The organism is Candidatus Palauibacter scopulicola (assembly GCF_947581915.1).
Taxonomy (GTDB): domain Bacteria; phylum Gemmatimonadota; class Gemmatimonadetes; order Palauibacterales; family Palauibacteraceae; genus Palauibacter; species Palauibacter scopulicola.
The window spans coordinates 1-57,671 of the sequence record NZ_CANPWG010000074.1; the positions used below are offsets into that span (position 1 = coordinate 1).

Consider the following 57,671-nt stretch of genomic DNA (forward strand, 5'->3'; position numbering starts at 1 on the left):
GTCCGCCCCCGCCCTCCGGCTCAAGCAGCCCGTGGCCACGGCTCAGACCCGGGCGGGACGGCGCGGCCAGTCCGCCGATTCGCGGTGCGTGACCTCCACGCGCACGTCCGGGAAGCGGACGCTCAGGTGCTGGCGCAGCCGCTCCGCCATGTACACCGAGCGGTGCTGTCCCCCCGTACACCCGAAATGCACGCTCAGGCTGTGGAACCCGCGGTCGAGGTAGTTCGCGATGTGGGCGTCCACGATCCCCCGCACCCGTTCCCAGAACTCCTGCGCCTCCGGCCGGGCCGCGATGAAGGCGATCGTCTCCTCGTCGAGCCCCGTGAGGTTGCGGTACGCCTCCTCCCGGCCCGGATTCGGGAGCCCGCGGCAGTCGAACACGTATCCTCCGCCGTGACCCGACGTGTCCGCCGGGTATCCGCCGGGATACCGGAAGCTCGAGACCGTCACCTCCAGCCCTCTCTCGACCGCCGACGGCTCCGCCTTGCGGCCCCAGCGCTCGACGATCGCGCGCAGCGCCCCCTCGAGTTCGGGGACGTCCACGGGCAAGCCCGCCCTGAGCAGCCCCCGCAGGTTCTCCGCCGCGTAGGGTACGCTCTGCAGGAAGCGCGGCTTGCGTTCGAAGAACCCCCGGTAACCGTAGGCTCCGAGCGCCTGCAGCAGCCGCACGAGGACATACCCGGGCCAGAGTTCGAGAAACTCGTCGCGCCGCGCGACCCCGTGCGATTCGAGGACGCCGATGTAGTGATCGAGCAGCGCCTCCCGGTGCCGGCGCGCGAGATTCGCCTTCGAATCGTAGAGGAGCGACGCCACGTCGTACTGCAGCGCCCCGCGCCGTCCGCCCTGGTAGTCGATGAACCAGGGCTCCGGACCCTCCGCCCCCCGTCGCACCATCACGTTGCGGGACTGGAGGTCGCGGTACAGGAACCGGGACCGGTCGCACGCGAGCAGGTGGCGGGCAAGCCGCGAGAAGTCGCGCTCCAGATCCGCCTCGTTGAACGGGATGTGCGCGAGCTTCAGGAAGTGGTACTTGAAGTAGTTCAGGTCCCAGAGGATCGACTGCCGGTCGAACGCCGCCCGCGGATAGGCCCGGCGGAAGTCGATCCGCTTCCCTCCCTCGACCTGGAAGCGGGGCAGGATCTCGAGCACCTGCCGGTAGAGGGGGAGGACGGCGTCCGGGAAGGCGTCCGATCCCGGATCGCGCGCCTCCTTGATCGCGTCGAAGAGGGTCGTGTCGCCGAGGTCCTCGAGGAGCCACACGCCGGACCTCTCGTCCGCGCCGTACACCTCCGGCACGGGCAGCCCGAGTTCGCGCAGGGTACGGGAGTAGGAGAGGAAGGCCCGGTTCTCCATCGCGTCCGGCCCGTGGGCGCCGATGGCGGACGCCCCGTCCCCCGCCGTGAGACGCCAGTAACTGCGCGTGGAACCGTCCGCGGCGACCGGCCGGATGTCCCGCGGCGGCTCGCCGTGCCACTCGACGAAGAGCGCCGACGCGAGGTCGACCAGCGCCTTGCCGGGAATCATCCGGTCGGAATCGCGGGTCCGGAGCCCGGCCGGGCCCGGAGTGCGCCCACGAGATCCTCGAGGCGCGCGACGCCGTTCGCCTTCAGGTATGCCGAGAGCCCTTCGTGTACGTCCACCGCCGCGCCGGGATCGACGAACGAAGCCGTCCCGACCTGGACGAGACAGGCGCCGGCGAGGATGTACTGCAGGGCGTCCTCGGCGTTGCGGATGCCCCCGATTCCCATGATCGGAAGCCCGCACGTCTGCCGCGCCCGCCACGTCGCGTAGACGCCCATGGGAAGGATCGCGGGGCCGCTCACGCCGCCGGACCGGTTGCCGATCAGCGGTTGGCGCCGCCCGATGTCGACGACCATCCCGGGGAAGGTGTTGATCGCGCTCAGGCCGTCGGCCCCCGCCTCCTCGCAGATGCGGGCGAAGTCGCCCACGTCGGGGACGTTGGGCGTGAGCTTGATCACGAGCGGCCGCTCGGTGCAGCCGCGGAGCCGCGCCACGAGGTCGGCCAGCGCCCGTTCGTCGGTGCCGAACATCGTGCCGCCCTTCACGTTCGGACAGGAAACGTTGATCTCGTACCCGAGGAAGCCGTCCTCCCCGTCGAGTCCGCTCACGACGGCCGCGAAGTCCTCCGCCGAGTGCCCGACGACGTTCACGAACACCTGGGCGCGACGGAGGTGCTCGCGCAGCCACGGGAGCTTCTCCGCGATGAAGCCGTCCAGGCCGGGGTTCTCGAGCCCGATCGCGTTGATCATCCCGCCGGGCGTCTCCGCGACGCGGTGCGGCGGGTTCCCGGGGCGGGGCTCGAGGCTCACCGCCTTGGTGACGAGTCCTCCGATCTCGTCGAGGGGGATGAGATCCGCGTATTCCTGCCCGTAGCCGCACGTGCCGGAGGCCAGGAGCACGGGACTCGGAAACTCCGCCCCGAACACGCGCTGGACGAGGCCCGGGGACACCGATGCCGAGCTCAGATCGCCCCCCAGTCGAGTTCCTCGGCGGGGAAGACGGAGCCCTCGATGCACGACTTCACCCAGCGGCCGTCCGCTCCGCGCACGACGCACCCCTGGCAGGTGCCGATCCCGCAGCCCATGTGCTCCTCGACCGAGACCTGGAGCCGGCGGCCGTGTTCCCGCGCGAAGGCCTCGAGCGCCCGCAGGAGCGGCGTCGGGCCGCAGCCGAGGAGGAGCGCGCTGGACGCCGGATCGAGGCCCGCGGTCACGAGGCCCTTGCGGCCGGCGCTCCCGTCTTCGGTGAACAACTCCGGGTCGTGATCCGTGAGGCGGGCGATGAGCGCGGGATCGAAGACGGCCGCGGCATCGCGCTCTCCGTAGATGAGCCGCACGCGCCGCCCCGCCGTCGCCTCGCGCGCCGCGAGGAAGATGAAGGGGGCGAGCCCGACGCCGCCCGCGACGCACTCGACCTCCTGGCCCTCCGTATCGAAGGGGCGGCCCAGCGGACCGAGGAGGAGGGCGGTCTGCCCGACCTCCAGCTTCGCGAGCGCCCTGGTGCCCTCTCCGTAGGCGCGCAGGAGGATGCCGACCTCGCCGCCGGGGCCCGTCCAGCCGACGCTGAACGGACGCGGAAGGAGCCAGGCCCCCGGCGCGTCGAGCCCGACGCCGAGCATGACGAACTGCCCGGGGAGCGCGGCGGCCGCGATGTCCGGGCAGTCGAACTCCTGCCACCAGGTATCGCGGGCCACGAGGCGCGTGGAGAGCAGCGCCGCCCGCCGGCTCACGGGGGTCGCGCGCCCCACGGCCACATCGCCGCCGGCGCTCAGCACCCCGACTCCGGCGCGGGGGCGTACCGGCGCAGCAGGTCGGCGCGATAGGCCACGACCGCATCCGCGATCGCCCGCGCGATCGCTTCCTGTCCCTCCACCCCGTTCAGGTAGCGCTCCTCTTCATCGTTCGAGAGAAAACCCACTTCGACGATCACCGACGGCATGCGCACGAGCGCCCCGAGGAGGACCCACCAGGGGCCCTGTATGACGCCGCGGTCGGGGGACCCGCCGCGCCGGACCCTTCGGATCGAGTTCTGCACGAACCCGGCGAAGAGCCGCGACTCCGCAAGATTCTCCGTACGGTCGATTCCCGCGAGGATGAACTGGACATCGGAGGGCGAACCCGCTGCGTCATCCACTTCCGGGCCCCGGTTCTCGCGCAGCGCGACCTCGCGCGCCTCCTCCGAGCGGGCCTGTCCGAGGAAGATGGTCTCGAACCCGCGCGCCCGTTCGTCTCCCGCGGCGTTGGCGTGGATCGAGACGAAGAGGTCGCCGGCTCGGTCCACCGCGAACTGGGACCGCTCGTCGAGATCCACGTAGACATCCGTGGTCCGGGTCATGTGAGGCTCGAACATCTCGCGCCCATCGAGTTCGTCGTACAGCCGTCTCGCGATCGCGAGCACGACATCCTTCTCGTAACTCCCGCTGCCCAGCGTTCCCGGGTCCCGGCCTCCGTGCCCCGGGTCGATGATCACGCGCCACGGCGCCGTCGGGTCGACGCGGGCCGGCAACGGGTCCGGCGGCGGCGGTGAGGACGGGGACGCCGGGGTCGAGGCGGGCACCGGCGACCCTTCGGCCGCGGCGGCGACCGGCGGCGGTCCCTCCGACACCCACCGCGTGACGAACTCGGCCGGAAGCCAGAAGGCGCCGCCTTCCTCGTAGGGTGGGTTCGCAAGCTGCACCGCGCGTCCCCCGTGCCGGAAGAAGGGAGACTCCGCCTCGAACGCGACCTCTTCGCCGTGGAAGCGGGCGCGCAGGAACACACCGTTTCTCGTGACGCCGTCGAGGGCGGTCTCCAGCGCGAGCGCGAGATCGGCCGCCGCCACCACGGGGTAGGCCCGGTGCCGCGCGACGGGGAAGCTCACGGTACGGCCCGAGACCTCCGCCTGTACCGTGTCGGGTGGCGCCTGTGCGTCGATTCGCACCGGGATTCCGCAGAGCACGGTCTGGGCAACGACGACGGTGGCAACCGCGATCCGCCCCTGCGCCCCCACCCGGTCGCGTCCGCCGCCGGCTCCCTCGTCAACCGCCACGTGCCGCCTCTCTCTTCGCCCGCTCGGCCTCCCGCTGCATCGTCTTCCTCTTCAGGTCCTCCCGCCGGTCCCGGTGCTTCTTCCCCCGCGCCAACCCCAGCGTGACCTTGGCAAAGCCGCGCCGAAAGTGGAGGTCCAGCGGCACGAGCGTCAGCCCGCTCTCGCGCGTCTTCGAGCGCAGGCGATCGATCTCGCGTCTCTTGAGCAGGAGCTTTCGCCGGCGCACCGGGTCGGGAGCATCGATGGTCGCCTTGTCGTACGGAGGAATGTGGAGATTATGGAGCCACGCCTCCCCGTCATCGATGCGCCCGAACGAGTCCGCGAAGCTCGCCTTGCCGTCCCGCAGCGACTTCACCTCCGCGCCCCGCAGCACGATCCCCGCCTCGAACTGTTCGAGCACCTCGTAGTCGTGCCGAGCCTTCCTGTTGCGGGCGATGACCCGAACCCCATCGCGTTCGCCCACGGCTCACTCGCGGGACGCCCCCCCGTCGGCGTCCCCCGCGCTCCCATCGGCCTTCGGCGCATCGCCCGCGCCCTCCCCCGTCCCGTCTCCCGATCCATCCTCGGACGCTTCCTCCGAGTGTTCCTCCGGCGCCTCGCCTTCCGTCAGCGCCGCGCGGTAGGCTTCCTTGGACTCGGCGACGCGCGCCTCGAGGTCGGAGCGGGCCTGCCGGGCCGCGTCCTTTCCCGCCTTGATCGCCTCCCCCGCCTGCTTCTGGCGGTCGGCGACGTTCCTGCGAAAGGCGTCCACGCGCGTTCCCACCTCGTCGCGCGTGCGGTCGTAGCGGTCTCCCAGCGTTTCCCGGAGGTCCGTGAGCCGCTCCTCCGTTCCCTCCTTCAGGCGGCGGGCCCCCTCGCGCAGGTCGGCCTGCGTTTCGCGTCCGGACTTCGGCGCCAGGAGCAGCGCGACGCCCGCGCCCACCAGGGCGCCGCAGAAGAATGCGACCACCCCGGACGCCCGGCGCTCCACGATCACGTACGGCTGTTGATCCTGCTCCGACATGTCACTCACTCTCCTGCTGGCGCCCGACTCCCTCTACAACCCGCCGGTACGCGGCCGGATCCCACTCGGGCCGTTCGTCGGCGTCGGCGATGCGCCGCCCGAGATGAAAGATGAGGCGCGTGATGCGCGCCGTCTTGTCGTAGAGAATCCGGTCCGGTTCGTCGTTGGGGCCGTGATAGTCTTCGTGCGTACCCGTGAAGAAGAAGAGAATGGGTACGCCCTTCCTCGCAAAACTGTAGTGGTCGGAGCGGAAATAGAAATTCTCCTCCGGCCACGGGTCGTCGATCGTCTCGAGCCCGAGTTCCGGGTGCGCACGCAGCGTCTGCCGAAGCGTCGCGCCGAGGGTCGATTCGTCGGCCCCGATCGCCACGACGGTGTCGCGCCAGTTCCGTCCGATCATGTCGATGTTCAGATTGGCGACCGTCGCGCCGAGGGGGAACAGCGGGTTCTCCGCGTACCACCCGGAGCCGAGAAGCCCGCGCTCCTCCCCGCTCACGGTCATGAATACGAGGGAGCGGCGCGGCGGCGTTTCCAGCGACGCGAAGGCCTGCGCGAGTTCGATGATCGCCGCGGTTCCGGAGGCGTCGTCATCGGCGCCGTTGTAGATGGAGTCCCCGTCGACGGGCCGCCCCACGCCCACGTGGTCCATGTGGGCCGTGAACACGATGAACTCGCCCCGGAGGTCGGGGTCCGAACCCTCGATCCAGCCGATCGTGTTGTAGGCCCTCTCCTCGCGGAATTCGGAGTGCGTGCGCACCCTCGCCTCCCAGGGGGTCGTGCCCGCGCCGGAAGCGAGGGCCGCGCGCAGCGCTTCGGGGAGCGCGCGCGTCCGGACGAGCGCGACCGGGGCGCCGAGTTCCTCCGGCATGCCGACGGCCAGCCGCTCCCGCTCGTAGAAGCGCCGGATGCCATCGAAGTAGTCGTCCGGCGCATCGACCGCGAGCAGGACGGCGACCGCGCCACCGTCGAGGACGCCGCGCACGGCTTCGAGGCCTCTCCGGGTGTCCTCGGGCGCGAGCGGCATGACCGCGACGGCGCCGGCGGGCGGGTCCGCGCCGCCGGGCGTCACGATCGCGAGCGGACCCACGGCCTCGCCTCGGCCACCCGGCACGGCGAGGACGTCGGGCCCGTTGATCGTCCCGCCGCCCGGACCCTCGATCTCGATCAACTGCCGGTCGGGGGCGCCGGCCCGGGAAGCGGTCAGCGGATACTCCTGCAGGTAGCTGTCGCCGTCCGCCGGCTGGAGGCCGAACTCCTCGAAGCGACGGGCGATATGCCGCGCCGCCTTGTCCAGTTCCGGGCTCGGTGTCGCTCGGCCGCGCATCGAGTCGTGCGCCAGGGCGCCGATGCGGAGACGAAGGTCGCCCGCGGTGATGGTCGCCGCCCCGGCCCCGGCTTCGGCCTGCGCGGAGATCCCCGCGGGGGCGGCTGCGAGCGCCAGGACCGGGACCCACAGTTTCATTTTCATTCGTTTCCTGCCCGGAGGGACGTTCGACCGAAGGCGAGTCCGACGTGTAGCCGGCCTCCGCCACGGGCTGCTAGTTTTTTCCGATGACCGAAGGCACCGCAACTCTCACCTCCGCTCTCGAAGCTTCCCGGCAGCGCCTCGACCTCGCGAGTCCGCGCGAGATCGTGGGTCTATCGCACCTGGAACTCGTGGCGCGCCACATCGTCGAAGGGTTTCTCATCGGGCTCCACGACTCGCCGAAGCGCGGCTTCTCCGCCGAGTTCGCCGAGGATCGCCCCTACAACCGCGGCGACGACATCCGGCACCTGGACTGGAAGGCCTACGCGAAGACGGATCGCCTCTTCATCAAACAATACGAGGAGGAGACGAACCTGCGGGCGTACCTGCTCGTCGACGTGAGCCGGTCGATGGGCTGGGTGTCGGACGGGGAACGCTTCCCGACCAAGCTCGCGTACGCGCGGCTGCTCGCGGCCTCGCTTTCGCTGCTCCTCGTACAGCAGGGGGACGCGACGGGACTCATCGCCTTCGACGAGGCGCTGCGGGCGCACATCGCACCGCGCACGACGCGCCGCCACTGGCGCCGGCTGCTGGGCGAGCTCACGCGGCTGTCTGCCGATGGCCGGACCGATGCGGGTTCCGCGCTAAAGGAGATCGCCGGCCGGCTGCAGCGGCGGGGTCTCGTCGTGCTCATCTCGGACCTGCTCGTGGACCCGGAGACGACGCGGATGTCGCTGCGCTATCTCCGGCACCGCGGCCACGAGGTGATCCTGTTCCACATCATGGACCCCGGCGAGCGGGAACTTCCGGCCGAGGGGGAGGCGATCTTCTTCGACCCCGAGACGGGCGAGGAACTGGGCGCCAACTCCGCGGCGCTCCGCCGGCAGTACCGGGAGGCGGTCGAGGCGGCGGTCGACGGCTGGCGCAAGGAGGCGCTGCGCTGGGGGGCCGACTACGCGCTCCTCACGACGGACACTCCCATCGGGCTCGCGCTGAGGCAGTTCATGCGCAGGCGGGCCGGCGGGTGACGGGAGCCCGGGTGGCTTGAGCTTCCTCTACCTGTCGGCGCTGGCGCTCGGGCTGAGCGTGGTCGTGCCCCTCATCCTCCACCTGCGGCGCCGCCAGACCGACCGGCGCGTGTCCTTCCCGGCGCTCCGCTACCTAAGCCGCGCGGAGGACGCGCGCTCGCGGTCGCTCGCCGCCTCGGACCTGCTGCTGCTCGCCGTGCGGATCGGCCTCCTGATTGCACTCGCGCTCGCCGCGGCGGGCCCGCTCATCGGACGCGGCGGGGCCCGCGACCACGAGCCGACGGACCTCGCGCTCATCGTGGACAACTCGGCGAGCGTCGGGCGCCTGGACGAGAACCGCATCCTGTTCGAGTCGCTCGTGGAGCTTGCCCGGGCGGCGCTCGCCGCGGCCCGCCCGGAGGACCGCGTGTGGCTCTTCCCCACCGTCGGGGAGCCGCTCGCGGCCGGCGTCTCCGCGGGGCAGGCCGCGCCGGCACTCGGGCAGCTCCGGCCGACCGACGGCGCGGCCGATCTGGCCGCCGTCGTGGCCCGGGCGGCCGCGGCGCTCCCCGCCGACGGCGGGCGGCGGCGCGAAATCCAGTTGCTGTCGGACCTCCAGGCGTCCGCTCTGCGGACCGTCCCGGCGGCCGCGAGCGACGCCGCGCCCCTCGTGGCCTACGCGCCGCGGCCGCCGGCCGAGCCCAACGGCGCGCTCGTCGATGTCGAACTCACCGGCGGCACGACGGCGCCGTCGGGCACCGGGCACGGCGTCATCGTGCGGAGCGCCCGCGCCGGGGCGGCCGTCCCGCCGGATCCAGCGGACGACGCCGCGGCGGAAGCCGACATCCGGCTCGAGCTCGACGGGCGGCTCGCCGGCGCGGCACGGGCCCCGTGGGGAGCGAGCGCCATCCTCGGCCTCCCCGAACTCGGGCCGGGGCTGCACGAGGGGCGGCTGGAGGTCGACCCCGCCGGCGCGCGGGCGGATGACCTCCGCTACTTCGCGATCCGGGTCGTGCCTCCGCCCACGGTTCGCTTCCATGGCGACGCGAACGGCTTCGTCGGACTCGGGATCGAAACCCTCCGCGACGGAGGACGGCTGGGAACGGGAGGAAACGGGGCCGTCGCGGTCGTGGATGGAGATGTGAGCGACGGCGCGCCGTGGGAGGGCGCGGAGACCGTCATCTTCGTTCCGCCCGCCGACCCGGTGGATCTGGCGGCTTTCAATCAGGGGCTGGCCTCCGTCGGGATCGCCTGGCAGGCACGCGTCGATGCGGGATCGGGCGATCTCGGACTCGCGGAGCCGGAGGCCGCGTTCTCGCTCTCGGGGGTACGGGTCCGGCAACGCTACCTCCTTCGCACGACGGGGGGCGGGTCGGCCGCCGACACGGCGCTGCTGCGGACGGAAGACGGAGAACCGTGGCTCGTCCGCACGGATTCGGACGACCGGATGGCGTTGATCCTCGCCTCGCCGCTCACGGCCACGGCCAGCGATCTCCCGGCGCACCCCGCCATGGTCCCCTTCCTCGAAGCGCTCCTCGTGCACTGGTCGCACCTGGCCACCTGGCCCTTCGCCGACTTCGGCGCGGGGCGGCCGCTGACCCTCCCCGAGTGGGCGAGCGAGGTCGAATCGCCCGACGGGACGGTGCGCGGCGTGGAGGGCGGCGCGCGGTTTACGCCGCTCGGGGCGGGCGTGTATGCGGTCCGGGGCACCGGGAGCGACGGGGCGGGCGCGGAAACGCACTTCGCGGCAAACGTGCCGGAGGAGGAGGCCGATCCGACCCCGATGGGGCGGCGCGAACTGGAGGAACTGTTCGCCGGCCGGCCCGTATTCACGGCGGGCCCGGACGCGAGCGCCTGGGAAGACGGTATCTTTCGCGCGCGGCGGGGCCGCGACGTGGCCCCGTGGTTGATCGCGCTCGCGCTCGCGCTGATCGGGATCGAGCTGTACCTGGCGACGCCGGGCCGGTCGCGCCGCCCGAGCGCGGACGGTGAAGGGAGCGAGGTCACATCGGGCGCGTCGAACTGATTCGAACGTCGTTCCTCCAGACCGTGCGAGCCGCCGGAATCCCCGAGGCGCTCTCGCGGCGTGGCGCCCGTGCGTCCGTCCACCCGCTCCCGGGTGCCGGATCCGCCGCACTCGCGCTCGCGCTCGACGACCTGGCCATCGGCGCGCCCATCGTCCTGGTCGCCGACACGCCCGAGCGGGCCGAGGCGCTGCACGAGGATCTCCGCACGCTCGGGGCCGCGGGCGCCCGCTGCTATCCGCAGCGAGAGGCCCTCCCGTACGAGGACTCGGACCCTCACATCGAGATCGAGGCCCAGCGCGTGGACGCCATGGGCACGCTGCTCGGCGGGCGCTGCCGCATCCTCACGACGACGGCCCGGGCGCTCGCCGAACGGGCCCCGATCCCGGTCGGTCCCGGCGCGAGCCTCGCCCTCACGATCCGGCGCGGGACCGAGCACCCCCTGGCCGAACTCGGCCGCCGCCTGGAGGAGATGGGATTCGGCCGCACCCACACGGTGCGTGAAGTCGGGGATTATGCGATCCGCGGCGGGATCGTGGACCTGTTCCCGTTCGGGCATCCGGCGCCGCTCCGGATCGAACTCTGGGGGGACGAGGTGGAGTCGGTACGCCGCTTCGACGCGCTCACCCAGCGTTCGACCGAACCCCTGGAGAGCGTGAACGTCCTTCCGGTCGCGCTGCTGGGCTCCGAAACGGCGGGCGACGTGGAGCGGCGCGCCCTCCTCGAGACACTGCCTCCGACGGCACTCGTGCTGATCCTCGACCCGGAAGGGGGCGTCCGGGCCCGCGAACGCCTGTGGGCCGAGGTCCGGGACGCGAGGAAGCGCGTCGGCGCCGGCGCCGAGCCGGCCGAGTCCCTCGTCCTTCCCCCTTCCGAGGCGGAACCGCGGCTCGCCACCTTCAGCCGCCTCGAGTTCCTGGCGCCGGAGCAGGCCCCCGCGGCCGCGATTCGGCTTCCGGTCGAGCCTCCGCCCTCCATAGACCGCGACATGAAGCGGCTGGTGGCCGAGATCGGCACGGCGCGGGCCCGCGGCGAACGGCTCCTCGTCTTCTGCGACAACGACGGCCAGGTCGAGCGGCTGGAGGAGATCCTCACCGAACGCGGAGGCGCGGCGCTCGCCCGCGAGGTCGCCCTCGCCATTGGATCGCTCAGCGGCGGGTTCAGGGTCGGGGTCCCCGGCACCCTGCTCGTCCTCACGGATCACGAGGTGTTCCGGCGCCGGTATCGCCGCCACCGCGTCCGCCTGCGCGGCGCCGCGACGATCGAGTCCATCGCGGCCATCGAACCCGGAGACTACGTGGTTCACATGGAGCACGGGATCGGCCGCTACATGGGCCTGGAGCGCGTCGAGGTGCGCGGCGAGACGATCGAGACGATGGAGATCCGCTACGCCGACGGCGAACTCCTGAGACTCCCGCACTATCGGCTGGACCTCATCGAGAGGTGGAGCGCCGCCGGCTCCGACGCGCGGCCGCCCGCGGTCCACAAGCTCGGCCGGCGGAAGTGGAAACAGCTCCGGAACCGGACCGTCGCGGCGATCGAGGCCACGGCGGTCGAACTCCTCCAACTCTACGCGCGCCGCAAGATGTCGCCCGGACGCGCCTTCCCGGCCGAGACCGCCTGGCAGCGCGAGATGGAGTCCGCCTTCCTCTACGATGAGACGCCGGATCAGCTCAGCGCCTGGGAGGCCGTCCGGCGCGATCTCGAGGCGCCGGTCCCGATGGATCGCCTCGTGTGCGGGGACGTCGGCTTCGGGAAGACGGAGGTCGCGATCCGCGCGGCGTTCAAGGCGGTGCAGGACGGCGCGCAGGTCGCCGTGCTCGCCCCGACCACGATCCTTGCGGACCAGCACCTCGCCACCTTCCGCGAGCGGCTCGCGGGCTTCCCCGTGCACGTGGACGGGTTGTCGCGCTTCCGCACTCCGCGTGAGCAGCGAGAGGTCATCGCGGGGCTCGAAGCCGGGACCATCGACGTCGTCATCGGCACGCACCGGCTCCTCTCGCGCGATGTCGGATTCCGCGACCTGGGCCTCCTCATCGTGGACGAGGAACAGCGATTCGGCGTGCGCCAGAAGGAGCGGCTGAAGGAGGTCCGCGAGACGGTGGATGTCCTCACCCTCACGGCAACCCCCATCCCCCGGACCCTCCACCTCGCGCTCGGCGGGCTGCGCGACCTCTCCACGATCCGCACACCGCCCCGAAACCGCATGCCGATCATCACGCACGTGCTGTCCTGGGACGACGGGATCCTGGAGGAGGCCCTGCGCCGCGAGTTCGACCGCGGCGGCCAGGTGTTCTTCGTCCACGACCGCGTCGAGACGATCGACGCCGCCGCCAGCCGGGTGAAGAGACTGATGCCCGAGGCGCGGGCCGCCATCGCGCACGGCCAGATGCCGGAGCGGGAGCTCGAGAACGTCATGCACCGCTTCGTCGACGGCGAGATCGACCTCCTCATCTGCACGTCCATCATCGAGAACGGGCTCGATGTCCCGTCGGCGAACACGATGATCGTCCACAGGGCCCACAACTTCGGCCTCGCCCAGCTCTACCAGTTGCGGGGGCGGGTCGGCCGCTCTCACCGCCGCGCCTACTGCTATCTCGTCGTCCCCTCCGATGTCGCCCCGGACGCGGCGGAGCGGCTGCGCGTGCTCGAACACCACACGGAGCTGGGCTCGGGATACGAGGTCGCACTCAAGGACCTCGAGTTGCGGGGGGCGGGGAACCTCCTGGGCGGCGAGCAGAGCGGCTTCGCCACCGCGGTGGGGATCGAGACGTGGCAGCGGCTCGTGGAAAGCACGCTCAGACGATTGAAGGGGGAATCCTCGGACCCCGCTCCACGCGCCCGCGTCTCCGTGGACGGAGAATCGTTCCTCCCCGACGACTACGTCGCCGGGTCTCCGATAAAGATGCATCTCTATCGCCGCCTCTCGCGTCTCACCAAGTGGGAAGAGGTGAAAGCGTTCCGCGCGGAACTCGAGGATCGCTTCGGCCGCCTTCCGCCACCCGCGGCGCGTCTCATCGCGGCGGCGGAGCTCCGGATTCTCGGGGCGGCGATCGGCGCGGACTGGATCCGGGCATCCGACGACGACGCCCGCATCTCGTTCGAGGCGACGGCCTCGCCGCAGCTCAGACTGCTTACGAACGCGCTCGCGGACCGCCAGTTGCACGTTGAAGTGCGGCGGCTGGAACCGTTATCGTTGGTCCTGCGACGGGCGGGAACCGAACCCCTCCTGCCGATGCTGGTGGAGGCCCTGGGGATCCTGGCGGCGCCGGGGCGCACGGAGGCGAAGGAGACCAGAGTTCCGGCGGTCGCCGGAGGAGTCTAGCGTGATCGAAATCAATGGTGGAATGAAGGCCTTCCGGGCCGGGGCCTGCCTGCTCGCCGCGGTGTTCGCCCTCGGCGCGCCGCTCTCCGGGCTGCAGGAGAACGAACCCGCGGCGTCCGACACCGTGGCGGTGACGGAGTTTCCCTCCGGCGTGGCCTCGCTCGACAGGATCGTGGCCGTGGTCGGCGACACGGCGATACTCATGTCCGATATCCAGGTCACGCTCTACCAGCTGCAGGCCCGCGGCGCGCGCGTTCCGCTCGAAGGGACCGAAGGCTGGGAGACGTTCGCCCGCGAAGTGCTCGATGCGATGATCGACGATCTCATCTATCTCCAGGAGGCGAGGAACGCGGGCATTACGGTGCCCGAGGGCCGCGTCACGGAGATGGCGGACGCCTACTTCGCCGAGACGCGGGCCAACTTCTCCTCCGACGAGGAGATGATGCTGGCGGTGGAAGAGACGGGCATGAACATGCTCCAGTTCCGCCAGATGCAGCGCTCGCAGGCGCAAGCGGAGGGCATGCGCCAGGCCTACCGGATCGAACTCGAGCAGCGCGACGACCTGCCGCCGGTCATCGTGAGCGAGGAAGAGGTCGAAGCCGCCTTCGAGGAGTTCGCGCAGAACCAGCCGCCCCGCCCGGCGCTCGTCTCGTTCAACCGGCTCGTGGTCACGCCGAATCCGAGCGGAGACGCGCGGGACAGCGTTCTGGCGCGCACCATTCGCGTGCAGAACGATTTCGCGAACGACGAGGAGTTCTCGGTCCTCGCCCGCCGCCATTCCGACGACGACGGTACCCGGGAGCAGGGCGGCGAGTTGGGCTGGATGAACCGGGAACTGCTCGTGAAGCCCTTCGGCGACGCCGCCTGGGGGGCGCGCCCCGGCCAGACGGTGGGGCCGGTGCAGACGCAGTTCGGGCTCCACTTCATCAAGATCGAGCGCCAGCGCGGGGCGGAGCGCTTTCTGCGTCACATCCTCCTGCGCCCCGAGATCACGGAGGAAGACATCGAGGAGGCCCGGACGCTCGCGATCCAGGTCGCGGACAGCCTGCGGGCGGGCACCGACCCGGAACGGCTCGTGGCCCTGTTCCGCGGACGGGTGGCCGACGAGGCGATCCGCTTCGACGACGTCTCGCTCGCGAGCCTGGTCAGCCAGTTCACGGGTGCGGGCGCCGAATCCGGACTCACCGCCCCGACGCCCGGCACGGTGTACGGGCCGCTGCCGATGGAGCGCGGCGGTCCCACCGAGTTCGGGCTCGTCCACGTCCTGCAGTTCCGTCCCGAGGGTCCGATCGAGCTCAACGACGTGCGGGACCAGATCCGGCAGAGCCTCCGAACCCGCAAGCAGATCGACATCATCCTCCAGGAAGTGCGTTCCAACACCTATATCGATGTGAGATTCTGAGGAGGATGACCCACATGCCGCGCCTCGGGATCACGCTGGGGGATCCGCGCGGGGTCGGGCCGGAGGTGACCGCGGCGGCGCTCTCCTCGTTCTCGGCCCGGGACGGGATCGAAGCGGTCCTCGTGGGGCCGCGGTCGCTCGGCGAGGTGGAGGACCGACTCGAGGGAGTGCCCCGGGAGACGGTGGGAGACTGGGACCCCGCGGGCGGCGAGGGGCTCGCGGGCCTGCTCTCGGCGCGGGCCATCGAACGGGCCGTCGCGATGGCGCGGACGGGGGAGATCGACGGGATCGTCACGGCTCCGATCAGCAAGACCGCCCTGCGGGCCGCGGGGTACGCGCACCCGGGGCATACGGAGTTCCTCCAGGAGTTGGCCGGAGCGCACGAGGTCACGATGATGATGTCCGCCGAGCGCACGCCCCTCGGAGGATCCCTGCGCCTGGCGCTCCTCACCGCGCACCTTCCCCTGCGCGACGTCCCCTCGGTGCTCGACGCGGACCTCTTCGCGCGCCGATCCGGGATCGCGATCGAAGCCCTGCGCGTCTGGTGGGGGATCGAACGGCCCCGTGTCGCCTTCGCGGGTCTCAATCCGCACGCGGGCGAAGGCGGACTGTTCGGCGACGAGGAGATCGAGGTGTTCGCGCCGGCGCTCGCCCGGCTCGCGGGCGACCCCGCGCTCGACATCCTCGGCGTCTTCCCCGGAGACACCGTCTTCCTGAAGGCGCTCTCGGGAGAGGCGGATCTCGTCGTGACGCCCTACCACGATGTGGGCCTCGCCGTGCTGAAGACGATCGCGATGAACGAAGGCGTGAACGTGACGGCCGGGCTTCCCTTCCCGCGCACTTCTCCGGATCACGGCACGGCCATGGATATCGCGGGCCGCGGGGTCGCGGACCCGGGGGCGATGCGGGCCGCGATCGACCTCTGCGCCCGGTTCTGCGCGGCGCGGGCCGTCGCGACATGATCTGGCTGAGGGATGTCTCGAAGGCCTATCCGCGCTCCGGAGACGCACTGCGGGGGGTTTCGTTCCGTCTCCGGAAGGGGGAGTTCGCCTTCCTCACGGGACCGTCGGGGGCCGGCAAGTCGACGGTGCTCGAACTGATCCACTTCCAGACCCGGCCGACCGAGGGCGAGGTGCAGGTCTCGCGCTACAACTCGAGGCGGGTCCGCCGCCGGGACATCCCCGCGCTGCGGCGGCGCGTGGGGTTCGTGTTCCAGGACTTCAAGCTGCTGGAACGGCTGACGGCGGCGGAAAACGTGGCCTTCGCGCTCGAGGTCATCGGGACGCCGCGGCGCGAGATCGCCGGGCGCGTCCAGCGGCTGCTGAGCCAGGTCGGGCTCGCGGCCCGCGCCCGCTCGAGACCCTCGGAACTCTCCGGCGGGGAGCAGCAGCGCGTCGCGGTGGCGCGCGCGCTCGCCACCGAACCGCGGATCCTCCTCGCGGACGAGCCCACGGGCAACCTCGATCCCGACGCCGCCGGGGGGGTGTTCGAGTTGTTCCGGATGCTGAACCGCCTCGGCACGGCCGTGCTCATGGCGACACACGACGCGGATTTCGTGCGCCGGCACGCCGGGATCCGCCAACTTGAACTGGAGGACGGGCGACTCGTCCGCGATTCCGCCGCGTGAGAGCCGTGCGCGAGGCGATCGCCGGCTTTCGGCGCACCCCCCTGCTGTGCGCCCTTTCCACCGGAGCGGTGGGGCTCAGCCTCGTGATCCTCGGTCTCTTCGGGCTCGTCGCGCACAATGTCGGAGGGGCGATCGGCGACGTGGAACGCCGCGTGGAGGTCGTCGGGTACCTGCTTGACGACGCCGGTCCGGAACAGGTGCGGGCCGCCCGGCGGGAGTTGGAGGCGCTCCCTGCGGTGGAGTCGGTGCGCTACGTCTCGAAGGACGAGGCGCTGGAACGGGCCCGGCGCGATCTCGTGGAGTTCTCCGACGTCTACGGGGAACTGCGGGTGAACCCGCTTCCCGCCTCGTTTCACCTCAGGTTGCGGGAGGGCTTCCGCACGCCGGAGACGGTGTCGGAGACGGCGGGCGCGCTCGCGGCGTATCCGTTCATCGAAGAGGCGCGCTTCGGAGACGAGTGGGTGGAGCGGCTCTTCACGCTGCGGAGCGCGGCGGCGGGGATCGCCCTCGCCCTGGGCGGCGGGTTCGCGCTGGTCGCCGTGCTCCTGATCGTCACGACGGTGCGCATGGCCGTCCTCGCGCGCGGCGAAGAGATCGAGATCATGCAGATCGTGGGCGCGCGGGAAGGCTACATCCAGCGGCCCTTCCTCCTCGAAGGGGCGGTGACGGGGCTCGCGGGCGGGCTGCTCGCGCTCGGCGTCACGCGGCTCGCGTACGCCGTCTTCCCCGCGCGTTTCGCGGCCGTCGAATCTCTCGCGTGGCTCCCGCATTCCTGGACCGCGGCGGGCGTCGCCGCCGCCGCCGCGCTCGGCCTGCTCGCCGCCGCCTTCTCCGTGCACCGTGAAGTGGGACGGGTGTATGGCCCATCCTAGTCCGGGCGGGGGCGTGCAATGCCGCGCGTGGAAGGCGCGGATCGTTGCGGCCGTGAGCGTCGCCGTCGCGACGATCCCGGCGTGGACCGCGCCGGCTTCCGCGATCGCGCAGGAGTCGCCGGATGTGCGGCGCCGCCTCGACGAGAGCCAGGCGCGGCTGGAGGTCATCCGCGAGGAGCGGCAGCGGCTGCGCCGGGAACTCGCGGGGATCGCCGGGCAGGTCAGCGGCGACTCGGCCGAACTCGTGAACATCGAACGCCAGATCGACGCGTCGGCGAGCCTCATGGCCGAGTTCGACGTTCAAGTGCTCGCGCTCTCCGACCGGCTCACGGCCATGACGCGCGAGATGCTGCTCACGCGCGACGAACTCACGGCGCGCCGGGTCGTGCTGAGGGCGCGGCTCCGCGACATCTACAAGCGCGGCCCCCTCCGCACCGTCGAGGTGCTCCTCTCCTCGAGGTCCTTCTCGGACCTGCTCAATCGCTACCGGTACCTTCGCGATGTCGCCGTCTTCGACCGCATGCTCCTGGAGGACGTGAGGGAACTCGAAGGCAGGCTCGTGGAGCAGCGCGGCGGGTTGAGCCGGGAAGGCGACCGAATCGCCGGCGTACGGGCGGAGCACCTCCGGGAATACGACGAGCTCGAGAGGCTGGAGTGGGAGCGGCAGGAGCGGTTGCGCCGCTTCGCCGACCGACGCGACGAGGCGCAGTCGACGCTGGCCCGGCTGGCGACGGAAGAGGCCGAGCTTCGCGCGCTCATCGGAGGCCTGGAAGAACGACGCCGCGCGGCGGAACGCGCGGCGGGGTCGGCGTCCGTCTCATCGCTGACGACCGGGGATCTCGGTCGCCTCGCCTGGCCGGTCGAGGGCGAGCTCCTGTGGCGCTTCGGGCCCGAGCGGGAAGGACGCACGACGATCCCGCGCGAAGGGATCGGCATCGCGGCCCCGCGCGGCACGCCCGTGAACGCGGTGGACCGCGGCACCGTCGCTTCCGTGGCGGCACGCGCCTCGGGACATACGGTGATCCTCGATCACGGAGGAGGCTTCTACTCGTCCTATCAGAAGCTCCGCGACGTCAGCGTGCGCGAGGGACAGCCGGTCGGCGAGGGACAGCCGATCGGACACGTGGGCGGGGACGCCACCCGGCCGCACATCGAGTTCCAGATCTACGAGCCGGGGGCGGTGGGGCCCCGCGCGGTGGATCCGGTCCGGTGGCTGCGGGGCCGCCCATGAACGGCGAGCGTCCGTGGGGACAGGAAGACCTCCTGCGGCGCCTGGCCGGGGCCGTCGCGGGCCGGAGACTGCCGCAGTCGCTCCTCGTCCACGGCCCGGAGGGCGTCGGCAAGCGGACGCTGGCCCTGTGGCTCGCGCGCGCGCTCCAGTGCGAGGCGGTCGAGACCGGGGATGGACCCTGCGAAGCGTGCCGGAGCTGTCGCATGGCGGCGCGGCTCGAGCACCCGGACATCCACTTCCACTTCCCGATGCCGCGCCCGAAGCGAGCCGCCTCGCGGGCGAAGTTGAGAGAGGCCATCGAGACGCAGCGACACGAGCGTCTCGCGCTCCTGCGGGAGGATCTCCACGCGCGGCTGGACCCGGACGCGGTCACGGGGCTCTATGTGGCCGCCGTGGAGAATATCCGGGACCAGGCATCGCGGCGACCCGCGATGACGCGCAGGTCCGTATTCGTGATCGAGGACGCGGAACGGATGGTGCCGCAGAGTGCCAGCCCCGAGGCGGCGAACGCCTTCCTCAAGCTCCTGGAGGAACCGCCACCCTTCGCCTACATCGTGCTCACGAGCAGCCGCCCGGACGCGCTTCTGCCGACGATCCGGTCCCGCACGGTGCCGCTCCGCGTGGCGCCGCTGCCGACCGAACGCGTGGCGGCCTACGTGGCGGAACACCTCGGCGTTGACGATGACGACCGGGCGCGCGGGGTGGCGCGGCGGGCCGGCGGCGCCGTCTACCGGGCCCGCACGCTCGTCGACGCCGAAGCCGGCGAATCGGAGGCCGCCGCGGACGGTCTGCTGGCCGCCGCCCTCGACGGCACCCCGCAGGCACGCTACCGCGCCGCGTCCCGCTACTCCGCCCGTGGCGCGCGCGGGGAGTTGGAGCCTGCGCTCGAGGCGCTGCGCATCCGCCTGCGGGACATGCTCTGCGTCGCCGCGGGAGCCGCCGACGCGGCACTCGATCCGGGGCGCACGAAGAAGTCCGTCGGAGCGGGAAGCCGCGACGCCCGGGGAACCGTCGGAGGCCCCGCGGAGGGAGCGGTCCTCGAAGCCCTCGGGGCCGTCGATGCGGCGGTGGAAGGGGTGGGCCGCAACCTGAATCCGCAGGCGACGACGGCCCTCCTGCTCGAGGGGATGAGCGCGGCCTTCGCCGGCCGCTCCACTGGCCGAACGGCGGGAACACCGCAGTTTGCGGGGGTACTCAGAAGTCTGTGACGGGAGGCAGCTTCGTGGACGGACTCACACATCTGGACCCGGACGGCCGGGTGCGAATGGTCGACGTGGGGGAGAAGCCGCTCACCCGACGCGTGGCCGTGGCCGAGGGCCGGATCCGAATGCGCCGGGCAACGCTCGATGCCATCCAGGCGGGCGAGATCGAGAAGGGAGAGGCGCTCGCCGTGGCCCGTCTCGCGGCGATCCAGGGAGCCAAGGCGGCGTCCACGCTCGTGCCGCTCTGCCATCCGATCCCGCTCGACGCGGTCGACGTCGACCTCGAAGCGGAGGAGACGCCGCCCGGCTACCGGCTCAGCGTGCGGGCCTCGGCGGAGTGGCGCACGGGCGTCGAGATGGAGGCGATGGCCGGCGTCGCCGCGGGCCTGCTTGCCCTGTACGACATGTGCAAGGCGATCGACCGGGGCATGGCGCTGGGGCCGATTCGACTCCTCGAGAAGCGCGGCGGACGATCCGGCGCCTGGACGGTGGACGCGGAGTGACGCGGATACGGGGGACGCGGTGAACCACAGAGAGGCGCTACGGAAGAAGATCGAGTCGGGCGAAGCCCGGGTGGGCGTGCTCGGGCTGGGCTATGTCGGTCTTCCCGTCGTCACGGCGTTTTCCGGAGCCGGCTTCCGGACGCTGGGGTTCGACATCGACGAGCGTGTCGTGCGGCGGGTGCGGCGGGGCGATTCCCACATCGGCGATGTTCCGGCGCGGGCCGTCGCCGCCGTCGTCGAGAGCGGCCTTCTCGATGCGACGACGGACTTCGGACGTCTCGCGGAGATGGACGCCGTCATCATCTGCGTTCCCACGCCGCTCGGGAAGACCGGAGACCCGGACGTTTCCCACATTCTCGACGCGCTCGGGCACATCCGGGCCGGCCTCCAGCCCGGCCAGCTCATCGTCCTCGAGTCAACCACCTGGCCGGGCACGACCCGGGAACTCCTGCAGCCGGAACTCGAACAGGGCGGACTTAACGTGGGGGAGGAGTTCTTCCTCGCCTTCAGCCCCGAGCGCGTCGACCCGGGTAATCCCACCTACACGTTCACGAACACGGCGAAGGTCGTGGGCGGACTGACCGCCGCATGTCGCGAACTCGCCGCCGGTCTGTACGAACGGGTCATCGACGAGGTCGTGAGCGTTTCGTCACCGGAGGTCGCGGAACTCACGAAGCTGCTGGAGAACACCTTCCGTGCGGTGAACATCGGTCTCGTGAACGAGATGGCGGTCATCGCGGATCGTCTGGGGATCGACATCGGCGAGGTCGTAGAGGCCGCGGCGACGAAACCATACGGCTTCATGCGTTTCACGCCCGGCCCCGGCCTGGGCGGCCACTGCCTCCCGATCGACCCGCAGTACCTCGCCTGGAAGATGCGGACGCTCCAGTACCGGACCCGCTTCATTGAACTCGCCGCCGAGGTCAACGCGGAGATGCCGCGCTACGTCGTGGACCGCGTCGCGCAGGCGCTCAACCGGCATCGACTGCCGCTGAACGGCAGCTCGGTCCTGCTGCTGGGCGTCGCCTACAAGCCGGGCGTCGGCGATGTCCGCGAGAGTCCGGCGCTCGACGTCATCGAGCTTCTGCGCCGGCAGGGCTCCGAGGTCTCATACCACGATCCGTTCGTACCGCGACTGGCGCTCGAGGGCGGAGATCTCGAATCGCAGCCCCTGACGCCGGAGTTGCTCGCATCGAGTCACGCGACGGTCGTCATCACGGATCACCCGCAGGTGGACTACGGTCTCGTGCTCGAGCAGGCGCGGATCGTCGTCGACACGCGTAACGGACTGCCGAAGGGGGCCGGCGAGCCCGTGGAGCCGAGCGGGGCGGTCCTCTATCCGCTCTCCGGCCCGCCGCGCGAACGTTCAGCGCCGGATCTCAAGCCGATCGCCGGGGTGGATCCGGGTCGAGGAGAGGCGATTCCACTCGATGAGCTCGCGCGTCGATACCGAATGTCGGCGGGCGATCAGCCATAGCGAGTCGCCGGGCCGGACCACGATCGTCACAGGCCCGGCGCCGTCGCTCGCGGCCCCGGCGGACGCCGTTCCGGCGCGCCCGGCCCGCGGCACCAGCAGCTCCTGGCCGACCTGCAGGCGACGCGGATTCACGTTGCCGTTCGCGGCCCGCAACGCCGCCACCGACACGCCGTAACGCTGTGCGATCACGCCCAGCGTCTGCCCGCGCTGCACCGTGACGACGGTCGTCCCCTCGGCATTCGTCCGCGCGGAGATCGGACGGGCGCTCGAACTCCGCGCAATCGATGCGCCGGAGGCCCGCGCCGAGCGGGGAACCACGAGTTGCTGGCCGATCTGCAGGCGACGCGGATTCACGTTGCCGTTCGCCGCGCGCAGCGCCGCCACCGACACCCCGTACTGCTGTCCGATCCACCCCAGCGTGTGACCGCGCTGGACCGTGTGGAACGTCCAGGTCACCCGCTCATCCTCCGGCACGGCCGCATACCGCGCCGCGAACCGGGCCGCGCCCTCGACCGGGACCCGTACCTCGACCTCGCGGTGCGGAGGGGTCACGTCGCGCGGAAACTCGGGGTTGAGGAGGTTGATCGTCGCCTCGTCGGTCCCGGCGACCTCGGCCAGGACGTCGAAGCTCGTCGCGTCGGGCACGCGCACCTTCACGTACTCCGGCATCGTCTCCCGCTCCGGATCCGGGAACCCGTAACGGGCGGGATCGTGTCCGATCATGGCCGCCGCGATGATCTTCGGCACGTAGTCCCGCGTCTCGCGCCGCAGCAGACGGCGGTCGGCGAGATCCCAGAACGTCGCGCCCGGCACGGTGCGAAGCCCGCGGCGGACCCGGTTCGGCCCCCCGTTGTAGCCCGCCGCCGCGAGGTACCAGGAGCCGAACTCGTCGTACAGGTCCTTGAGGTGCCGAACCGCGGCGTCCGTGGCCTTCTCCGGATCCCTTCGTTCGTCGATCCAGTAGGAGATCTCGAGGCCGTACTGGCGTCCCGTACCCGCGATGAACTGCCAGAGGCCCACCGCGCTCGCGCGGCTGTACGCGTTCGGGTTCATCCCGCTCTCGATGAGCGCGAGGTAGATGAGGTCCTGCGGCAGCCCCGCCTCGCGGAGCTTCCGGCGGATCATGGGCTCGTAGCGCGTCTTGCGGCCGAGGTAGTTCGCGAAGCGCTCGCCGATGACGGTCTGGAAGTAGTGGACCCACGATTGGACGCGCTCGTTCATCTCGAGCTTGAAGACGCGCGGATCCTCTCCGTCGTGGACCAATCCCAGGGGGTCGCCGCCGAGCATCTCGCGGACGGCCCGGTCGATCTCCGCCGCGGTCGGCCCGGCACCCGTTTCGTCTACGGGATCCGGCACGAGCGGGTCCTCCGGCATCCACTCGTCGTCCGGCGCCGGCGCGGCGGCGTCTGCCGGTTCCGGGGTCGCTTCGGACGGGTCCGCCCGGCCGGCCTCGACCGCCCCCGGCTCGACGTTCGCGGTCGCCGGGACCGGGCCCCGGTCGACCGTACGCTGCGTGAACGCGCAACCGTGCAGCACGAGCGCCCCGAGCACCGGACCGGCCCAGTGAAGGCGCGCGCGGAAGCGGCTTCCTGACGATCGATTGGTCATCGGGCGGTAAAATCCCCTCTCGGCACCACAACTAACCCCCCCCAGGCCCCTCCGCCCCACCAGGGCGTCGCTCCGGAAGCAGGACCGGACAACACGCGGATACATGGTACCGAACGCGATATGCGGTGTCGAGAATTGATCCGGTTTTAGACGTGGTAATTCGGAGCTTCGCGCGTGATTACGACGTCGTGCGGGTGGGATTCGCGAAGTCCGCCGGACGTGATGCGGAGGAAGCGGGCATCGCGCCGGAGTTCGTCGATGGTGGCGGCGCCACAGTAGCCCATGCCGCTGCGAAGGCCGCCGACGAGCTGGAACACGGTGTCCGATACCGGCCCCTTGTAGGGCACCCGGCCTTCGATCCCCTCGGGGACCAGTTTCTGGGCGGCCGATCCCTCCTGGAAGTACCGGTCCGCCGAGCCGGCCTGCATGGCCGCGAGCGAGCCCATGCCGCGAATGACCTTGAACCGCCGGCCCTCGAGGAGGAAGGTCTCCCCGGGGCTCTCGTCGGTGCCCGCGAACATCGACCCGAGCATGCACGTCTCCGCCCCCGCCGCGATCGCCTTCACGAGGTCGCCGGAATACTTGATGCCGCCGTCCCCGATCACCGGCACGCGGCCCTCCGCCCCCGCCACGCTGTCCTCGATCGCCGTGACCTGAGGCACGCCGACGCCCGTGACGACGCGCGTCGTGCAGATGGATCCCGGCCCCACGCCGACCTTGACCGCATCCACGCCCCGCTCGACGAGCGCCGCCGCCCCCTCGCGGGTCGCGACATTTCCGGCAATGAGATCGATGTCGGGCAACGCTTCCCGCACGCGGGCGACGGCCTGGAGAACGCCCTCGGAGTGTCCGTGCGCGGTGTCGACGACGATGACGTCCACTCCGGCCTTCGAGAGTTCCCGCGCCCGCCCGAGTTCACTCCGGCTCGCCCCCACGGCCGCCCCCACCCGGAGCCGTCCGTGCCCATCCTTCGTCGCGTGGGGAAACTGCCGCCGCTTGAAGATGTCCTTGACCGTGATGAGCCCGGCGAGCCGCCCATCCTCCCCCACGACGGGGAGTTTTTCGATCTTGTGGCGGCGGAGAATCTCCTCGGCCTCCTCGAGCGACGTCCCGGCGGGCGCGGTCACGAGGTTCTCGCTCGTCATCACGTCCCGCACCGGCCGCGAGAGGTCCGTCTCGAACACGAGGTCGCGGTTGGTGAGAATCCCGACGAGCGCGCCGTCATCGCCCACGATCGGGACCCCGCTGATCGAGAAATCCCTCATTCGCCTGCGGGCCTCGCTCAGCGTGGCGTCGGGTCCGAGCGTGATCGGGTTCAGAATCATCCCGCTCTCGGACCGTTTCACCCGGTCGACCTGCTGCGCCTGGGCTTCGATCGACATGTTCTTGTGGATGATGCCGATCCCGCCCTCGCGCGCGAGAGCGATCGCCATGCGGTACTCCGTCACCGTGTCCATGGCGGCGGAGAGCAGCGGAATCTGGAGTCGGATGCGCCGGGTCAGGCGGGTGGAGACGTCGACGTCCGCCGGATGGACGAGCGCGTGCCCGGGCGCGAGCAGAACGTCGTCAAAGGTGAGCGCTTCGCGGCTGGAGCGCGGCACGGGAGCTTCCATGCGCCATCGTAGGCGCCGGCCCGCGCGGCGTCAAACGAGCCGGCGGCCGGGGGAGACCGCCGCGACGGCGGCTTGGGTCTAGGGGTCGACGACGATCTCGCGCGTCTCGGGCGGCGGACGATCCTCCCGGGGTTCCGGTTCGGGGCTGCCGGCCTCGAGTTCGGCGAGGAATCCGCGCCCGGCTTCGCGGAACGAGTCGATCACGCGGTCGGCCGCACCGAGCACCTTCATCGTTCCCTTGACCGCGGTCGTCGAGGCCCGCGTCCTCCGCAACCCCCGGTGGACGGATTCGGCGAAGTGCTGGAACGGGTCCGCGCCGGCCGCCGGCCGGGACGCGTACTTCGATGCGAGATAGTCGATGAAATCGACGACCTCGTACTGCTTGTCCTCGGGGAGAGCCTGGAGCTTCCTCCAGATCTTCTTCCTCAGGATCTCGTTCATGCCTTCTTCGGCCATCGCGCCTTTCCGACTTCGTGGTCGCCCGCACTCGCCCTGCGTTTCTGCGCCGGCTCCCCTCATACTCCGCCCGACAGGGGGCAGGTTTCAAGGAGGGGTTCCGCCTTCCGCCGCCCGAAGCATAACATGTTGCGCGTGAAAACCGCCTATCATCTCGCCTGCGAAGCACTCGCGGCGGCCCCTCGACGGTGGCTGGTCACGGGGGGCGCCGGCTTCATCGGATCCCACCTCGTCGAGCGGCTCCTGACGCTGAGACAGGAGGTCGTGGCGCTCGACGACCTCTCGACCGGACACCGCCGCAACATCGACGACGCCGTAGCGGCCGCGGGCGCCCCCGCGGACCGCTGCCGGTTCGTGCAAGGGGACATCGTCGAGGCCGACGCCGCCGTCGAGGCCTGCCGCGGTGTCGACATCGTGTTGCACCAGGCCGCGCTGGGTTCGGTGCCCCGATCGGTCAAGGAGCCGCAGGAGGCGTATGCCCGCAATGTCGAGGGGTTCATCAACGTGCTGGACGCGGCCCGCGACGCCGGCGTCTCCCGCCTCGTTTACGCCTCCTCGAGCTCGGTGTACGGGGACTCGCCCTACCTTCCGAAGGTGGAAGCCCGCATCGGGAACCCGGCGTCCCCGTATGCGGCCACGAAGCGCGTCAACGAGCTGTACGCGGAAATGTACCGCCGCAGCTACCACCTCGAGATCGTCGGACTCCGCTATTTCAACGTTTTCGGCAAGAGGCAGGATCCCGAAGGGCCGTACGCCGCCGTCATACCGCGCTGGGCCCTGCGGATGCTGGCGGGAGAGCCGTGCCGGATCTATGGGGACGGGAAGACGACCCGGGACTACTGCTACATCGACAACGTGGTACAGGCGAACCTGCTCGCCGCCACGACGGGAGCGGAGACGGCGCTCGGCGTCTACAACGTCGCCGCGGGCGATCCGACGACGCTGAACGAGCTGTTCGCCCTCATCCGGTCGGGGCTCGCGGAGAAGCGGCCGGATGTGGGAGGCGCGGAACCCGTGTACGAGGGCTTCCGGACCGGTGATGTACGGCATTCCTATGCGGATGTCTCGAAAGCCCGGGAACAGCTGGGATACGAACCGCGCTGGACGCTCCTCGAAGGCCTTCGGTCCACGCTCGACTGGTACGCCGCCCTCTGAACAGCGGGGACTGGCCTGCGCGCGCCCGTCCTCCGGGACTACCGGGGTCCGGCCTTCACGTGTGGAGAATCGACCTCTCCGCCCGTGGCGAGGCCGGCGGCCGCGCCATCCTGAGTCCGGACGAGCGGGCCCGCGCCGAACGGCTCGTCAACGCGAAGGCGCGCGCCCGGTTCCGCCGCGCCCGCATCGCGCTGCGGCGTCTCCTCTCCGAGTACTTGCGCGTCCCGCCCGGAGAGTTGGCGCTGGAGTACGGAGAGCACGGAAAGCCCCGCCTGGTGTCGGCCCGAGCGGACGACGGGGCCGGCGTCGAGATCCCGTTCTTCTTCAATCTCAGCCACTCGGGCGGCCTCGCGCTCTGCGCGGTGGGCCAGTTCGGCGAGATCGGCGTCGACATCGAACGCATCCGGCCGCTCAGCTACCCGGGGCCGCTCGCCCGCGACCATCTATCCCCCGAAGAATGGCGCCTCCGGTCCGACTGGGAGACGGCGGCGGCCAGGCCGGAGTTCTTCCGCATCTGGGCCCGAAAGGAGGCGATCCTCAAGGCGGCCGGACTCGGCCTGTCGCGTCCGCTGGGCCGCGTCGACACGATTCGCGGCGAACTCGACGGGCGCTCCTGGTGGCTGATGGACCTCTTCCCCGGCGAGGGCTTCACGGGCGCCGTGGCATGCTCCCGGGCACCCGAATCCGTCCGGCAGTGGAGCTGGCCCTCGTAGTTCGTGGGAAAAGCCCTGCCGCGGTTCGAGCGGCAAGGTTGACGATGGTCGATTCGCCCCCCATAGTGCCCCGCGACATCGCGGGTCGTGCCCGACCGCCCGGCGCGGAACCGAACGTACGAACCCCCCTCTCCAGTACGCCCCAAGTGACCCGGAGGTCGCACCATGTCCGACGCCGTTTTTGCGGCACCCAGTGAACATTCCTCGCACGTTCAATACGATGACTACGGGAGCACCGTCGCCTCGGGCGACCGGGACGCGATCCTGAAGCTCTGCGAGGAACTGAACGTCCGTTTCCTTCGTCTCATCTTCATCGACATCAACGGTTTCGCGAAGAACGTCGAGGTCCCGGCGAGCAAGCTCGAAGACGGGTTCGACGCCAAGGTCATGTTCGACGGCTCGTCGATCGCCGGCTACGTCCGCATCGAGGAGAGCGACATGCTCCTCCGGCCGGATCTCGACACGTTCCGGGTCTTGCCGTGGGGGAACCCGGACGCCCGGGTGGCCCAGATGTACTGCGACGTCCGGCGCCCGTACAACAAGCCGTTCGGCGGCTGCCCGCGAGCGGCGCTCAAGCGCGTCGTCGCCAGAGCGGAGTCGATGGGCTACACGATGTACTCCGCCGTCGAGGCCGAATTCTTCCTCTTCAAGACGAACGAGGACGGTAGCTGCAACTTCGTCACGCACGACGATGGGGGGTACTTCGACCTCACGCCGTCGGATCTCGCCGAGCGGGCGCGGCGGGAGATGGTGACCGGCATGGAGGCGATGGGCCTCGATATCGAGGCCGCGCACCACGAGGTCGCCGAAGGCCAGCACGAGATCGACTACAAGTACGCCGAGGCGCTGCGGACGGCCGACGATCTCATGACCTTCAAGTTCATCGTCCGCAACGTCGCGCTCGCGCACGGGCTCCACGCGACGTTCATGCCGAAGCCGATCTTCGGCGCGAACGGCTCGGGCATGCACACGCACCAGTCGCTGTTCAAGGACGGGAAGAACATCTTCCACGACGCGAACGCCGACTACGAGCTGACCGACGTCATGCTCCACTACATCGGCGGCCTCAAGAAGCACGCGCGAGCCATCGCGGCGGTCACCAACCCGATCGTGAACAGCTACAAGCGGCTCGTGCCCGGCTACGAAGCCCCGATCTCCATCGCGTGGTCGCAGCGGAACCGTTCGCCGATGATCCGCATTCCGGAGCAGCGGGGCGTTGGCACGCGGCTCGAGTTCCGCATGCCCGACCCGTCCTGCAACGGCTACCTGGCGACGGCCGTCCAGCTCGCCGCCGGCCTCGACGGCATCGCAAACAAGATCGATCCCGGCCCGCCGCTCGACACGAACGTGTGGCAGCTGTCGGACGAGGAGCGGGCGAGGATCGGGCTCGAGGTGCTGCCGGCCAACCTCGGCGAGGCCGTGGAGGAACTCGAGGCGAACGAAGTCATGAAGGACGCCCTCGGCGACCACATCTTCGAGCAGTTCGTGAGCCGCAAGAAGGCCGAGTGGAGCGACTACGTCGCGTCGGTCTCCGAGTGGGAACTCGAGCAGTACATCAACTACTAGCAGTCCCGGGCAGCCAATCGCCGCTGCCTGAGCCGATCAGCGATCCGGGGGTTCCAGGATCCCCGGGTCGTTGACGGCGTCCACGGCCACGACGAGTCCGGGAAGCCCCACACCGCCGCTCCGGACGTCGACGATCACATTCCGAATCCGGCTCAACCCCACCGCGTTCCGGCGGCGGAAGGATCGCATCGCCTCTTCCGTCGTTGACGCGTCGGCGTGGGCGATGATTTGCGCCGCCATGCGCGAACGCGCCAGTTCGAGTCGCGTGACGAGGATGCGCGCAGCCCTCTGGTCCCACGGATCGTCCGCGGCCAGCGAGTAGATGCGGCCCCGCAGCCACGGAAAGTCGATCTCCTCGGCGAGGCCGAAGTACACGGCGCCGACCTCGCGCGTGCCGGCGCCCGTCTCCCGGATGAGGCTGGCAATCGGCAGCAGTTCGTCCACGTAGCGGAAGGTTGTGAGTCGCGCCGCGCCCTCCGGATCGAGTCCGTCCATCTCGTGCAGCGAGCAAGTGGACTCGAAACGTTCCAGCCGCTCCGCGGTGAGCAGTTCCGGCAGGGCCTCGCGGACGGCCCGCACGGGGTCGTGCAGCCACTCGATCGCCTCGCTGATCGGCTCCGCGGGGTCGGTCCGCTCCAGGAGCCACCGCGTCGCGCGCGTCAAAGCGTCCGCCATCGCGAGGTAGCACTCGTTCTGCGCCCCGCTCCGCATCCGGACATCCGCGACGCGCAGCCGCTCGTACAGATCCTCGGCGTCCGCGATCCGGGACGCGACGTACCAGGTGCGGGCAACGGTCGCGGCGGCGCGGCCGGTCTCCTCCATGAGCCGGATGTGGCTCGTGGCGCCCATGCGGTCCACGTAGCGGTTCGTCAGCAGCATGCTCGATATGTTCGGGCGCAGCCGGTGCTCTTCGAGGTCCGACGTTTCGACCTCCTTCAGCGCCCCGAACGGGAAGTAGTCCTCCACGAGTTCCATCATGGCCGGGTCGCGGGACACGCTCGATTCGGTGAGCGCATGCTTGAGGTGAAGCTTCGAGTAGGCCATCACGGTGGCGAGTTCCGGCCTCGTCAGGTGCGCCCCGAGGTTCTCCCGCTCGATGAGATCCTCCCCCGCCGGCAGGTATTCGAGAGCCGGATCCAGAATCCCCTCCCGCTCGAAGCGCTGGATCACCTCGCGAAACGTCGCGGGGGCGCGCCGTGCCCGGATGTAGTCGAGGCTGATGGCGAGGCTCTGGCTGTACGTGTTGCGGAGGACCTTCCACGCGACCTCGTCCGTACATTCGCGGAGCAGGTCGTTTCGGGCCCCGTAGTCGATCCCGCCGCGCGACAGCGGGGCGCCCAGCAGGATCTTCAGGTTGACCTCGTGGTCGGACATGTCGACCCCGGCGGAGTTGTCCACGGCATCGGTGTTTATGCTGCCCCCGCGGAGCGCGTATTCCACCCGCGCGCCCTGCGTGAAGCCGAGATTGCCGCCCTCCCCCACGACACGCGCCTGAATGGCCGTCGCATCGACCCGCGTGGGATCGCCGCTCGGGTCGCCGACATCGGCGTGACGCTCCGAGCTCGCCTTCACGTACGTGCCGATGCCGCCGTTCCAGAGGAGGTCGACCGGCGCCGACAGGATCGCGCGAATCAACTCGTTTCCGTTCATCTCCTCGCGATCGATGGCGAGGCGCTCGCGGATCTGCGGCGACAGGCGGATCTGCTTCTCCGTACGGTCGTAGACGCCGCCCCCCTCGCTCAGGAGTTCGGCGTCGTAGTCGGCCCACGACGAAGCCGGGAGACCGAACAGCCGCTTCCGTTCCTCCCACGCTGCCTTCGGCTCCGGATTCGGATCGAGGAAGATGTCCCGGTGATCGAAGGCGGCGACGAGCTGGATCTGCTTACTGAGCAGCATCCCGTTGCCGAACACGTCGCCGCTCATGTCCCCGATGCCGACCGCCGTGAAGGGTTCGTTCTCGTAGTCGATGTCCGCTTCCCGGAAGTGGCGCTTCACGCACTCCCACGCGCCGCGGGCCGTGATCCCCTCCTTCTTGTGGTCGTACCCCTGCGATCCGCCGGAGGCGAAGGCGTCATCGAGCCAGAAGCCCGCTTCCGCCGCGAGTTCGTTGGCCGTATCCGAGTTCTTCGCCGTTCCCTTGTCCGCGGCGACGACGAGGTACGGGTCGGGTCCATCGTGGATCACCATCCCCCGGGGTCGCGTCACCTCGCCATCGACGACGTCGTCCGAGACTTCCAGCAGGCCGCGAATGAAGTCCCGGTAGCTGTCCAACCCGGCCGCGAGCCGCGCCTCGCGATCCTCCGGCAGACCCTTCACGATGAAGGCGCCCTTCGCGCCGCCGGGCACGATGACGGCGTTCTTCACCCGCTGCGTCTTCACGAGTCCGAGCACCTCCACCCGGAAATCGCCGTAGCGGTCGCTCCACCTGATCCCGCCGCGCGCCACGTCGTCCATGCGCAGGTGGGCGGCCTCGGTGCGAGGGCCGCGCAGGTAGACCTCGTGTTTCGGCTTCGGCTCCGGAATGAAGTCGACGGAGCGGCTCGAGATCTTGAGCGCGAGAAGCGGCGAACGGCGCAGGTCGCCCCGGTAGTGGTTCGTGCGCACGGTGGCATGGACGAGTTCCATCATCCGCCGCAGCGTCCGGTCGTCCTCGATCCCCCGTACCGAAGCCAGTCCTCGCGTGAACTCGCGCTTCAGACGCCGCATCGCGACGTCCGCCCCCTCCTGCGCCTCCGGATCGAAGCGCACCTCGAAGGCCCGGAAGATGCAGCGTGCGATGTCGGGGTACGCCGTGAGCGGAAACTGGCCGCCCGTGGGAGCGGCAACGGCGCCGATGCGGAACGTGTACCCCGCGTAGGCCCGGAGGACCGATACCTCGCGCCATGTGAGACCGGCCGTCACGATGAGTTCGTTCAGCCGGTCATCTTCCGCCACCCCCGCACGGATCGCCCGCAGCATGTCGCCGATGCGGTCCTGCGCCGCCGCGATGTCGAGGTCGCCGGCACGCCGCGCTTCGGCTTCGAAGGACTGGACGCGCGCCGCGAACGTCTCTTCCGTGGCGTCGGGCGTCTCGTCCTTGAGCTGGATCGTGAAGCGGAGCGAGTCGAGCACCCGGAGCCCCAGGTTCTCGAGCGTGGGGATCACGTCGCTGAGGACGTAGTGGCCCTTCCGGGCGTACAACCGCAGATGATAGTGTCGCCCGTCCGTCTCTCCCGGGGACCGTTTGAGCAGCACCTGGCTCTCGCCCGTCTCGGCCAGCCGGGCGAGACAGGCCACATCCTCGACCGCGGTGTCGATGTCCATCGCCGCCTGGTAGCCGGTCGAGAAACGCACGACATGCGTCGCGAGTTCGTGGCCTCGCGTGGGACCGTGGACGGCATCGAGCGCGTCCTCGAGGCGCTCCTCCCAGGTGCGCACGATCGAGCGGACCTGGGCCTGGACGGCGTCGAGGTCGACCGACCCCACCTCGTCCGGGTCGTGAGCGAGGTAGAAGTGAAGGCGCGCCTGGTCGCCCTGACCCAGCGCGAGATGGTAGTTGAGGAGCGTCCCCCGGTAGGCCTCGATCAGCGCCGCCTGCAGCCGCCTTCGCACCTGCCCCGAGAAATGGGTCCTGGGGAGGATGACGAGGATCTGGACGCCGCGGCCGAGCTGGTCGGGACGCGCCGTGACCCGCACGTCGTCCCCGCCTCCGGTCGCCATCACCGCGTCGATGACCGAGCGGATCTCCTCCACCGAGGCGAGGAACAGTTCCTCCTTCGGCATCGAGTTGAACGTCCCCAGGATGACGTTGTAGTCGTGCGATCCGGGGGGCGCGGCTTCCAGTTGGAGGATCTCGCGCAGCTTGCGGCGCAGGATCGGGATGGAGGAGGCGTCCTGCGAGAACGCCTTCGCGGTGAACAGGCCGAGGAACCGGTGCTCGCCGTACACCGTCCCGTCCGGGCGCAGACGTTTGATCCCCACGTAATCCATGCGGACGTTGCGCCGGATCGGACTCTGGGCGTTGGTCTTGGAGATGATGAGAAGCGGGCCGCCCAGCACGCGGGCACGGAGGTACGCGGGGAGTTCGTCCAGCGGCCGGGGTTCGTGGTACTTCGACGTGTCGTCGTCCCTGAGGATCCCGAGCCCGCTCCCCTCGTCGACGTGGATCCAGTCGCGGCCGGCATCGTCCGTCTCGATGCGGTAGGCGCGATAGCCGAGGAAGACGAACCCGGGGTCCACGAGCCACCGGAGGAGGTCCTGGATCTCCTCGAACTCGGTGCTGCGCCACGGTGTCTCCCGCCGCTTGTCGTCGAGTTCGCCGACGAGCGTCTTCACCCGCTCGATCATGGGGGAGAAGTCCCCGGTGACGGCTCTCACGAGTTCGAGGCGCCGCCGCACTTCGGCTTCCAGCGTGTCCCGGACCTCCGCGTGGTGGGCGTCGTCGAGCACGATGTGGACGACGGACACGCGTGTGCCGTCGGCGGAGTGGTCGCGGATGTCGAGTACACGGCCGGACACGTCCCGGTCCACGACGACGACCGGGTGCAGAAGGAGCGGCAGGTCGAGCCCCGCCGAGTGGAGGTACTCGCGAAGCGTGTCGACGATGAAGGGCCGGTCCTCCATCACCGTCTGGAGCACGCCGCGCGACGGATCGTCCTCGTCCCAGGCGAGTCGGATCGCGATTTCGCCGTCGTCGGCGCCGGCCACGAGGCGATAGAGGGCGGCGACATCGTCGGCCAGCGCGCGGACCGGGCGTCCATCCGCGATGTGGGCATAGCCGCGGCTGAAGAGACGGCGGGATAGACCCCGGACCGCTTCGCCGGGCGCGTCCGGGAGTCGCGATTCGATCTCGCGGATCAGGGGCCCGAGGTCCGACTTCTGCGCAGGCTTGTTTTTCATGCCCGTAGATACCCCATTGTGCCGCACAGGGTCAACGGCAAACGTGCCGGAAGCCGAAGTACGAACCGAAGGCCGCCACCGGCCGGCACCCGACCCATGACGAAATCCTCGACGCGCTGAGTTAGCGGGGCGCGTCCGGGGTGGCGGGCCCGACATTCCCGCGGGAACGTCCAAACCGGATCGAGCGGTTCAACGGATCCGCCCGTAGCGGTCTTCGAGGCGCACCAGGTCGTCCAGTTCCGGCGTGCTCACCTCGAGGATGATGCTGTCTTCGAGCGCCTCCATGCGGTGCACGTTCCCGGGCGGGATCGAGACGACCTCGCCCGGGAGCCACTCGAAGACCGCATCGTTGAGCGTGAAGCGCATGCGCCCGGACTGGAGCAGCATCGTCTCGTGCTTCACGAGATGCTTCTGCAGCGAGAGGATGTGCCCCTTTTCGACTTCGAGAACCTTCCCCGCGTAGCGGTCCGTGTGGGCGTACCACACCTCGCGCCCCCAGGGCTTGTCCACGATGCGGGGCTCCCCGCGGCCCGCCGGTTCCCGTCCCTTCTCATGCCCCTCCATGGCGGGACATGATACACGGGCGGGTCCGGGGCTGCCGAATCAGGGGAGCGATCGGGCCACGCGGAAGCCGTAGTACATGTCCCGGCTGTCGGGGAGATTCCTGGACCGGTTCGCGGAGCGGAGGAACCACGCGCCAATGAACCAGGAACCGCCGCGGAGGACGCGGCGGTCGCAGTCTCCCGACTCCCGGGCGCTTCCATCCGCCGGAGCGCCCGAGTAGCTGTCGTTCCAGCAGTCCTGCGTCCATTCCGACACGTTCCCCAGCACGTCGTACAACCCGAACGCGTTCGGCGCGAACGACCCCACCGGCGCCGTCCCGCCGTACCCGTCGTTGCACGGCGGCTCGCTGCCGGACCCGCGACTGAACCGGAGACCCCTGAACGATCGGGCTCTGGGCCCGCCCCCGGCTCCGTTCGCGTAGCGGCACAGGTCCGATACGTCATTCCCCCAGTGCCGGGCCGTCACCGTTCCGGCCCGCGCCACGTATTCCCACTCCGCCTCGCTCAGGAGCCGGTACGGCTGCCCCGTCAGCCCGGAAAGCCACAACACGTAGGCCTGCGCATCCTCCCAACTCACGTACAGCACCGGACGACGTTCCCGGCCCCAGCGCCGGTCGGCCGGCGTGTAGCGGCACCCTCCCATCTGCACGCACGCGTCCCACTCCGCGAACGTGACCTCGTACACGCCCACCGCGAACGGAGCCCCTATCGTCACCGAATGCTGCGGACCCTCGACGGCTCCGCGGAACTCCTCCGACTCCGGCGAGCCCATCGTGAACGTCCCCGGCGGCACCACGACCATCTCCGGACAGAACGCGCAGTCGCGGAACGTCTCGAACGCCTCGAACATCTCTTCCGGGGGCCGATCCGCCGTTCCGGACGCCGCGCCGTCTCCCACGGCGCCCCAGCTTTCGCGGGCGACGACTTCGTAGCCGCCCCCGTCGTAGTACCTCGCGAAATGGTCGTTGCCGGTCGTCGCGTTCGTCTCGGCCGCCTCCGCGCTCGCCCCGAACCCCACGGCGATACGCTCGAACGCCGAGCCGTCCGGATCCGACGTCGGGGCGAGACGGACCGACGACGTGTAGCCGATGATCGCCACGTGCCGGTCCCCCCGGTTCGACCAGGCACACGAAGCTTCCGCGTGGTCGCCGAGTTCCGAGCGCAGCGCCCGTTCCACGCGCTGCCGGTCTTCGAGCCGGACGCCGACCCGGTAGGCCAGGGCCACGTCGGACCGATAGACCACGGTGATGCCCTCCCAGCCGAACCGGCGGTCGGGATCCGGAGTCCGCGGCGTCGACAGTTCGCTTCCCACGCACACCACCGCCCCCGGCGGGGACGGGGAGGCGTCGGACTGCGCGGCGGCGGGGAGACTCTCGGCGAGGATACCGCCGGCGAGGAGGAGGAGATCCGCTCCCGCGTGCGCCGCGGTGACGGCGGCGAGAGTTCGTCGTGGCCCTTTCATCTCCGGCGCCTCCCCGTACGCGGCGGTGATCAGCCTCCCGCTACATGATACACCCGTGGGGTGCGGCGGGCCGGACCGACGCGGCGGACGGCGCGGGCTCTTGACGCGCAGCGGAGAACCCATGAGCGGCGGATGGGGTACCGTACGGGGTCGCTCCCTCAGAGCCCGGTCGATGTAACTGGGACGCGGGGGTGGCAGCCATCATGCCGAGGAGGGCTCCAATGCGCACCAGCAGATACGCTTTCTTCTTCCTGCCGGCCCTGGTCGTTGCCGGCTGTGGCGATGCCTCGGGGCCGGGCGAGCCCGAATATCTGGAAGTCGTGGAGGTGACCGTCGGCCCCGCGCTGGCCAAGTGTTACGGCGTGGGCGTGCGGACGTGCATGGTGGTCAACGGCGGACTGTTCTACGACGGAATCGAGGGATTCGAGTACGAGGCCGGCTACGACTACCGGCTTCGCATCGGCAAATACGATCCCTGGGGCGGTAGCGAACCGCCGCAGGATGCCGGGCAGTATGCGTACCGTCTGCTGGAGCAGCTGGAGAAGACCCTGGCGCCCTCCACGCCGGCCACGCTTTCGGTAGGTCCGGCACGGGTGGTGTGCGCGCGGAGCGACGACTTCTGCCCGGTGGTGGACGGCGCGCCGTACGACGACATCGTCACCGGCTTCGAGTACGAGGCCGGCTACCACTACGCCCTTGAGGCCGACCGGTACGCCGATGGCCGGTACGTGCTGAGTGAAGTCGTCTCGAGAACGCGGGCGGCGGGCACGGAGGAGGAGATCGCCATCGACCGCCACCGGGTCGAGTGCGACGATGGCTATCCCGGGTACTGCAAGGTCGTCAACGGCGCCCCCTACCGCGGCGAGATCGTGGGCTTCCAGCCCCGGCACGAAGTCGACTACCGCCTGCGCGTCGAGCGGTTCGACATGTTCTCCGACGGCATGACCGGATCACCCGGTGTGCCGGCCTACGGCTACCGCTGGCTCGAAACGCTCGAGGCCACCCCGGGCACCTAGTGTCGCCAGCCGATTGCGCCGCCTTCATCAACGGCAGCCGCCGCCGCGGCCCCAACTCATGGTGGGGGGCGGGTCGCGTCTCAGCGCCTCCAGGTACGCGAAGGGCGTCTCATCCTCACCTTCAACGGCGGGGACCGTCTCGCGGCCCGGGCGGAGTTCGGGGCTCAGGCGCAGCGGGTACACGCCCCCGGCGAGCACGTTGTACGTCGCGCCGTCCTTCTGGAGCGTGCCGTCGATGTAGAGGAAGGGTTCGAGGCGGATCGCGGCGCGGCATTCCCGGTACACCTCGGGCCTCACGATCGCGTTGACGGGCCCGAATTCGTCCTCCATGAGGATGAAGATGTAGCCGTTGGCCGTGTGCGGGCGCTGGCGGGCCACGACGATTCCGGCCACCCGCACGTCGCTCCGGTTCGGAAGATCGGGGAAGCGGGACGAGGAGACGGTGCGCTCGGGGAGGTGGTCGCCCACGAGCGCGAACGGGTGGTGCTGTGAGGCGGCGAAGGAGAGGAGGCGGTACTCCGCGATCAGCTTCTCCATGTCGTGCGTGCCCGCGAAGCGGAGATCCGCGTAGGGATCGCCGAGCGAGAGTTCGATCTGGCCCTGGTCCGAGCGGCCGGCGCCTCGGCGGCCCCGTACGGGGGGCGGCGCGTCTCCGCCCAGCCCCGCGGCGCCCGTCGCCAGTTCGCGGCGGCGGCGTTCCGTTTCCGTCTCGGCCTCCGGACCCAGCCAGAGCCCCGTCTGCCACAGCAGGTCGCGGCGTTCGATCCCCAGCGAGTCGAGCCCGCCGACCCAGATCAGGTTCTCGATCGCGGCCCGCTTGAGCGCGGCCGGGGTGCGGCGCAGGAAGTCGGGCAGCGACGCGAACGGCCCGTCCCTCCCGCGCTCGGCCACGACGAGTTCGGCCGCCTCCGCCCCCCAGTCGCGGACCATGCCGAGGCCGATGCGGACATCGCCCTCTTCGGCGGTGCAGGCGACCTCGCTGACGTTCAGGTCCGGAAGCCGGACGCCGACCCCGTGCCGGCGCGCATCGCGCCCGATCGCGTCGAGCGAGTAGAAACCCATCGGCTGGTTGTTGAAGAGCCCGACGTAGTACTCGGGCGGGTAGCGGTCGCGGAGCCAGGCGGACTGGTAGGCGAGGAGCCCGAACGCCACCGCGTGCGACTTCGGGAACCCGAACTCCGAGAACGCGACGACCTGTTCGAACACTTTCTTCGCGGTGGGGCCGTCGACCCCCTTCGCCGCCGCACCGTCCCGGAACGCGGTCCAGTACCCCAGCAGCGCCTCGCGCGAGCGCTTGCGGCTCATGGCGCGCCGCAGCCCCTCGGCCTGGCCGTCGCTGAAGCCCGCGAGCGCCCGGCACACCTGCAGCACCTGGTCCTGGAAGATGATCACGCCCAGAGTCTCGCCGAGCGCCTCCTCGAGCAGGGGGTGGTCGTAGGGGACGACGTAGTCCGGGTCGTTGCGCAGCTTCTCGCGTCGCCGGACGTAGGGGTTCACCGCCCCGCCGACGATCGGGCCCGGCCGCACGATCGCGACCTGGACCGCGAGGTCGGCCAGGTTCCGGGGCCGCACCCGCCGCAGCATCTGGATCTGCGCGCGGCTCTCGACCTGGAACAGCCCCACCGTGTCTCCCGAACAGATGCGGTCGTAGATCCCCTCATCCTCGTAGTCGATGCGGGAGAGATCGGGGACCTCGCCGTGGCGCAGATGAATCGTCTCCACCGCTTCCTCGACGAGCGACAGCATCCCGAGCGCGAGGAAGTCGATCTTGATGAAGCGCGCGTCGTCGCAGGAGTCCTTGTCCCACTGGCAGAGGACGCGCCCCTCCCACGCGGCGGGCTCGAGCGGGACGATCTCCACCAGCGGCCGGCTCGAGATGATCATCCCGCCCACGTGCTGGGAGATGTGCCGCGGGAGCCCCCTGATCTCCCCGGCCAGTTCGGCGAAGACCCGCCAGATGCGCGAGTTGGCGCGCGCTTCGAGGCCGGGGATGCGCTCGAGTTCGGCCATGAACCCGTCCTCTCCCGGCTCGGCGAGTTTGGCCAGCTTCTCCACGTCGCCGGCAGGCAGGCTGAGCGCCTTGCCCAGTTCGCGCACGATCGAGCGCGTGCGGTAGGTGGGAAAGGTGCACACGAGCCCGACGTGGTCGTACCCGTAGCGCTCGTAGACGGCGAGGATCAGTTCTTCCCGGATATCGCGCGCAAAGTCGATGTCGATGTCCGGGACGCTCTCCATGGCGTCGTTCAGGAACCGGCCGAGGAAGAGGTTCGTCCGTACCGGGTCGACGTGGGAGAGTCCGATCAGGTAGCAGATGATGGAGGAGACCGAGGATCCGCGTCCGCGCCCCGGCGGAAGCAGTTGGCGCGGCATCGAATCGCCCCGCACGCGGTGCGCGACCTCCCGGGCCAGTTCGAGGATGTCGTGATAGACGAGGAAGAACCCGGCCAGGTCGTGCCGGTCGACGAGCGCGAGTTCGGAGGCGAGCCGCTCCTCGGCTTCGCGGCGGTATCTGCTGCCGGGGGGATAGCGGATCTCGAACGCCCCGCGGCAGGCGTGGTGCAGGACGCGCATGGCGGGGGCGAAGCCGCTTCCCCTGAAGTCGGGGAAGCGGTAGCCGAGGTCGGCGGTGAGATCGAACGCCCGGCAGCGCTCGGCGATCGCGCGCGTGTTGCGGAGCGCGTCGGGCCGCGACGCGAAGCGCCACGCCATCTCGCGGGGCGAGGCGAGGTGGAAGCAGGCGTTGGGGCGGCGGAGCTCGTGCGAGTCGTCGACCGTCGTCCGGTTCCGGATCGCGACCATGACGTCCTGGAGACGGTGCCGGTCGGCGACGTGGTAGTGGACGTTGCCCGTGGCCACGACCGGGATGCGGAGCCGGTCGGCCAGCGCGCCCAGCGCCCGTCCGCGCGCGAGGTCGCCGTGGACCGCGTTGTTCTGGAGCTCGACGAACAGGTTGCCGGGGCCGAAGGCGTCGCGCAGGCGGGCGGCCAGCCGCTCGGCCTCGTCCGTCCCCCGTTCGAGCGCCGCGAGGAGGGGGCTCCGGCGGCACCCCGTGAGGAGGATGAGCCCCTCGGGCCGCTCGAGGAGCGCGGCGAGGTCGAGCCGGGGCTCCCTTCGCGGACTCTCCATATGCGCCTGTGTGATGAGCCGGCACAGGTTCGCGTACCCCGCCGCGTTCTCCGCCAGCACCGTAACGTGGCAGTCGCCCGTTTCCGCCCCCCGTTCCGTTGGCGCGCGGCCTCCGGACGTTCCCGCGGGAACGTCTCCGGCGGCGGCAAACGGCGAGGCGAGGGTGAGTTCGGCACCGGTGATCGGCTGCAGCCCGTGGGCGCGGGCGAATTGCGCGAACTCCATCGAGCCGTACAGCCCGTCGTGGTCGGTGAGCGCGAGCGCGGGATAGCCCAGTTCGAGCGCCCGCGCCGCGAGTTCCTCGGGCCGCGACGCTCCATCGAGGAAGGAGTAGGCCGAGTGCGCGTGCAGTTCGACGTAGTCGGCCACCGGCGGCTACTCCGGCTGCAGGAACCAGCGATCCAGCATCAGATCGTGGTACGCGGTGAGGTGGGCGCCGTTCTCGAGCACGATCGAGAAGTAGGCGCGCGAGATCGGTTCCCTCCACCACTCGTCATCGATCCGCCACTGGTCGGCCACGTCGCCGATTCGGCGCCAGCGCCCCCGGATCTCGAGGCTCACGGGCACCCCGGCGCCGCCGAGCCGGACCCGCACCGGACGCGGCCGGTTGAGCGGGCGCAGCTTCCCCGCGGGCGGCTTCGGCCCCCGCGATTTCGGCGCCGCACCGGGGCTCGCCACGCCCGCTACGCGATCTCCATGAGCGCGTGCCGGCGCTCGGGGATTCGGGAGTTCGGCTCCAGTTCGAGCACCCGGAACAGCGCGGCGCCGCCCAGCCGCAACCGCAGCAGGCGCGCCGCGCGGCGGAACGCGGGCAGGAGTTCGCCATCCTTCGTCTCCAGCGAACCGAGGACGCGGGCCGCGCCCTCCTTCGGGTCGAAGAGCCCCGTCTGCGCGCTCGCCGGGCCGAAGCGGAAGAGTTCGAGCCGCAGCGTCTCGACCGCGCGGCGGGGCCGGTCGAGCGCGATCCGCGAGCGCAGGAACGCCCCGAGCCGTTCGGGCTCGCTCGTGGGTTCCCGGGCAACCGCGCGAATCGACCAGGAGCCGCCATCCTCGAGGCTCGCAGACACCCTGAGGCCGCGGACGCTCTTGCCTCGCCGCCGCGGATGCTCGAGCGCGCGAGCGATGAGCCGGTCGAGCGCGGCGTGCAGCAGTTCGAGCTGTCCGATCGGGCTCGGGAAGTCGAGCGCGACGCGAATCGGCCGGGCCGGCGCCTCCGGCCGCACATGGTCGATGCGCGTCCCCCGCGCCCAGGCGAGCGCCCGGCGCCCATCGGCCCCGAACTGCGACACGAGCGCCGGCTCGGGCATGCGCACGAGCTGCCCGAGCCGCCGGACCCCGAGCCGCTTCAGCCGCCCGGCCATGCGCGGCGACACCGGCAGCACATCGACCGGCTGCGGCGCCAGAAACGCGGCCAGGTCGACCGCCGCCACGCAGACGGCCGCGCCCGGCCGATCGGAACCCGCCGGGCAGGCGGGCTCCGCGGCCCGCGCCGCGACCCAGGCCGCGAACTTTCCCGGCGCGCAGCCGATCCGCGCGCTCGACGCGAGCCACGGCGACAGCGCTTCGAGCCGCGCCCGAAGTCCCGCGACCTGCCGCCCGGGGGGGCCGTACAGGCGTTCGAGCCCATCGACCCCCACGAACATCCGGCCCCGCTCGGTCGACCGCTCGACGATCGGACTCCACCGGCGGAGGACTTCCAGAACCCGGTCGCGCGCCGCGTCGTGAAAATCCGGATCCGGCTCGCAGAGGACGAGCGAGGGACAGAGCGCGATCGCCTGCGAGACGATCATCCCCGGCTCGACCCCGAAGGAGGCCGCGAGCGCGCACCCCATCTCGATGCGGCGGCGGTCCCCCAGCGTGGGCAGCGCGAGCGGCCGGTCCGCGAGCGACGGCGTCCGGACCCGCTCCAGTTCCAGTTCGAATCCCGGCCACCAGAGGCAGAGCGCCATCCGGCTCCCGCGACCTGCGTCCATGCGACCTTTCCAAACCCGAAGAAAACCGAATAAAAACCGAAAATCGGACCGGCCAATCTAGGCGGTTCGAAACGGGATGCAAGAGCCCCGGGATGCGTCGCCGACAGGGTCAACGCCGGATACTTTCGACTCATGAACCGGGAGTCCGACACGGGAGAGGCGCTCGCGCCGAGGAGCTGGGCCGCGTTCGTGGCGCGGATCATCCTCGGCCTCATCTTCTTCATGGCCGGGTTCTGGAAAGTGTTCGAACTCGGAGCCGTCCAGCACGCGCGGGGCCTGTTCGTGGAGGCCTACGCCGACACGTTCCTCCCCGCCTGGTCGCTGTGGGCCGCCGGGGTCGCGATCCCGTTCATCGAACTGGCCTGCGGGGCGCTGATGCTGGTGGGCTGGCGGCGCCGGATCGCCGCCCTGGGGCTGGGCGGGGTCCTCATCCTCGTCACCTTCGGACACCTGCTCGCCGAACCGCTCTACGTCTTCAGCGCGCACGTCATCCCGCGCACGCTCCTGCTCGTCATCGTCCTCATCCTGTTCGATGACGACCGCCTCAGCCTGGACGCCCGACTCGCCCGCCGCACCGCCCCACGCTGACCGCCTTCGCCCCGTTGATACGGCGTTGACACGACGCAACACCGTGGGACATGATCAGGCTCCGGAGACACCCGAAGAAGGACATCGAAAAGGCAAAGAATGGCCATCCATAGCTTTACGTTGATCGTCGAGGCCGAATCGGTCGATGGTCTCCGGGTGGTTCGGATTGCAGACCCCGACCTGGTGTCGATGTCGGAAATTGCCGCCCGGATCGGGCGCTCGCGCGAGTGCGTCCGGCTGTGGGTGAACGGAAAGCGCGGACCGGGCGGATTCCCGGCACCCCTCAACAACCCTCACGACCGGTATCGGTTCTGGCGCTGGTCCGACGTGGAAGGCTGGTTGAGGGGAGTCCTCGGAGGCGAACCGTGGTCAGCCGAGGATCACCTGCGGGCCGCGATCAACGCGGCCCTCGAACTGCGCCACCACTTCCGCCAACTCGATCCGCAGGACCGCCCCGACCTGCGCGCCTTGGTCAGCCCCGCCCTCGCTGGCTGACACACCCCTTCTCCACAAGGAACCAAACCGCCACTCGCCGGTCTTATCCCCCGGACTTCATCGAGGAATGACATGACCGGAACCATGCGGAGCACGAGAAGAATCCGTAACACGCTCGCGTCAGCTACGGTCGCGGGGTTCGTGGATTCCTTCCCTTACCGTTTCTCCTACTACAGCTACGTCTTCCAGGGAGCGATGACCGCGGATGGTCGCATCGTTCGTCCCACCCGGCGAAGACAAGGCTTCGAGGTCTACGACCTGAACATGGAGCCTGTGGCGTCGTTTTCGGAGCCGGACGATGGGAGCAGGGCGATCTCGGCCCGGGAGGCGGCACAGCAACGGGACCGAGGCGGGCCTTCCGGCTTCGCCTGGCAGTCCGGTGACGGGCGCAGTTCCGGCTTCATGAGCGTCCCCTACTCTCCGCGCAGTGTCCGGTACTACGACCGCGAGGGGACGGTCTGGGTCGGGGTGCACGAGGCGGACCCGGCAGGCTATCGCTTCAGGCGGCAACACCTGGCCGGAGACACAACGCTGATCGTCGAGGCCCGGAAGCCTCACATCCCTGTCTCGCGTGCAGAGCGCGACGCCGCGATCGAGAGGATCCGGGAGCAACTACGCGAGCGGGGCGCGGACACCGACCGCGATTGGTCGAAGATCCCCGACGTCAAGCCCTCGATCGCCAACCTCTTCACCTCGGACGAAGGCAACATCTGGGTCCGGACCCCCTCGGCGAGCGGAGATCCGGCCTGGGACGTTTTTGCGGCGGACGGCGCCTACGTCGGGACGGTGACCTCCACGGAGCTCAATGCCCTGCCCTTCATGCCACCCATCGTCCGCGGTGACGAGTTCTGGGCCATCGTCACCGACGCGTTCGATGTCCAGCACGTGGTGCGCGCGAGGATCACGCCCTCCGGCTGAGGCAACCTCCCCCGCCGCGATTCTCGGCGGCGTGCCGCGTCAGGGCGGGCCGACGGTGACCTCGCGGGCGCCCGGAGTGATCTCGACGCGTTCGACGGCGCCTCCGGGCCACCGGACCTCGATCGCCACGGGATCGCCCGAGAGGCCGAGGATCTGCACGGGGTCGTCGTGGGAGCCGGTCCCGGATCCGGCCCTCACTTCGCGCGCGGGGCCGAGGCCGTCGGCGTACACCACGCGCAGGACGGCTCCGATTCCGTGGCGGTTCTCCGCCGTCCCGGCGACACGGACCCGCAGGCCGGGCGACGTTCCGGCGCCGCGAAACAGTCGTGCCGCGCCTCCGTTGATCCCGAGCACGAAATCGAGGCGGCCGTCGCCGTCGATGTCCGCGGCCGCGGCGCCGCGCTGGTCTCCGTAGGCGGCGACCCCCGACTCCTGTCCCGGGACCGGGCGGAACCCGCCGCGCCCGTCGCCCTCGAGCCACAGCCCCCGCCCCGCGTCGTAGCGCGGCGTGTCTTCGTCCGTGGCGAAGAAGTTCTGGGACAGGAACAGGTCCTCGCGGCCGTCTCCGTTGGCGTCCGCCACCAGGACGCCCAGCGAAGGGGCCTGCTGCGCCTCGCGCGGGAGCGGCGCCGCCTCGAAGCGGTCGCCCCGGTTCAGGAACACCATGTGCCGCAGTTCCGCCGCCTCCAGCCGACCCTCCGGCCACGCGCCCAGCGCCTCGCCGACATCCGCCTCGGCGTAGGCCGCGCGCGTTGGCACGCGTCCGCCCACCGGCGGGATGTGCTCGGCGAGCCGGCCCAGCGCACCCAGAGGCGCGGACGCGCCGAGCCGTTCGTCCCGCTGCGCCTCCACGAGGTCGAGGGTTCCGTTGCGGTCCACGTCGCCAAAATGGAGTTCGAGCGGGGTCCCGGGCGTCGGGCGGTATTCGGTGTTGTCCCCCCAGGAGACCGCCACCAGGTCCGGGCGCCCATCGCCGTCGAAGTCGCCCGCGGATACGGCGTTCCAGCGCCCGCGGTGCTCGCTCAGTCCCACATCTTCCGTGACGTCGGAGAACCGCCCCCGGTCGTTCCGGAGCAGCCGCACGGGGCCCCACTCGATGGAGAGCGCGAGGTCCGGGTCGCCGTCCAGGTCGTAGTCCGTGAACACGGCGCCGGTCACCATGCCCAGCCTCCCGAAGACCGCCGCGTCCCGCCGGTCCTCCTCGAAGCCGCCGCCCGGACGGCCCCGGAACACCCGGGAGGGCCCGGCGAGCGGGTAGCCGCCCGGCACGACCCGCGCGCCCGCGAAGAGATCGAGCCGTCCGTCAAGGTCGTAGTCGGCGGCGGCCAGCGGGCCCACCGACCCCGCTGAACCTGGCGCCACGCCGCGGTTGAGGGGGGTCAGCGCCACGCCCGTCATCGCGTCCCCTGGCCACTCCGCAGACACGACGGCCGGCACCTGCGCCACCTCGGCCGGCGGCGCCTCGTAGCTGGACAGCCCGAGCAGCACCCTCGCCGTGTCCCCCGCGGGGAGCGGGATCACCGCGGTCTGGTCCACCGGCGCCCGCGGCCCGGCCAGCGTCACGCGGACGAGCGTGCCCCCGTCGTTCCGGAACAGCACCGGCGCCGCGCCGGCGCCCGAGCCCAGCAGCAGGTCTGGGTCCCCGTCGCCGTCCAGGTCGTGCCACGCCACGCTCGGCCCCATGCGGGACAGGCGCAGCGGGAGGAGCGGCTGCCGCGCCACCTCGGCGAACGGCGGCTCGTCGTGGATCGGCCCGAAACGCTCGTCCAGCTCGAACCACGGTGCCGCGACCGGGGAGGGTGGCGGAGCGACGGCCCCAACGCCGGACGCCTCCACCTCCAACACCTCGTACAGCCGGTCCGCGCCGTCCACGCGCACCACCGACCGCCCCCCGCCGCGCCAATCCACGCCCAGCGTGCCCTGGGCGGCGTCTCCCATGGCGAACGAGACGAGCGCCTCCGAACCCGAGAGATATCCGCCGCCCGCCGCGACCTCCTTCGTCTGGCGCGGCAGACCCTCGACTTCGAGCCACACCGTGGCCCCGACTCCGGCCGTGTTCGGCGCCTCTCCCCGCAGGCGGACCGCCAGCCGGGGCGCCGCGGCGTCGTTGCGCAGCAGCAGGGCCGGGCGGTCGAGCCGGTTCACGACCGCGTCCAGGTCTCCGTCCCCGTCGAAATCCGCCAGCGCCGCCCCGTGCGACACATCCGGCTCCGGCGCCACGCCCCACGCCCGCCCCACCTCCTCGAACCCGGCCCCGCCCCGGTTCCGGAACGCCACGTTGTACAGCGGCAGCGGCCGGTACAGGAGGGTGGACTCGCGCTCGCCCGAGAGGCCGGCCTCGCGGATCGAGATCTGCGTGTCCGCGTCCATCAGGTCCCGGATGTGGCCGTTCGGGATGAGGAGGTCCTCGAACCCGTCCAGGTCCACGTCGAGGAAGAGCGCCGACCACGACCACCCGGACGCCTCGACCCCCGCCTGGCGCCCGACCTCCGCCCAGGTGCCGTCCCCGCGGCTGGCCAGCAGCGTGTTGCGGTTCACCTGCTGCGCCCCGGCGGCCTCGCCGGGCGGCGTGTGCTCCACGCGCGACACCGGGTCCTGCGTCTTCCTCGACCGCGAGTCGCGGGCCAGCATGTCGAGCACGAACACGTCCGCGTCCCCGTCCCGGTCGACGTCCGAGAAGTCCACCGCCATCGAGGAGGCGCTCGTCGTGGGCAGCGCGTGGGGCGGCGGCGGGCGGAAGGTCCCGTCCCCCCGGTTGATCCACAGCCGGTCGGGGCTGTGCAGGTCGTTCGCGACGTAGAGGTCCGGGTCCCCGTCGGCGTCCAGATCCCCGAACCGGGCCGCCAGCCCCCATTCGGTCGGGGCGGCTTCCAGCGGCGCGCCGTCGGCGTCGAGGAAGGCGCCGGAGGAGAACGGCACGTGCCGGAAGCCGCCGCCTGCGCCGCCCGCGCCCGCGTTGAACTCGTTCAGGTAGAGTTCGTCGGCCTCCCCCCTCTCGAGCCGCACCACGCCGTCCGCCCGCCACGCCAGTTCGTAGTGGCCGGCGAAGCGCTCCACGACCTCGAACTCCCGCCCCGCGCGTCGCACCGTGTTCGGGAAGGCGACCTCGTCCCCGGGAAAGAGATCGAGGACGGAGCGGCTCTTGTAGCGCGTGAGGTAGAGGTCGAGATCCCCGTCCCCGTCGATGTCGGCCAGCGCGCTCGACATCCCCCCGCGCGAGTCCAGCAGTCCCGCTTCGGGCGCCTCCGTGAAACGCCCCGCCCCATCGTTCAGGAAGAGGGACTTCGGGCCCTCGATGGAGGTGAGAAGGAGGTCGAGGTCACCGTCTCCGTCCACGTCCACGAAGGTGGCGCCGGTCGAGAAACGGTCCCCCGCGGCGACCCCGCTCTCCGCCGCCGCCTCACGGAACCGCCAGTCCCCGAGGTTGATGTAGAGGGCGTTCGGGCCCTCGAGGCGGGCCAGGTAGAGGTCGGGCCGGCCATCCCCGTTCACGTCGCCCGCCGCAACCCCCGAGCCGTTCCCCCGCATCTGGTTCTCGAGGAAGCTCGCGTCCGAGAGCGCGTTGCCGAAGTCGAGCCCGGACCAGGTGGGCGGCACCGCGGTGAACCCGGCGCCGCCGCCCTCCACTGCGAGGGGCCGCCAGCGGGCGCCCGGTACTTCCGTCCACGCCTCGGGCTGCGCGGGCGCGGAGAAGTCCGCCGGGCCGCAGGCTACCGAAGCCGTCAGCAGCAGGCAGGCCGCGGCCGACGGCGCGCTGGAGGCGCAACGGCCGGCGACCCGCGGCCCGGCGGCCCGAGACGGGTGCGACGCGGACTTTCGCCGCGAGCTGCCGGGGCGGGTCATGAAGCGGGGGCGACGCTCAGAATCCGGAGAGGATGGCATCCGCACGGCCGACGAGGGCCCGGTTCAGGGACAGCCACGCCTCCACCGTCGCGGGATCCGCCCAGCCGGAGACGGCCGCCGCCGCGAGCCCCGAGCCTTCCGGCCAGGGACGCCCCTCGACGAACTCAAGCACGTCCTCGAAGGCGGAGAACACGGTCGGGTCCACCTCGGCCCCGATCGAGGCGAGACGTTCGGAGACCGCTCTCCACTCCGCCCGCGTCGCCGCGTCCGCCGCCAACTGGGGCAGGCGCACGGCGCCAGCCAGCGAGCCGCCCAGCGGATCGCCCGAGCCCGCCGACGCGCCCGGCACGATCCACGTCACGATCTGTCCCTCGAGCCCGAAGCGCCGGAACTCCTGCAAGCGGTAGAAGAGCGCGAGCGCGAGTTCGCGCTGCAGTCGAGCCGATTCGTCCGCCTCCCGCGTCAACCGCCCGAGCCGCTCGTCCTGCCGCGCCGCCATGCTCGCCAGCAGGTCCGCGGCCTCGCCGTCCGCTCCTGAAGCCGCACCGCGCCCTCCGCCGAGTGCGATCCCGGCGGCGCCGCCCACGACGAGACCCGCAAGCAGACCCGCCACCGCAGCCGGAACCGGCTTCACCGGCATGCCGCTTCCCGCATTCTCCGCCTTACTCGCGACCGAAGTCCGTCGTCGTGTGCGCGCCCTCGCCGGCGGCGCCCTTTACGTAGCGGTCGAACCAGCCGATCCAGCGCGCCCACATGTCGAGGTTGTTCTCGAGCGCGCGCGGCGTGTGCGACTCGAAGGGATATTCGAACAGCGCCGCCGTCTTCCCGAGCCCGGTGAGCGCGTGGATCATGCGCCTCGACTGGATCGGATAGGTGCCGGAGTTGTTGTCATCCGCCCCGTGGTAGAGGAGGAGCGGCGTGTTGATCTGGTCCGCCTTGAAGAACGGCGACATCTCCATGTACACGTGGGGCGCCTCCCAGATGTCTCGCGGCTCGGCCTGGAACCCCATCGGCGTGAGGGAGCGGTTGTAGGCGCCGTCCCCCGCGATCCCCGCCTTGAAGAAGGGCGTGTGCGCGAGGAAGTTCGCGGTCGCGAAGGCGCCGTAGCTGTGCCCGCCGTGGCCGATCCGGTCCATGTCGACGACGCCGAGCGCGTCGACCGCGCGGATCGCGGCGTACATCCCGTCGACCATGTTCGAGATGTAGTAGTCGTTGTAGTTCTCGCCGACGATCGGGATGTCGGGATAGACGATCGCGTACCCCTGCGTGAGCCAGATGTCGGACCAGCGCAGCCACGTCAGGTTCGTGTACGCGTTGTGGTTGCGCGCGCGGATCGTCGCGTTGTCGAAGTCGTCCTCGCTCCGGTACTCGCGGGGATACGTCCAGAAGACGGCCGGCACGCGGGTGCCTTCGACGTAATCGACCGGGAGCGACACCCGCCCCTGGACCTCCAGTCCGTCGCGGCGCGTGAACTCGAAGTCGATGCGGCGCGCGGCGGTGAGTTGCGGGAACGGATCCACGTTCCGCGTCAGGTTCTCCATCCCCCCGTCCCGGGTCCACAGGTAGCTGTCCGGGAACGTGTTCTTCCCTTCCCGGCTCACGACCAGGCGTTCGAGGTCGGCGTCGAGCGGGACGAGCGGCCGGTCGAAGCTGTCCCGCGACCCCTCGAACAGGCGCTCGGTGGCCCCATCAGGAATCGACAGCCGGTCGACGAAGGGCTGCGGCCGGAAGTCCTCCTTCCACCCGTCGCCGCGCAGGTAGGCGCTCGTCCCGTCCGCCGACACCCAGGCGTACTCGAGCCCGTTCCCGGTACGGGCCGTGAGCAGGTCGCCCGGCAAATCGACGGCGTCGCCAGGGTCGTGGAACGGAACGAGGGTGTGTCCCTCCGGGTCGCCATCCCCCAGCCCGTAGTGTACCAGGGCGGCGTCGCCATCCCGCCGTACGTCGGCGAAAGCGTGCCGGCCGTCCGCGGAGTAGGTGACGCCCGAGATCCGGTCAGCGCTCGTCGCCACGACCTCCGCATCGCCGTCGCCGAACGGGGCGCGCAGCAGCATGATGCGGTCGGGGCGGTCCCCGCCTTCCCGCTCCGCCGCGGCCCCGGTCTCGCCCGCATCGCCTTCCCCGGCCTCGGCGCGGTGCAGATAGGCGATCCCGCTACCATCCGGACGCCACGTCCAGTCGCGCGGGTCCCCGCCCGATCCGCCGCCGCCCGGCCCGCCGCCGCGCGCGCTTTCACGCAGTTCGCGTTCCTCCAGCGTGGCGAGCACGTCGCCGCTCTCCACCTCGATGACCTCGGTCACGCGCGGGAAGCCGGTGTAGCTCGCGATGTAGGAGAAGGGACGCGCGAGGCGGGTGGCGATCACATGCCGCCCGTCGGGACTCGACGACAGCGACTCGTACATGCCCGGCGCGCCGACCGTCCGCGGCGACCGGCCGGGCGTCAACTCCACGATCTGGCTGCGCGTGTAATACTCGAACAGGTCCGCGCCGTGCGCGTCCTCGAGCAGGAAGGGCATCGTGCGCGTCGGCGTGGCCTCCGCCCGCGTGTGCCGGATCGTGGGGCCCGAGGGCAACGCCGGAGCCGGCGGCGGCGAGCCGCGGTCCGCCGGAGCCGCGAGGGTGAGGATCGAGCCCGAGGGCGTCCACTGCAGCATGCGCGAAGGCGCCGATCCCTGGCCCCGAGACGAGGTCCCGATGGAGCTGATCACATGGACATCGCCGGCCGGCGTCACACTGCCGTCGCTCGTGTCGGCGATCCAGACTTCCGTCCGCTCCTCGAGGTGCGCGAGAAAGGCGAGCCGCGACCCGTCCGGCGACCACATGAGGTCGCTCACGTGGATCCCCTCGGGAAGGTCCACGTCGATGTAGGCGCGGTCGCTCAGCGAGTAGAATCGAAAGCCGTACAGGCCGTAGATGTCGAGGTGCCACGGGCGGTCCGTGCGCGCCCGGATCTCGAGCATCGCCAGCCGCAGCGTCTCTTCCCCCACCTCGGCCAGCGTCGAAAGCTCCGTGGAGAGCGGCACGACGAAGTGGTTCCCGTCCGGACTGACGTGGTCCAGCGTCGCGTAGTTGGGGTCGGTCGCGAACAGTTCCTGCACCGTCGCATCGGGCAGGATGTACCCCCGGGGGAGGTCGAGTCCGGCCTTCTCCTCCCCATCCTGAGCGGCCAGCGGCGGAGGCGCGGCGCCTGCCGACGCCAGAGCCAGGACCAGAGCCAGAGCGAAGAGGACGGGAAGACTGCGGAAGATCCTCATCATCGAACTCCCGGGGACGAGGTGGGGATGGGCGAAGGTTCAAAGCTGGACCCCCCCGACGACCCTTCGCAAGCGGGCATGCGCGGCGCGCCCGGCACATTTACGTTGCGGCGGCCCGCAACCCCGGCCGCACCATCGAACCACCCCGACACGGGAGGACAATTGAGCCTTCAGCCGCACTCGCGTCACCGCCGCCTGCCGCCAGGCGTGTATCTGGCCAGCCTCGCCATCTGGCTCGGTTTCGGATGCCAATCGGCCCCCGCGCCGTTGACGGAAGAATATGCCGCGGCGATGCGCGACAGCGTGTCGGCGACGCTCGAGGAGTTCCGGGCCATGGGGGTCGCCGGGGCGTGGGAGGCCGCGGGCGACTTCTATTCGGACTCCCCCGCGTTCCGCTTCTACGAGAACGGGGAGTTGCGCTACGCGTCGGCCGCCGACGTGCGCGCCGCCCTCGCGGACCTCGGTCCGGGGGCGCAGCTCACGACGGAGTACTCGGATACAGACATCGCGCCGCTGGCGCCCGGCCTCGCCCAGGTCCGGTCCCGGTTCGAAAGCACGCTTCGCGGAGAGGACGGATCCGAGGTCGGCTATGGGGGCGCGGTGACCATGCTGTGGGTCCACGAGCCGGGAGGCTGGCGCATCCTGAGCGGCCACTCCTCGGCTCCGGTCCCGCGCGGAGGATAGGCCCATGCCCGACAGTACCGCCCCGGAAACCGACCCCTCGACCCGCGACATCGTCGAGTCGATCATCCGGAAGGGGATGGCCGCGCGGCTCGAGGACCGGCTGGATGAAGCGATGCGGCACATGAAGGCGGCCGTCGCGCTGGGCCGCCACAGCGACGATCCGCTCGCGCTCGCCCGGGCCCTTCACGGGCAGGCGAACGTCGAGCGCGACAGGGGGGAGGCGCGCGCGGCCGTCGCGCTCTACCTCGAAGCCGTCCCCCTCTGCCGTCAGGGGGACGACCCGCTCGTCTACGCCCACACCACGCGTCACCTGGGGGATGTCCTTCGGGAGATGGGCGACCTCGACAAGGCGGAGCGGTGCTACGCGGAAGCGCTGGCCGTCTACCGGGCGGACCCGGCGGCCCCGCCGCTCGACGTGGCCAATGCCGTGCGGTCCGCGGCCATCCTGCGCGAGGCGCAGGACGGAGTTGATGAGGCGCGCCTGCTGTGGACCGAGGCGCGAGACCTGTATGGCAAGGCGGACGTCGAGGCCGGCGTCTCCGAGAGCGCGGCCCGTCTCGAACGCCTCGCCTGACAGCTCGCCGGGGGCGACGTCCGACGCCCCTCCGTCTTGCCACGGCCGGACGTTTCGACCACCCTGATTCGGATTGGCGGTGTCGATCCGCCGCGAGGGAAAGTTCCGAGGAGGGCGCGCAAATGCTGGGGAATCACGGTCTGAACCGTCGGGCGTTTCTCAAGAGCACGGGAGCCACCGCCGTCCTGGGCGCCGTGGGCGCGCGTTCGGCGCTCGCGAGCGAGGTCGCCGCGCCCGATGTCGCCCCGGTCGGGCTCCGCGCGGGCCGCGAGGATTTCGACTTCGACGAGATCTACGACCGGCGCGGGAGCGATTCGATCAAGTGGGACCGCGCGATCGAGCAGTTCGGCCCGGAGATCGAGGTCGGCATGGGGATCGCCGACATGGACTTCCGCGCCGCACCGTGCATCACCAACGCGATCGCCGAGCGCGCCGCGCATGAGAACTGGGGCTACCTGAGCCGCGACAGTTCGTACACCGACGCGGTCGTGGCCTGGAACCAGCGCCGCTACGACCTCGACATCGACCCGTCGACGATCGTCTGGACCAGCGGCGTGCACCCCGGCGTCATCGCGGGACTGCACACCTTCGCGCCTCCGGGCAGCCGGGTCCTGATGACGACCCCCACCTACAACGGCTTCTACACGGACCTCCGCTTCGCGCGGAACGTCGCCGAGGATAGCGAGATGAAGGTGGTCGACGGCGTTTACGAGATCGACTGGGACGACTTCGAGCGCCGCGTGCAGCGGGTCCATGCCTTCATCCTGTGCAACCCCCAGAATCCGACCGGAAACTGCTGGTCGGCGGAGGACATGACGCGCATGGGCGAGATCTGTCTCGAGCACGGCGTGCCCGTGCTCTCCGACGAAATCCACTGCGATTTCGTGACGAAGGGACAGAAGTACACCCCGTTCGCCAGCCTCGATCCGAAGCTCGTCGACAACAGCGTCACCTTCAAATCCAACAGCAAGACCTTCAGCCTCGCCGCCAACAAGGTCGCCTGGTACTTCTCGACCAACCCCTCCTTCATGACGCGCCTGCGCCAGAACACGCGGGCCGACCTGAGCACGATCGGCATGGTCGCCGCCCGCGCCGCCAACAACGAAGGGGACGAATGGCTCGACCAGCTTCTCGTCTACCTCGACGGCAACCACGACCTCACCGAGGCCTACATTCGCGAGAACGTGCCGGGCGTGAAGTACACGAAGGCGCAGGGCACCTTCCTCGCTTGGCTCGACATGGGCGGGCTGATGGACCGCATCGACGCACAGGGGAAGGCGGACCATGAGAACCGGACCGCCGCGCAGCCGGTGTCGCCGGAGAGCATCCTGCAGCGCTGGCTCGCCGAGAACGCGCGCATCTATCTCAACAACGGGCCCAGCTACGGGACCGGCGGCGAGCAGCACATGCGGATGAACATCGCGACCTCGCGCACGCTCGTGAAGCGCGCCCTCGACAACCTGTCCAACGCCGTCGCGGAGCTCTAGAGAGGACCCGGCAGCAACGGCGGCGGCAAACAGAGAAGCCCGGCATGGCGCGCGCGGTCGCCTCCTTCGAGGTCACCGGCTGGGACCAGGGCGAACCCGAGTCCGACGCCGGGGGGCCGACGCTCTCGCACGCCACCGTGCTGAAGCGGTTCGGGGGGGGCCTCGTGGCCGAGAGCGAGGCCCGGCTCCTCATGTGCCAGGCGGATGTGGCGGATATCACGGCGGGCGCGGGCTACATCGCCCGCGAGGTCGTGCGCGGGGCGCTCGACGGACGGGAGGGGACGTTCGTCATGCAGCACTGGGGGCTGAGCGCGGACGGCCGCGAACGGACGGGCGGACAGGTCGTGCCGGGCTCGGCGACCGGAGATCTGAAGGGACTGACGGGCTCGGTCGAGATCGCCGTCGACGGCGACGGAGCGCACACGCTGACGATCGACTACGAACTACCGGACGCGTGAGGCGGCGCGAGACGCGGCGGCGCGGCGTGACGCGGCGTGACGACTTGCCGCCCGCTTCCGGTTTTGACACCGTAACTTCAGCACAATGCCGGACAAGGCAGACCGGCGTTTCTACCTGAGAGGGATAGTACGATGAAAAGATGGCTCCCGATGCTTCCGGCGTTCCTCCTCGGCGCCATGCTGTCGATGGTTCCGGCGCAGGTCGAGGCGCAGTTCGACGAGGTCGGATCGATCACCTTCCCGACCTCCGCCACGGGCGAGGCCCAGCAGCACTTCCTCCGGGGCGTGGCGATCCTGCACAGCTTCGGCTGGAAGCAGGCGCGCGAGCAGTTCCACGCGGCGCAGGAACTCGATCCCGACTTCGCGATGGCCTACTGGGGCGAGTCGCTCGCCTACAATCACCCGCTCGTGTCGCAGATGGACCCGACCGAGCCGCGCAAGGCGCTGGAAAGGCTGGGCGCGACCCCGGCCGAGCGCCTCGCGAAGGCACCGACGGATCGGGAGAAAGGCTTCCTGAAGGCGGTCGAGATCCTGTGGAGCGAAAAGGATCATGTCGATCGGCGCGTGGGGTACATGGAGGCGATGCGCGACCTGTACGAGGCCTATCCGGAGGACCCGGAGATCGCGGCTTTCTACGCCCTGTCGCTCCTGAGCGCGACGGCCGCCACGCGCGACCTCAGCGACCGCTGGAACGTGATGGCGGGGGCGATCGCGCTCCGGCTGTTCAACGACAACCCGATGCACCCGGGCGCGGCGCACTACACGATCCACTCCTTCGACAATCCGATCATGGCCCCGCTCGCGCTGGACGCCGCCTACGCGTTCGCGGACATCGCGCCGGCCGTTTCCCACGCGCGGCACATGCCGACGCACATCTTCATCCAGCACGGGATGTGGGATCTAGTGTCCGGCAACAACCAGTCGGCCTACAACGTGGCGCAGGAGCTGTGGCAACCCGGCGACGCGGTGGGCGACGCGGTGCACTCGCTCGACTGGGGCCAGTACGGCGACCTGCAGCGCGGCGACTACGAGAAGGCGCGGCTGTGGATGGATCGCCTCGCGGACATGGTCGACAACGAGGGCTTCGCGACGACCGGCGGGGCGCGGGGCGCGGCCGGCATCGCGCGGGCGCAGGGCGCGGTCTCTCTCCTCAAGGCGCGCTACATCGTCGAGACCGAGCAGTGGGAGACGCAGCCGATCACGGAGGACTCCCGGGCGCACGAACTCCTGGCCACGGGGCTCAGCGCCCACCGCATGGGCGACCAGGCGATCGTCACCGAGGCGGAGGCCGCCCTGAAGGAGCTGTCGGAGGGCGACGGCTACACCCACGTCATGCACAAGCAGGTCGGAGCGCTCCGGCACGCGGCGATGGGACATCCCGACGTGGCCATCGACCTCATGGACGAAGCGGAGGCGGAGGTCATGAGCATGGCGCCGCCGCGCGGTTCGGCGAGCCCGGTGAAACCCGTCCATGAACTCTACGGCGAGATGCTGCTCGAACTCGGGATGCCCGACAAGGCGGTCGAGAAGTTCGAGACCTCCCTGCTCCGCATGCCGAACCGGCCGCGTTCGCTCCTCGGCCTGGCCCGGGCGCACGCCGCCAACGGCGACGTGGTCCTCGCCGCCGAGGCCTACGCGAAGGTCGCGGATTTGTGGAGCGGTCTCGCGCACGCGGGCCTCATGGAAGCCGAGGCCTTCCTGAACGAGGCCGAGAGCGAGGGGAACCCGGGAAACCGGTAGACCTCCCCCATCCACCGGACCCCCGGCAGTCCGTGGCAGCCACGGGCTGCCGGGGTCCGGTACGGAATCCGGCTCAGTAGAGCGCGAGCAGATCCAGTATGGGGACCCTCAGTAGCGCCGACCGGCCCGTCCGGACCCTCACGAGCATGTCGAGGGTCTGGAGGGGCCGGAGTCCTTCCGCCTCCGCCAGCAGTTCCGGCGGGACGGCCACGTAGATCAGCCCGTCCCCGGGATCGGGGGCGCGCGCGAGCAGGAAGGGTTCCCCCTCGTAGAAGTCGATCCGCTCCGGTTCGGCCCGCTCCAGCGACAGGAACCGGACGGTCCAGCGGAGGCGCGTGCCAATGTACTCGTCCGGGTTCGCGCGCAGCGCGGCGGCCGAGACGCCGGCCAGGACGCCGGCTCCGACACCGACCGTGTCGCCGTCGCTGACGACTTCGCGCACCTGCGCGGCGGCGGGGGGCGGCGCGTACGCACACGCCAGGACGACGGGCAGGAGAAGCCGGCGTCGCAAGCGACCGCGACGAGACGTTTTTCTGGTAAGGACCCGGTCCTCCACCTACATTCCTCGCGCCGCGACCCCGTCGTGAGACTCGTGAGGCGGGGCCGTTCCCGTTCGAGATCCGACTCACCCAAGATATGGATTCCGCGTCAACACGGTGTCAAACAGACTGATCCTCATCGTCGCGCTCGCCCTGCTCGCCGTCGTTCCGGCGACGCTCGAGGCGCAGGCGGAACGCATCGATTCACCCTATCGCTGGCGCGAGAAAGGCTTCCGCGTCGGCCTCTTCGGGGGCCACCACGCGGGGAACCGCGGGCGGCTCGAGTTCGCGCAGGGACCCACCGCCGTGGGCGGGGCCAGGATGCGCGTCCGCGCATCGAGTCCCCTTTCTCTCGAGCTTGGAGCCACGTACGGGGCGGCGGACCGATGGACGCTGGACGTCCTCGACGAGGCCGGGCCGATGGTCGTCGACACCGTCGCCGCGGGCTGGCTGCGGGCCGATGTCGGCGCGCAGATCGGCCTCACCGGCGCGCGGACGTGGAACGGGATCCACCCCTACGGGCTCATCGGCGGCGGCTTCGTGTTCGGGGTCGACGAGGGCGCCTCCGAGTTCCTCGCCGACCAGGCGCTTGAACCCTTCCGCTACGACATCTCCACCGCTCCGCACATCTTCGTGGGGCTGGGCTTCGAGATCTTCCCGTCGGAGACGATCGGGATCGGCTTCGAGGTCCGCGACTACCTGGTCCGCGTGACGTCTCCGGACGGATTCCTCTTCGGGACCACGCTGGAGCTGTTCGAAGCTTCCGGAGCGCCGGCGCCGCAGGGTTCCGTGTGGGGCCACAACCCGGAGTTCAGCATCTCCATCTGGTACTACTTCTAGTGCGGTGGCCCATGGCGAACCCCCGCAGCGGCCAAGCATGAACGACGCGGACTGGATCTCCTTTGACGAGGCCCTCGCTCTCGTGCTGGACGCCGTGTCGCCGCTGGAGACGGAGAAGGTCCGGCTCTCCGCCGCCCTCGGCCGCTCCCTCGCACGCGGCGTGGAAGCCGTCGCCCCGCACCCGCCGTGGGACAACAGCGCCATGGACGGATTCGCCGTGCGAATCGACGAGGTCCGCGGTGCGAGCCCGGAACGGCCCGTGGTCCTGCCGGTCTCCGACGACATCCCGGCCGGCGCCTTTCCGCGCGGGCCGCTGGAGCCCGGCTCCGTGGCGCGCGTGATGACGGGGGCGCCCGTGCCGGAGGGCGCCACGGGCGTCGTCCGCGTGGAGCACACGGACGGAGGCGCGGACGGGCGCGTGAGCATCTTCGACGAC

Annotated in this window: 45 protein-coding genes (1 of these 45 running past the window's edge); 25 read left to right on the forward strand and 20 right to left on the reverse strand. The window is 70.7% G+C overall.

Features of this window, described 5'->3' with window-relative positions; translation table 11 throughout:
* Window positions 1–42 precede the first annotated feature (42 nt).
* Genes RN743_RS15525 through RN743_RS15555 form a run of 7 tightly spaced genes read right to left on the reverse strand, consistent with a single transcriptional unit; the run spans window position 43 to window position 7,013 of the window.
* Window positions 43–1,524, reverse strand: coding sequence for an RNase adapter RapZ (locus tag RN743_RS15525; protein WP_310781165.1), 1,482 nt, complete (start codon window positions 1,522–1,524; stop codon window positions 43–45).
* Window positions 1,521–2,471 carry a dihydroorotate dehydrogenase gene (locus RN743_RS15530; protein ID WP_310781167.1) on the reverse strand — a complete coding sequence of 317 codons (951 nt, stop codon included), beginning with the start codon at window positions 2,469–2,471 and terminating at the stop codon, window positions 1,521–1,523. Before RN743_RS15530 ends, RN743_RS15525 begins: the two co-directional genes overlap by 4 nt.
* Before the next feature lie 11 nt (window positions 2,472–2,482).
* Window positions 2,483–3,295, reverse strand: coding sequence for a hypothetical protein (locus RN743_RS15535; protein ID WP_310781169.1), 813 nt, complete (start codon window positions 3,293–3,295; stop codon window positions 2,483–2,485).
* On the reverse strand, window positions 3,289–4,548 hold the full coding sequence (locus RN743_RS15540) for an N-acetylmuramoyl-L-alanine amidase (protein ID WP_310781171.1): 1,260 nt from the start codon (window positions 4,546–4,548) through the stop codon (window positions 3,289–3,291). Before RN743_RS15540 ends, RN743_RS15535 begins: the two co-directional genes overlap by 7 nt.
* Entirely contained in the window at window positions 4,538–5,011 is a 474-nt protein-coding gene (smpB, locus tag RN743_RS15545; protein WP_310781173.1) for an SsrA-binding protein SmpB, read from the reverse strand. Before smpB ends, RN743_RS15540 begins: the two co-directional genes overlap by 11 nt.
* Before the next feature lie 3 nt (window positions 5,012–5,014).
* A complete protein-coding gene (locus RN743_RS15550; RefSeq protein ID WP_310781175.1) occupies window positions 5,015–5,551 on the reverse strand; it encodes a YtxH domain-containing protein in 537 nt (178 codons plus the stop codon).
* Window position 5,552: 1 nt separating this feature from the next.
* Entirely contained in the window at window positions 5,553–7,013 is a 1,461-nt protein-coding gene (locus tag RN743_RS15555; RefSeq protein ID WP_310781177.1) for a M28 family peptidase, read from the reverse strand.
* A gap of 89 nt (window positions 7,014–7,102) precedes the next feature.
* Here RN743_RS15555 and RN743_RS15560 point away from each other — a divergent pair, with 89 nt between their 5' ends.
* Genes RN743_RS15560 through RN743_RS15610 form a run of 11 tightly spaced genes read left to right on the forward strand, consistent with a single transcriptional unit; the run spans window position 7,103 to window position 21,686 of the window.
* Window positions 7,103–8,044, forward strand: coding sequence for a DUF58 domain-containing protein (locus RN743_RS15560; RefSeq protein WP_310781179.1), 942 nt, complete (start codon window positions 7,103–7,105; stop codon window positions 8,042–8,044).
* A gap of 16 nt (window positions 8,045–8,060) precedes the next feature.
* Window positions 8,061–10,049 carry a BatA domain-containing protein gene (locus RN743_RS15565; RefSeq protein ID WP_310781181.1) on the forward strand — a complete coding sequence of 663 codons (1,989 nt, stop codon included), beginning with the start codon at window positions 8,061–8,063 and terminating at the stop codon, window positions 10,047–10,049.
* Window positions 10,050–10,072: 23 nt separating this feature from the next.
* Window positions 10,073–13,372 (forward strand): transcription-repair coupling factor, encoded by a 3,300-nt coding sequence (gene mfd / locus RN743_RS15570; RefSeq protein ID WP_310781183.1) that lies wholly within the window; start codon window positions 10,073–10,075, stop codon window positions 13,370–13,372.
* A 1-nt stretch (window position 13,373) separates the two neighbouring features.
* Window positions 13,374–14,774, forward strand: coding sequence for a peptidylprolyl isomerase (locus RN743_RS15575; RefSeq protein WP_310781185.1), 1,401 nt, complete (start codon window positions 13,374–13,376; stop codon window positions 14,772–14,774).
* 5 nt (window positions 14,775–14,779) lie between these two features.
* Window positions 14,780–15,736, forward strand: coding sequence for a 4-hydroxythreonine-4-phosphate dehydrogenase PdxA (locus RN743_RS15580; protein WP_310781187.1), 957 nt, complete (start codon window positions 14,780–14,782; stop codon window positions 15,734–15,736).
* On the forward strand, window positions 15,733–16,401 hold the full coding sequence (gene ftsE, locus RN743_RS15585) for a cell division ATP-binding protein FtsE (protein WP_310781189.1): 669 nt from the start codon (window positions 15,733–15,735) through the stop codon (window positions 16,399–16,401). Before RN743_RS15580 ends, ftsE begins: the two co-directional genes overlap by 4 nt.
* Complete coding sequence (locus RN743_RS15590; protein WP_310781192.1) at window positions 16,398–17,273, forward strand: permease-like cell division protein FtsX; 876 nt, start codon at window positions 16,398–16,400, stop codon at window positions 17,271–17,273. Before ftsE ends, RN743_RS15590 begins: the two co-directional genes overlap by 4 nt.
* Window positions 17,260–18,504 (forward strand): peptidoglycan DD-metalloendopeptidase family protein, encoded by a 1,245-nt coding sequence (locus RN743_RS15595; protein ID WP_310781194.1) that lies wholly within the window; start codon window positions 17,260–17,262, stop codon window positions 18,502–18,504. Before RN743_RS15590 ends, RN743_RS15595 begins: the two co-directional genes overlap by 14 nt.
* Entirely contained in the window at window positions 18,501–19,712 is a 1,212-nt protein-coding gene (locus RN743_RS15600; protein WP_310781196.1) for an NACHT domain-containing protein, read from the forward strand. The genes RN743_RS15595 and RN743_RS15600 overlap by 4 nt, the downstream gene beginning before the upstream one ends.
* Window positions 19,713–19,726: 14 nt before the next feature.
* Window positions 19,727–20,209 carry a cyclic pyranopterin monophosphate synthase MoaC gene (gene moaC, locus RN743_RS15605; RefSeq protein WP_310781198.1) on the forward strand — a complete coding sequence of 161 codons (483 nt, stop codon included), beginning with the start codon at window positions 19,727–19,729 and terminating at the stop codon, window positions 20,207–20,209.
* Between the two features lie 19 nt (window positions 20,210–20,228).
* Window positions 20,229–21,686, forward strand: coding sequence for a nucleotide sugar dehydrogenase (locus tag RN743_RS15610; protein ID WP_310781200.1), 1,458 nt, complete (start codon window positions 20,229–20,231; stop codon window positions 21,684–21,686).
* Here RN743_RS15610 and RN743_RS15615 read toward each other — a convergent pair.
* From RN743_RS15615 to RN743_RS15625, 3 genes are all read right to left on the reverse strand, one after another.
* A complete protein-coding gene (locus RN743_RS15615) occupies window positions 21,576–23,294 on the reverse strand; it encodes a LysM peptidoglycan-binding domain-containing protein (RefSeq protein WP_310781203.1) in 1,719 nt (572 codons plus the stop codon). The genes RN743_RS15610 and RN743_RS15615 overlap by 111 nt on opposite strands.
* Window positions 23,295–23,440: 146 nt before the next feature.
* Window positions 23,441–24,907 (reverse strand): IMP dehydrogenase, encoded by a 1,467-nt coding sequence (gene guaB / locus RN743_RS15620; RefSeq protein WP_310781205.1) that lies wholly within the window; start codon window positions 24,905–24,907, stop codon window positions 23,441–23,443.
* A 78-nt stretch (window positions 24,908–24,985) separates the two neighbouring features.
* On the reverse strand, window positions 24,986–25,348 hold the full coding sequence (locus RN743_RS15625) for a DUF2281 domain-containing protein (protein WP_310781207.1): 363 nt from the start codon (window positions 25,346–25,348) through the stop codon (window positions 24,986–24,988).
* A gap of 141 nt (window positions 25,349–25,489) precedes the next feature.
* Here RN743_RS15625 and RN743_RS15630 point away from each other — a divergent pair, with 141 nt between their 5' ends.
* The 3 genes from RN743_RS15630 to glnA all read left to right on the forward strand — a co-directional run bounded on the left by RN743_RS15630 (window position 25,490) and on the right by glnA (window position 28,797).
* Window positions 25,490–26,518 carry an SDR family oxidoreductase gene (locus tag RN743_RS15630; protein ID WP_310781209.1) on the forward strand — a complete coding sequence of 343 codons (1,029 nt, stop codon included), beginning with the start codon at window positions 25,490–25,492 and terminating at the stop codon, window positions 26,516–26,518.
* A gap of 59 nt (window positions 26,519–26,577) precedes the next feature.
* Window positions 26,578–27,231 carry a 4'-phosphopantetheinyl transferase superfamily protein gene (locus RN743_RS15635; protein WP_310781211.1) on the forward strand — a complete coding sequence of 218 codons (654 nt, stop codon included), beginning with the start codon at window positions 26,578–26,580 and terminating at the stop codon, window positions 27,229–27,231.
* Window positions 27,232–27,396: 165 nt separating this feature from the next.
* Entirely contained in the window at window positions 27,397–28,797 is a 1,401-nt protein-coding gene (gene glnA / locus RN743_RS15640; RefSeq protein ID WP_310781213.1) for a type I glutamate--ammonia ligase, read from the forward strand.
* 36 nt (window positions 28,798–28,833) lie between these two features.
* Here glnA and RN743_RS15645 read toward each other — a convergent pair whose 3' ends face one another.
* The 3 genes from RN743_RS15645 to RN743_RS15655 all read right to left on the reverse strand — a co-directional run bounded on the left by RN743_RS15645 (window position 28,834) and on the right by RN743_RS15655 (window position 35,700).
* On the reverse strand, window positions 28,834–33,675 hold the full coding sequence (locus RN743_RS15645; RefSeq protein ID WP_310781214.1) for an NAD-glutamate dehydrogenase domain-containing protein: 4,842 nt from the start codon (window positions 33,673–33,675) through the stop codon (window positions 28,834–28,836).
* Window positions 33,676–33,864: 189 nt separating this feature from the next.
* On the reverse strand, window positions 33,865–34,239 hold the full coding sequence (locus RN743_RS15650; RefSeq protein ID WP_343219056.1) for a cupin: 375 nt from the start codon (window positions 34,237–34,239) through the stop codon (window positions 33,865–33,867).
* Between the two features lie 39 nt (window positions 34,240–34,278).
* On the reverse strand, window positions 34,279–35,700 hold the full coding sequence (locus RN743_RS15655; RefSeq protein ID WP_310781218.1) for a formylglycine-generating enzyme family protein: 1,422 nt from the start codon (window positions 35,698–35,700) through the stop codon (window positions 34,279–34,281).
* Between the two features lie 221 nt (window positions 35,701–35,921).
* Here RN743_RS15655 and RN743_RS15660 point away from each other — a divergent pair, with 221 nt between their 5' ends.
* On the forward strand, window positions 35,922–36,716 hold the full coding sequence (locus tag RN743_RS15660) for a DUF4377 domain-containing protein (protein ID WP_310781220.1): 795 nt from the start codon (window positions 35,922–35,924) through the stop codon (window positions 36,714–36,716).
* A gap of 27 nt (window positions 36,717–36,743) precedes the next feature.
* Here the strand turns inward: RN743_RS15660 and dnaE are convergent, their stop codons facing one another.
* Genes dnaE through RN743_RS15675 form a run of 3 tightly spaced genes read right to left on the reverse strand, consistent with a single transcriptional unit; the run spans window position 36,744 to window position 41,815 of the window.
* Entirely contained in the window at window positions 36,744–40,211 is a 3,468-nt protein-coding gene (gene dnaE, locus RN743_RS15665; RefSeq protein ID WP_310781222.1) for a DNA polymerase III subunit alpha, read from the reverse strand.
* A gap of 6 nt (window positions 40,212–40,217) precedes the next feature.
* Window positions 40,218–40,520, reverse strand: coding sequence for a hypothetical protein (locus RN743_RS15670; protein WP_310781224.1), 303 nt, complete (start codon window positions 40,518–40,520; stop codon window positions 40,218–40,220).
* A 5-nt stretch (window positions 40,521–40,525) separates the two neighbouring features.
* Entirely contained in the window at window positions 40,526–41,815 is a 1,290-nt protein-coding gene (locus RN743_RS15675; RefSeq protein ID WP_310781226.1) for a DNA polymerase Y family protein, read from the reverse strand.
* Window positions 41,816–41,947: 132 nt separating this feature from the next.
* Here RN743_RS15675 and RN743_RS15680 point away from each other — a divergent pair, with 132 nt between their 5' ends.
* The 3 genes from RN743_RS15680 to RN743_RS15690 all read left to right on the forward strand — a co-directional run bounded on the left by RN743_RS15680 (window position 41,948) and on the right by RN743_RS15690 (window position 43,816).
* Window positions 41,948–42,403: a DoxX family protein gene (locus RN743_RS15680; RefSeq protein ID WP_310781228.1), complete on the forward strand. Its 456-nt coding sequence runs from the start codon at window positions 41,948–41,950 to the stop codon at window positions 42,401–42,403.
* Between the two features lie 99 nt (window positions 42,404–42,502).
* Window positions 42,503–42,898, forward strand: a complete 396-nt coding sequence (locus tag RN743_RS15685) for a hypothetical protein (protein ID WP_310781230.1) — start codon at window positions 42,503–42,505, stop codon at window positions 42,896–42,898.
* Window positions 42,899–42,970: 72 nt separating this feature from the next.
* Window positions 42,971–43,816, forward strand: a complete 846-nt coding sequence (locus tag RN743_RS15690; protein WP_310781232.1) for a hypothetical protein — start codon at window positions 42,971–42,973, stop codon at window positions 43,814–43,816.
* A gap of 39 nt (window positions 43,817–43,855) precedes the next feature.
* Here the strand turns inward: RN743_RS15690 and RN743_RS15695 are convergent, their stop codons facing one another.
* The 3 genes from RN743_RS15695 to RN743_RS15705 are packed head-to-tail and all read right to left on the reverse strand — an operon-like array spanning window position 43,856 to window position 50,916.
* Complete coding sequence (locus tag RN743_RS15695) at window positions 43,856–47,659, reverse strand: FG-GAP-like repeat-containing protein (RefSeq protein ID WP_310781234.1); 3,804 nt, start codon at window positions 47,657–47,659, stop codon at window positions 43,856–43,858.
* Between the two features lie 16 nt (window positions 47,660–47,675).
* A complete protein-coding gene (locus RN743_RS15700; RefSeq protein ID WP_310781236.1) occupies window positions 47,676–48,299 on the reverse strand; it encodes a hypothetical protein in 624 nt (207 codons plus the stop codon).
* Between the two features lie 22 nt (window positions 48,300–48,321).
* Window positions 48,322–50,916, reverse strand: a complete 2,595-nt coding sequence (locus RN743_RS15705; protein WP_310781237.1) for a prolyl oligopeptidase family serine peptidase — start codon at window positions 50,914–50,916, stop codon at window positions 48,322–48,324.
* Window positions 50,917–51,204: 288 nt separating this feature from the next.
* Between RN743_RS15705 and RN743_RS15710 the strand changes: the two genes are divergently transcribed.
* The 5 genes from RN743_RS15710 to RN743_RS15730 all read left to right on the forward strand — a co-directional run bounded on the left by RN743_RS15710 (window position 51,205) and on the right by RN743_RS15730 (window position 55,856).
* A complete protein-coding gene (locus RN743_RS15710; protein WP_310781238.1) occupies window positions 51,205–51,597 on the forward strand; it encodes a nuclear transport factor 2 family protein in 393 nt (130 codons plus the stop codon).
* A gap of 4 nt (window positions 51,598–51,601) precedes the next feature.
* On the forward strand, window positions 51,602–52,171 hold the full coding sequence (locus RN743_RS15715) for a tetratricopeptide repeat protein (protein WP_310781241.1): 570 nt from the start codon (window positions 51,602–51,604) through the stop codon (window positions 52,169–52,171).
* A 122-nt stretch (window positions 52,172–52,293) separates the two neighbouring features.
* Window positions 52,294–53,658, forward strand: a complete 1,365-nt coding sequence (locus RN743_RS15720; protein WP_310781242.1) for an aminotransferase class I/II-fold pyridoxal phosphate-dependent enzyme — start codon at window positions 52,294–52,296, stop codon at window positions 53,656–53,658.
* 44 nt (window positions 53,659–53,702) lie between these two features.
* Window positions 53,703–54,116: a DUF3224 domain-containing protein gene (locus RN743_RS15725; RefSeq protein WP_310781244.1), complete on the forward strand. Its 414-nt coding sequence runs from the start codon at window positions 53,703–53,705 to the stop codon at window positions 54,114–54,116.
* Window positions 54,117–54,248: 132 nt separating this feature from the next.
* Window positions 54,249–55,856 (forward strand): hypothetical protein, encoded by a 1,608-nt coding sequence (locus RN743_RS15730; protein WP_310781246.1) that lies wholly within the window; start codon window positions 54,249–54,251, stop codon window positions 55,854–55,856.
* A 73-nt stretch (window positions 55,857–55,929) separates the two neighbouring features.
* Here RN743_RS15730 and RN743_RS15735 read toward each other — a convergent pair whose 3' ends face one another.
* On the reverse strand, window positions 55,930–56,367 hold the full coding sequence (locus RN743_RS15735; RefSeq protein ID WP_310781248.1) for a hypothetical protein: 438 nt from the start codon (window positions 56,365–56,367) through the stop codon (window positions 55,930–55,932).
* Window positions 56,368–56,512: 145 nt separating this feature from the next.
* Here RN743_RS15735 and RN743_RS15740 point away from each other — a divergent pair, with 145 nt between their 5' ends.
* Complete coding sequence (locus RN743_RS15740) at window positions 56,513–57,235, forward strand: hypothetical protein (protein WP_310781250.1); 723 nt, start codon at window positions 56,513–56,515, stop codon at window positions 57,233–57,235.
* A 37-nt stretch (window positions 57,236–57,272) separates the two neighbouring features.
* Window positions 57,273–57,671: the 5' end (the start) of a gephyrin-like molybdotransferase Glp gene (glp, locus tag RN743_RS15745; protein ID WP_310781252.1), read on the forward strand. It continues 852 nt past the right edge of the window; only the first 399 of its 1,251 coding nucleotides appear in the window; the start codon lies at window positions 57,273–57,275; the stop codon falls past the right edge of the window.

Bases quoted from the DNA above. Each gene is read 5' to 3' on its own strand.
- RN743_RS15525 (WP_310781165.1), bottom strand. From the start codon at position 1,524: ATGATTCCCGGCAAGGCGCTGGTCGACCTCGCGTCGGCGCTCTTCGTC.
- RN743_RS15550 (WP_310781175.1), bottom strand. From the start codon at position 5,551: ATGTCGGAGCAGGATCAACAGCCGTACGTGATCGTGGAGCGCCGGGCG.
- RN743_RS15555 (WP_310781177.1), bottom strand. From the start codon at position 7,013: ATGAAACTGTGGGTCCCGGTCCTGGCGCTCGCAGCCGCCCCCGCGGGG.
- RN743_RS15560 (WP_310781179.1), top strand. From the start codon at position 7,103: ATGACCGAAGGCACCGCAACTCTCACCTCCGCTCTCGAAGCTTCCCGG.
- RN743_RS15580 (WP_310781187.1), top strand. From the start codon at position 14,780: ATGACCCACATGCCGCGCCTCGGGATCACGCTGGGGGATCCGCGCGGG.
- ftsE (WP_310781189.1), top strand. From the start codon at position 15,733: ATGATCTGGCTGAGGGATGTCTCGAAGGCCTATCCGCGCTCCGGAGAC.
- RN743_RS15595 (WP_310781194.1), top strand. From the start codon at position 17,260: ATGGCCCATCCTAGTCCGGGCGGGGGCGTGCAATGCCGCGCGTGGAAG.
- RN743_RS15600 (WP_310781196.1), top strand. From the start codon at position 18,501: ATGAACGGCGAGCGTCCGTGGGGACAGGAAGACCTCCTGCGGCGCCTG.
- RN743_RS15615 (WP_310781203.1), bottom strand. From the start codon at position 23,294: ATGACCAATCGATCGTCAGGAAGCCGCTTCCGCGCGCGCCTTCACTGG.
- guaB (WP_310781205.1), bottom strand. From the start codon at position 24,907: ATGGAAGCTCCCGTGCCGCGCTCCAGCCGCGAAGCGCTCACCTTTGAC.
- RN743_RS15625 (WP_310781207.1), bottom strand. From the start codon at position 25,348: ATGAACGAGATCCTGAGGAAGAAGATCTGGAGGAAGCTCCAGGCTCTC.
- RN743_RS15630 (WP_310781209.1), top strand. From the start codon at position 25,490: ATGTTGCGCGTGAAAACCGCCTATCATCTCGCCTGCGAAGCACTCGCG.
- glnA (WP_310781213.1), top strand. From the start codon at position 27,397: ATGTCCGACGCCGTTTTTGCGGCACCCAGTGAACATTCCTCGCACGTT.
- RN743_RS15645 (WP_310781214.1), bottom strand. From the start codon at position 33,675: ATGAAAAACAAGCCTGCGCAGAAGTCGGACCTCGGGCCCCTGATCCGC.
- RN743_RS15650 (WP_343219056.1), bottom strand. From the start codon at position 34,239: ATGGAGGGGCATGAGAAGGGACGGGAACCGGCGGGCCGCGGGGAGCCC.
- RN743_RS15655 (WP_310781218.1), bottom strand. From the start codon at position 35,700: ATGAAAGGGCCACGACGAACTCTCGCCGCCGTCACCGCGGCGCACGCG.
- RN743_RS15660 (WP_310781220.1), top strand. From the start codon at position 35,922: ATGCGCACCAGCAGATACGCTTTCTTCTTCCTGCCGGCCCTGGTCGTT.
- RN743_RS15675 (WP_310781226.1), bottom strand. From the start codon at position 41,815: ATGGACGCAGGTCGCGGGAGCCGGATGGCGCTCTGCCTCTGGTGGCCG.
- RN743_RS15680 (WP_310781228.1), top strand. From the start codon at position 41,948: ATGAACCGGGAGTCCGACACGGGAGAGGCGCTCGCGCCGAGGAGCTGG.
- RN743_RS15685 (WP_310781230.1), top strand. From the start codon at position 42,503: ATGGCCATCCATAGCTTTACGTTGATCGTCGAGGCCGAATCGGTCGAT.
- RN743_RS15690 (WP_310781232.1), top strand. From the start codon at position 42,971: ATGACCGGAACCATGCGGAGCACGAGAAGAATCCGTAACACGCTCGCG.
- RN743_RS15695 (WP_310781234.1), bottom strand. From the start codon at position 47,659: ATGACCCGCCCCGGCAGCTCGCGGCGAAAGTCCGCGTCGCACCCGTCT.
- RN743_RS15700 (WP_310781236.1), bottom strand. From the start codon at position 48,299: ATGCCGGTGAAGCCGGTTCCGGCTGCGGTGGCGGGTCTGCTTGCGGGT.
- RN743_RS15705 (WP_310781237.1), bottom strand. From the start codon at position 50,916: ATGATGAGGATCTTCCGCAGTCTTCCCGTCCTCTTCGCTCTGGCTCTG.
- RN743_RS15710 (WP_310781238.1), top strand. From the start codon at position 51,205: ATGCGCGACAGCGTGTCGGCGACGCTCGAGGAGTTCCGGGCCATGGGG.
- RN743_RS15715 (WP_310781241.1), top strand. From the start codon at position 51,602: ATGCCCGACAGTACCGCCCCGGAAACCGACCCCTCGACCCGCGACATC.
- RN743_RS15720 (WP_310781242.1), top strand. From the start codon at position 52,294: ATGCTGGGGAATCACGGTCTGAACCGTCGGGCGTTTCTCAAGAGCACG.
- RN743_RS15725 (WP_310781244.1), top strand. From the start codon at position 53,703: ATGGCGCGCGCGGTCGCCTCCTTCGAGGTCACCGGCTGGGACCAGGGC.
- RN743_RS15730 (WP_310781246.1), top strand. From the start codon at position 54,249: ATGAAAAGATGGCTCCCGATGCTTCCGGCGTTCCTCCTCGGCGCCATG.